58 protein-coding genes (1 of these 58 cut by a window edge) are annotated in these 55,162 nt (G+C 63.6%); 23 read left to right on the top strand and 35 right to left on the bottom strand.

Features of this window, described 5'->3' with window-relative positions; all coding sequences use genetic code 11:
- The 6 genes from olsB to NKK51_RS25320 form a co-directional block, all read right to left on the bottom strand.
- Window positions 1-35, bottom strand: the beginning of a protein-coding gene (olsB, locus tag NKK51_RS25345) for a l-ornithine N(alpha)-acyltransferase (protein WP_023812526.1). Its footprint begins 841 nt before the window's first position; 35 of the gene's 876 nt are visible here — the first part of the coding sequence; its start codon is at window positions 33-35; the stop codon falls past the left edge of the window.
- A gap of 180 nt (window positions 36-215) precedes the next feature.
- Window positions 216-2,474 (bottom strand): response regulator, encoded by a 2,259-nt coding sequence (locus NKK51_RS25340; protein WP_352554966.1) that lies wholly within the window; start codon window positions 2,472-2,474, stop codon window positions 216-218.
- Between the two features lie 136 nt (window positions 2,475-2,610).
- The gene (acuI, locus tag NKK51_RS25335; RefSeq protein ID WP_128303215.1) at window positions 2,611-3,600 is read right to left on the bottom strand and encodes an acrylyl-CoA reductase (NADPH); all 990 of its coding nucleotides are present in this window, start codon (window positions 3,598-3,600) and stop codon (window positions 2,611-2,613) included.
- A gap of 57 nt (window positions 3,601-3,657) precedes the next feature.
- Window positions 3,658-4,200 carry a signal peptidase II gene (gene lspA / locus NKK51_RS25330; RefSeq protein WP_352554965.1) on the bottom strand — a complete coding sequence of 181 codons (543 nt, stop codon included), beginning with the start codon at window positions 4,198-4,200 and terminating at the stop codon, window positions 3,658-3,660.
- Between the two features lie 13 nt (window positions 4,201-4,213).
- Window positions 4,214-5,071, bottom strand: a complete 858-nt coding sequence (locus tag NKK51_RS25325; RefSeq protein ID WP_056594960.1) for a TrmH family RNA methyltransferase — start codon at window positions 5,069-5,071, stop codon at window positions 4,214-4,216.
- The gene (locus NKK51_RS25320) at window positions 5,072-6,163 is read right to left on the bottom strand and encodes an RsmD family RNA methyltransferase (protein WP_352554964.1); all 1,092 of its coding nucleotides are present in this window, start codon (window positions 6,161-6,163) and stop codon (window positions 5,072-5,074) included. It abuts the gene before it with no gap.
- Between the two features lie 135 nt (window positions 6,164-6,298).
- On the opposite strand from NKK51_RS25320, the gene NKK51_RS25315 reads away from it, so the two are divergent.
- The 3 genes from NKK51_RS25315 to NKK51_RS25305 all read left to right on the top strand — a co-directional run bounded on the left by NKK51_RS25315 (window position 6,299) and on the right by NKK51_RS25305 (window position 7,892).
- Complete coding sequence (locus tag NKK51_RS25315; protein WP_352554963.1) at window positions 6,299-6,991, top strand: helix-turn-helix transcriptional regulator; 693 nt, start codon at window positions 6,299-6,301, stop codon at window positions 6,989-6,991.
- A gap of 71 nt (window positions 6,992-7,062) precedes the next feature.
- Complete coding sequence (locus NKK51_RS25310; protein ID WP_352554962.1) at window positions 7,063-7,458, top strand: VOC family protein; 396 nt, start codon at window positions 7,063-7,065, stop codon at window positions 7,456-7,458.
- Window positions 7,455-7,892: an EVE domain-containing protein gene (locus NKK51_RS25305; protein ID WP_352554961.1), complete on the top strand. Its 438-nt coding sequence runs from the start codon at window positions 7,455-7,457 to the stop codon at window positions 7,890-7,892. The genes NKK51_RS25310 and NKK51_RS25305 overlap by 4 nt, the downstream gene beginning before the upstream one ends.
- Here the strand turns inward: NKK51_RS25305 and lhpI are convergent.
- From lhpI to sppA, 4 genes are all read right to left on the bottom strand, one after another.
- The gene (gene lhpI, locus NKK51_RS25300; protein WP_352554960.1) at window positions 7,889-8,854 is read right to left on the bottom strand and encodes a bifunctional Delta(1)-pyrroline-2-carboxylate/Delta(1)-piperideine-2-carboxylate reductase; all 966 of its coding nucleotides are present in this window, start codon (window positions 8,852-8,854) and stop codon (window positions 7,889-7,891) included. The genes NKK51_RS25305 and lhpI overlap by 4 nt on opposite strands.
- Before the next feature lie 37 nt (window positions 8,855-8,891).
- Window positions 8,892-9,272, bottom strand: coding sequence for a LapA family protein (locus tag NKK51_RS25295; protein ID WP_023812534.1), 381 nt, complete (start codon window positions 9,270-9,272; stop codon window positions 8,892-8,894).
- 56 nt (window positions 9,273-9,328) lie between these two features.
- On the bottom strand, window positions 9,329-9,613 hold the full coding sequence (locus NKK51_RS25290; RefSeq protein WP_006200394.1) for an integration host factor subunit beta: 285 nt from the start codon (window positions 9,611-9,613) through the stop codon (window positions 9,329-9,331).
- Between the two features lie 82 nt (window positions 9,614-9,695).
- Entirely contained in the window at window positions 9,696-10,652 is a 957-nt protein-coding gene (gene sppA / locus NKK51_RS25285; RefSeq protein ID WP_352440861.1) for a signal peptide peptidase SppA, read from the bottom strand.
- 167 nt (window positions 10,653-10,819) lie between these two features.
- Between sppA and NKK51_RS25280 the strand changes: the two genes are divergently transcribed.
- From NKK51_RS25280 to ptsN, 7 genes are all read left to right on the top strand, one after another.
- Entirely contained in the window at window positions 10,820-11,014 is a 195-nt protein-coding gene (locus NKK51_RS25280; RefSeq protein ID WP_127296383.1) for a hypothetical protein, read from the top strand.
- A 336-nt stretch (window positions 11,015-11,350) separates the two neighbouring features.
- Window positions 11,351-12,064, top strand: coding sequence for an LPS export ABC transporter periplasmic protein LptC (lptC, locus tag NKK51_RS25275; protein WP_352440862.1), 714 nt, complete (start codon window positions 11,351-11,353; stop codon window positions 12,062-12,064).
- The gene (locus NKK51_RS25270) at window positions 12,051-12,632 is read left to right on the top strand and encodes an LptA/OstA family protein (protein WP_352554959.1); all 582 of its coding nucleotides are present in this window, start codon (window positions 12,051-12,053) and stop codon (window positions 12,630-12,632) included. Before lptC ends, NKK51_RS25270 begins: the two co-directional genes overlap by 14 nt.
- A complete protein-coding gene (gene lptB, locus NKK51_RS25265) occupies window positions 12,632-13,450 on the top strand; it encodes an LPS export ABC transporter ATP-binding protein (RefSeq protein WP_013529586.1) in 819 nt (272 codons plus the stop codon). Before NKK51_RS25270 ends, lptB begins: the two co-directional genes overlap by 1 nt.
- Window positions 13,451-13,774: 324 nt before the next feature.
- Window positions 13,775-15,301 carry an RNA polymerase factor sigma-54 gene (gene rpoN, locus NKK51_RS25260; RefSeq protein WP_352554958.1) on the top strand — a complete coding sequence of 509 codons (1,527 nt, stop codon included), beginning with the start codon at window positions 13,775-13,777 and terminating at the stop codon, window positions 15,299-15,301.
- A gap of 263 nt (window positions 15,302-15,564) precedes the next feature.
- Window positions 15,565-16,149, top strand: coding sequence for a ribosome hibernation-promoting factor, HPF/YfiA family (gene hpf, locus NKK51_RS25255; RefSeq protein WP_013529588.1), 585 nt, complete (start codon window positions 15,565-15,567; stop codon window positions 16,147-16,149).
- 105 nt (window positions 16,150-16,254) lie between these two features.
- Window positions 16,255-16,719 (top strand): PTS IIA-like nitrogen regulatory protein PtsN, encoded by a 465-nt coding sequence (gene ptsN, locus NKK51_RS25250; RefSeq protein WP_013529589.1) that lies wholly within the window; start codon window positions 16,255-16,257, stop codon window positions 16,717-16,719.
- 67 nt (window positions 16,720-16,786) lie between these two features.
- Here ptsN and NKK51_RS25245 read toward each other — a convergent pair whose 3' ends face one another.
- Window positions 16,787-17,041, bottom strand: coding sequence for a BQ00720 family protein (locus tag NKK51_RS25245; protein ID WP_023760740.1), 255 nt, complete (start codon window positions 17,039-17,041; stop codon window positions 16,787-16,789).
- 121 nt (window positions 17,042-17,162) lie between these two features.
- Window positions 17,163-17,588, bottom strand: a complete 426-nt coding sequence (locus NKK51_RS25240) for an Hsp20 family protein (protein ID WP_023760739.1) — start codon at window positions 17,586-17,588, stop codon at window positions 17,163-17,165.
- A gap of 315 nt (window positions 17,589-17,903) precedes the next feature.
- On the opposite strand from NKK51_RS25240, the gene NKK51_RS25235 reads away from it, so the two are divergent.
- Complete coding sequence (locus NKK51_RS25235; RefSeq protein ID WP_352554957.1) at window positions 17,904-18,845, top strand: nucleoside hydrolase; 942 nt, start codon at window positions 17,904-17,906, stop codon at window positions 18,843-18,845.
- Window positions 18,846-19,003: 158 nt separating this feature from the next.
- Here NKK51_RS25235 and NKK51_RS25230 read toward each other — a convergent pair whose 3' ends face one another.
- From NKK51_RS25230 to NKK51_RS25190, 9 genes are all read right to left on the bottom strand, one after another.
- The gene (locus NKK51_RS25230) at window positions 19,004-19,618 is read right to left on the bottom strand and encodes a LysE family translocator (RefSeq protein ID WP_352554956.1); all 615 of its coding nucleotides are present in this window, start codon (window positions 19,616-19,618) and stop codon (window positions 19,004-19,006) included.
- 113 nt (window positions 19,619-19,731) lie between these two features.
- Window positions 19,732-21,183 carry an amidase gene (locus tag NKK51_RS25225; RefSeq protein ID WP_352554955.1) on the bottom strand — a complete coding sequence of 484 codons (1,452 nt, stop codon included), beginning with the start codon at window positions 21,181-21,183 and terminating at the stop codon, window positions 19,732-19,734.
- 1 nt (window position 21,184) lies between these two features.
- Window positions 21,185-22,090, bottom strand: coding sequence for a ribokinase (locus tag NKK51_RS25220; protein WP_352554954.1), 906 nt, complete (start codon window positions 22,088-22,090; stop codon window positions 21,185-21,187).
- 153 nt (window positions 22,091-22,243) lie between these two features.
- Window positions 22,244-22,726: a hypothetical protein gene (locus tag NKK51_RS25215; RefSeq protein WP_164892880.1), complete on the bottom strand. Its 483-nt coding sequence runs from the start codon at window positions 22,724-22,726 to the stop codon at window positions 22,244-22,246.
- A complete protein-coding gene (locus NKK51_RS25210) occupies window positions 22,701-23,213 on the bottom strand; it encodes a hypothetical protein (protein WP_352554953.1) in 513 nt (170 codons plus the stop codon). Before NKK51_RS25210 ends, NKK51_RS25215 begins: the two co-directional genes overlap by 26 nt.
- Window positions 23,180-23,572, bottom strand: a complete 393-nt coding sequence (locus NKK51_RS25205) for a hypothetical protein (protein WP_127296373.1) — start codon at window positions 23,570-23,572, stop codon at window positions 23,180-23,182. Before NKK51_RS25205 ends, NKK51_RS25210 begins: the two co-directional genes overlap by 34 nt.
- 23 nt (window positions 23,573-23,595) lie before the next feature.
- Window positions 23,596-24,066 carry a hypothetical protein gene (locus tag NKK51_RS25200; protein ID WP_127296372.1) on the bottom strand — a complete coding sequence of 157 codons (471 nt, stop codon included), beginning with the start codon at window positions 24,064-24,066 and terminating at the stop codon, window positions 23,596-23,598.
- A gap of 221 nt (window positions 24,067-24,287) precedes the next feature.
- Window positions 24,288-25,163 (bottom strand): methylated-DNA--[protein]-cysteine S-methyltransferase, encoded by an 876-nt coding sequence (locus tag NKK51_RS25195; protein WP_023812547.1) that lies wholly within the window; start codon window positions 25,161-25,163, stop codon window positions 24,288-24,290.
- Between the two features lie 124 nt (window positions 25,164-25,287).
- Window positions 25,288-25,782 (bottom strand): DUF2244 domain-containing protein, encoded by a 495-nt coding sequence (locus NKK51_RS25190; protein ID WP_023812548.1) that lies wholly within the window; start codon window positions 25,780-25,782, stop codon window positions 25,288-25,290.
- A gap of 22 nt (window positions 25,783-25,804) precedes the next feature.
- Between NKK51_RS25190 and nth the strand changes: the two genes are divergently transcribed.
- Window positions 25,805-26,629: an endonuclease III gene (nth, locus tag NKK51_RS25185; RefSeq protein WP_352554952.1), complete on the top strand. Its 825-nt coding sequence runs from the start codon at window positions 25,805-25,807 to the stop codon at window positions 26,627-26,629.
- A gap of 1 nt (window position 26,630) precedes the next feature.
- On the opposite strand, the gene NKK51_RS25180 is transcribed toward nth, so the two are convergent.
- The 4 genes from NKK51_RS25180 to NKK51_RS25165 form a co-directional block, all read right to left on the bottom strand.
- The gene (locus tag NKK51_RS25180; RefSeq protein WP_352554951.1) at window positions 26,631-28,139 is read right to left on the bottom strand and encodes a tripartite tricarboxylate transporter permease; all 1,509 of its coding nucleotides are present in this window, start codon (window positions 28,137-28,139) and stop codon (window positions 26,631-26,633) included.
- A 10-nt stretch (window positions 28,140-28,149) separates the two neighbouring features.
- Window positions 28,150-28,623 (bottom strand): tripartite tricarboxylate transporter TctB family protein, encoded by a 474-nt coding sequence (locus NKK51_RS25175; protein ID WP_027037698.1) that lies wholly within the window; start codon window positions 28,621-28,623, stop codon window positions 28,150-28,152.
- A 75-nt stretch (window positions 28,624-28,698) separates the two neighbouring features.
- Entirely contained in the window at window positions 28,699-29,676 is a 978-nt protein-coding gene (locus tag NKK51_RS25170; protein ID WP_352554950.1) for a tripartite tricarboxylate transporter substrate-binding protein, read from the bottom strand.
- 136 nt (window positions 29,677-29,812) lie between these two features.
- The gene (locus NKK51_RS25165) at window positions 29,813-30,268 is read right to left on the bottom strand and encodes a DUF2214 family protein (RefSeq protein ID WP_352554949.1); all 456 of its coding nucleotides are present in this window, start codon (window positions 30,266-30,268) and stop codon (window positions 29,813-29,815) included.
- Between the two features lie 199 nt (window positions 30,269-30,467).
- Between NKK51_RS25165 and NKK51_RS25160 the strand changes: the two genes are divergently transcribed.
- The gene (locus NKK51_RS25160) at window positions 30,468-31,001 is read left to right on the top strand and encodes a GNAT family N-acetyltransferase (protein ID WP_352440876.1); all 534 of its coding nucleotides are present in this window, start codon (window positions 30,468-30,470) and stop codon (window positions 30,999-31,001) included.
- 141 nt (window positions 31,002-31,142) lie between these two features.
- Here NKK51_RS25160 and NKK51_RS25155 read toward each other — a convergent pair whose 3' ends face one another.
- Window positions 31,143-31,913 (bottom strand): IclR family transcriptional regulator, encoded by a 771-nt coding sequence (locus tag NKK51_RS25155; RefSeq protein ID WP_352554948.1) that lies wholly within the window; start codon window positions 31,911-31,913, stop codon window positions 31,143-31,145.
- Window positions 31,914-32,096: 183 nt separating this feature from the next.
- On the opposite strand from NKK51_RS25155, the gene NKK51_RS25150 reads away from it, so the two are divergent.
- The 5 genes from NKK51_RS25150 to NKK51_RS25130 all read left to right on the top strand — a co-directional run bounded on the left by NKK51_RS25150 (window position 32,097) and on the right by NKK51_RS25130 (window position 37,306).
- Complete coding sequence (locus NKK51_RS25150; RefSeq protein ID WP_128303197.1) at window positions 32,097-33,071, top strand: Bug family tripartite tricarboxylate transporter substrate binding protein; 975 nt, start codon at window positions 32,097-32,099, stop codon at window positions 33,069-33,071.
- 122 nt (window positions 33,072-33,193) lie between these two features.
- Entirely contained in the window at window positions 33,194-33,730 is a 537-nt protein-coding gene (locus tag NKK51_RS25145; protein ID WP_127290747.1) for a tripartite tricarboxylate transporter TctB family protein, read from the top strand.
- Between the two features lie 4 nt (window positions 33,731-33,734).
- Entirely contained in the window at window positions 33,735-35,258 is a 1,524-nt protein-coding gene (locus NKK51_RS25140; RefSeq protein WP_352554947.1) for a tripartite tricarboxylate transporter permease, read from the top strand.
- A gap of 15 nt (window positions 35,259-35,273) precedes the next feature.
- Window positions 35,274-36,458, top strand: a complete 1,185-nt coding sequence (locus tag NKK51_RS25135; protein ID WP_352554946.1) for a CaiB/BaiF CoA transferase family protein — start codon at window positions 35,274-35,276, stop codon at window positions 36,456-36,458.
- Window positions 36,455-37,306: a citryl-CoA lyase gene (locus NKK51_RS25130; RefSeq protein ID WP_352554945.1), complete on the top strand. Its 852-nt coding sequence runs from the start codon at window positions 36,455-36,457 to the stop codon at window positions 37,304-37,306. Before NKK51_RS25135 ends, NKK51_RS25130 begins: the two co-directional genes overlap by 4 nt.
- 4 nt (window positions 37,307-37,310) lie before the next feature.
- Here the strand turns inward: NKK51_RS25130 and NKK51_RS25125 are convergent, their stop codons facing one another.
- The 3 genes from NKK51_RS25125 to NKK51_RS25115 form a co-directional block, all read right to left on the bottom strand.
- Window positions 37,311-37,787 (bottom strand): NUDIX hydrolase, encoded by a 477-nt coding sequence (locus tag NKK51_RS25125; RefSeq protein ID WP_352554944.1) that lies wholly within the window; start codon window positions 37,785-37,787, stop codon window positions 37,311-37,313.
- Window positions 37,788-37,930: 143 nt separating this feature from the next.
- Entirely contained in the window at window positions 37,931-38,239 is a 309-nt protein-coding gene (locus tag NKK51_RS25120; RefSeq protein ID WP_127270866.1) for a hypothetical protein, read from the bottom strand.
- A 636-nt stretch (window positions 38,240-38,875) separates the two neighbouring features.
- A complete protein-coding gene (locus tag NKK51_RS25115; RefSeq protein WP_352554943.1) occupies window positions 38,876-39,271 on the bottom strand; it encodes a hypothetical protein in 396 nt (131 codons plus the stop codon).
- Here NKK51_RS25115 and NKK51_RS25110 point away from each other — a divergent pair.
- Both NKK51_RS25110 and NKK51_RS25105 read left to right on the top strand, forming a co-directional pair.
- Window positions 39,251-46,978 (top strand): autotransporter outer membrane beta-barrel domain-containing protein, encoded by a 7,728-nt coding sequence (locus NKK51_RS25110; RefSeq protein ID WP_352554942.1) that lies wholly within the window; start codon window positions 39,251-39,253, stop codon window positions 46,976-46,978. The genes NKK51_RS25115 and NKK51_RS25110 overlap by 21 nt on opposite strands.
- Window positions 46,979-47,013: 35 nt before the next feature.
- On the top strand, window positions 47,014-47,592 hold the full coding sequence (locus NKK51_RS25105; RefSeq protein ID WP_023812564.1) for an invasion associated locus B family protein: 579 nt from the start codon (window positions 47,014-47,016) through the stop codon (window positions 47,590-47,592).
- 85 nt (window positions 47,593-47,677) lie between these two features.
- Here NKK51_RS25105 and coaBC read toward each other — a convergent pair whose 3' ends face one another.
- From coaBC to ubiE, 6 genes are all read right to left on the bottom strand, one after another.
- On the bottom strand, window positions 47,678-48,910 hold the full coding sequence (gene coaBC, locus NKK51_RS25100) for a bifunctional phosphopantothenoylcysteine decarboxylase/phosphopantothenate--cysteine ligase CoaBC (protein ID WP_352554979.1): 1,233 nt from the start codon (window positions 48,908-48,910) through the stop codon (window positions 47,678-47,680).
- A 25-nt stretch (window positions 48,911-48,935) separates the two neighbouring features.
- On the bottom strand, window positions 48,936-49,337 hold the full coding sequence (locus tag NKK51_RS25095; RefSeq protein WP_352554941.1) for a type II toxin-antitoxin system VapC family toxin: 402 nt from the start codon (window positions 49,335-49,337) through the stop codon (window positions 48,936-48,938).
- 2 nt (window positions 49,338-49,339) lie between these two features.
- Window positions 49,340-49,594, bottom strand: coding sequence for a FitA-like ribbon-helix-helix domain-containing protein (locus NKK51_RS25090; RefSeq protein ID WP_127270486.1), 255 nt, complete (start codon window positions 49,592-49,594; stop codon window positions 49,340-49,342).
- A gap of 2 nt (window positions 49,595-49,596) precedes the next feature.
- On the bottom strand, window positions 49,597-49,806 hold the full coding sequence (locus NKK51_RS32435; RefSeq protein WP_502902495.1) for a FitA-like ribbon-helix-helix domain-containing protein: 210 nt from the start codon (window positions 49,804-49,806) through the stop codon (window positions 49,597-49,599).
- 74 nt (window positions 49,807-49,880) lie between these two features.
- The gene (gene ubiB / locus NKK51_RS25085) at window positions 49,881-51,455 is read right to left on the bottom strand and encodes a 2-polyprenylphenol 6-hydroxylase (protein WP_352554940.1); all 1,575 of its coding nucleotides are present in this window, start codon (window positions 51,453-51,455) and stop codon (window positions 49,881-49,883) included.
- A gap of 70 nt (window positions 51,456-51,525) precedes the next feature.
- Window positions 51,526-52,302, bottom strand: coding sequence for a bifunctional demethylmenaquinone methyltransferase/2-methoxy-6-polyprenyl-1,4-benzoquinol methylase UbiE (gene ubiE, locus NKK51_RS25080; RefSeq protein ID WP_023812569.1), 777 nt, complete (start codon window positions 52,300-52,302; stop codon window positions 51,526-51,528).
- 134 nt (window positions 52,303-52,436) lie between these two features.
- Between ubiE and NKK51_RS25075 the strand changes: the two genes are divergently transcribed.
- From NKK51_RS25075 to NKK51_RS25065, 3 genes are all read left to right on the top strand, one after another.
- Complete coding sequence (locus tag NKK51_RS25075) at window positions 52,437-53,411, top strand: adenosine deaminase (protein ID WP_023812570.1); 975 nt, start codon at window positions 52,437-52,439, stop codon at window positions 53,409-53,411.
- A gap of 146 nt (window positions 53,412-53,557) precedes the next feature.
- Entirely contained in the window at window positions 53,558-54,187 is a 630-nt protein-coding gene (upp, locus tag NKK51_RS25070; RefSeq protein WP_023812571.1) for a uracil phosphoribosyltransferase, read from the top strand.
- Between the two features lie 224 nt (window positions 54,188-54,411).
- Window positions 54,412-54,975, top strand: coding sequence for a TIGR02281 family clan AA aspartic protease (locus tag NKK51_RS25065; protein WP_023812572.1), 564 nt, complete (start codon window positions 54,412-54,414; stop codon window positions 54,973-54,975).
- Window positions 54,976-55,162 lie beyond the last annotated feature (187 nt).

The following is a 55,162-nucleotide window of genomic DNA, read 5'->3' as shown; positions in this document are numbered from 1 at the left end:
CTGCTGGCGTTCGGCCGAGTGTCACATTCCGGCATAACTGTATGCACGAGTGATTCTCCTTCGAGCCATCCCTCTTGGCACGGGGATACGGTGTAGGTGCAACAGGATTGTGACAGTACCGTGATACGACGTCGTGGGCAATACTTCGTCGGCTGGCGAATACGATCAACCGGCTACGTTTAAGTGATCGCCCGTGCCGAATGGCGGTGGAAAGCTCAGGCCGCGACGACCTGCCCCTCGACGGCATTGACCAGCGCCTCGGGGTCGAGCGGCTTGGTGACAAAGCCGCTGGCGCCATGGGCCAACACCGCATGACGGGTCTTTTCCTGGCTGTCGGCCGACAGCACCATGATCGGCACCGGCCGCACTGCACATTCTTCCTCATGGCGGCGGATGGCGGCAATCGCGTCCAGCCCGTCCATGACCGGCATGTGCAGATCCATCAAGACCACGTCGAAGCGGTCCTTGTGCGCGGCGCCGGTGACAGCCTCGACGGCGGCCTTGCCGTTGCCGACCACCTTGACGCGATGCCCGGCCTTCAGCAGCGTGGCGCGGGCCAGCATGGCGTTGATGTCATTGTCCTCGGCGATCAGCACCGACAGGCCGCGCTGGCGGTTGCCGACGGCGCGCAGCGTCGGCGCGCCGCGCCTTTCCGGCTGCGGCGGGCCGAGGCTCGGAGCATGGCTGCTCAACAGCACACGCAGAAGTGTTCCGCCACGCACCGGCCTGGCCAGGAAGGTTGCGTAGCCGCTGGCTCGGAACTCGCCAAGCATGCCGCGATCGGTCGGCGCGATCAGCGTGATCGCCTCACAGTCGGAGAAACCGCTTTGGCGCAGGCGCTTGAGCAGCCTTCCGTCGCCTTCTTCCATCGCTGCATCGACCAGGATCGCATCGCAGCCGGCGGCGAAAGGCGCGGCCTGTGCGGCAGTGGTGGCGATGTCGACCGCGCCGCCATTGGCGCGGATGGTGCGGGCGATGGCGTCGGCCTCGACGGCGTTCTTCGACAGGATCACCGCGCGTCTGCCCGAGAGAGCATTCTGGTGGCCCTGCGGCGCTTCGGTGGCCGCTATCGCAGGGATTTCGAAGACGAACTCGGATCCCTGGCCGAGCCGGCTGGATACCGAGATCGTGCCGCCCATGGCGGCCACCAGGCGCCTGGAGATGGCAAGGCCGAGGCCGGCCCCGCCATGTGTGCGTGTCGACGTGCCGTCGGCCTGCTCGAACTCCTCGAAAATGCGCTCCAGGTCGGCATCACGCAGGCCCGGACCGGTATCGGCGATGGTGAAGCATATGCGGTCGCTGGTTTCGGTGCGTGCGCGTGCTATGCTCACCAGCACGCCGCCGCTGTCGGTGAACTTGATGGCGTTGCCGATGAGGTTGAGAAGCACCTGCCTGACCTTGCCCGGATCGGCGGTGATCAATTGCGGCACGTCGGGTTCGACATGGCAACCCAGCCCGATATCCTTGGCGAAAGCCCGCGCTGCCAGCAATTCGATGATGTTGTCGGCGATCTCGCGCACCGACATCGGCTGCGGCTCGGGGTCGAAACGCCCGGCTTCGATCTTGGAATAGTCGAGAAGATCCTCGATCAGGGCAAGCAATGCGCTGGCCGAGGTCGAGACGGCGCCGACATAGGTTTGCTGCTCCGGCGACAGGCTGGTGTCGGCCAGCAACCTGGCCATCCCCATGATGCCGTTCATCGGGGTGCGGATTTCATGGCTGACGGTGGCGAGGAAGCGCGATTTGGCCTGGCTGGCATATTCGGCCCGTTCGCGTGCGGTGATCAGCGAGGATTCGGCGCGTTTGCGGGCGGTGATGTCGCGGGCGATGGCGCGGTGCGAAACCGCGCCGCTGTCCTTGTCGCGCACCGACAGTTCGATCCAGGAGAACCAGCGCTGCCCGCTCGGCGTGCTGATAGAGACATCGGTGGAACTCAGGCACTCATGGTCGGAAAAGGCGGCATCGGGAACCATGCCGACCTCGATGCCCAGTTCTGCCAGGGTCTTGCCGGCAAGGTCGCGCTGGTCGATCTCGACGAGATCGGCGAAGACCTTGTTGGCATAGACGATGTAGCCGTCACGGTTGCGATGGATGACGAGATCGCCAAGCGCATCGATCAGGCCGCGAAAGCGTTCATCGCTCTCCTGCATCTCCCACATGCGATCGGCCAGCGTCTCGATCTCGGCGCGGCTGCGGGCAGTGGTTTCGTCAAGAAGGGCAGAGGTGCGATGTTCGCTCCGCCTGGCGCGCAGATGCAGGGCAAGACCGGCAAGACCGGTTGCCAGCAATGCGACGCTGATGAAGATTGGTGCCCCGGTCAGATGCGCCAGCCCGGCCACCACCACAATGGCGACGAATGTCAGAAAGGGCAGGCTTTCGCGCCTGGAGAATTCCGGCTCGGGCACCAGCGGCGGGAGCACCGCATCGACGTCGTCGCCAGTGTCCGCCTGTTGGCTGCCGGATTCCGCGATCATGCGAAATCCTTGCCAGACAGAGATTATGGAAAATTGCGGCGGATCGTTCAAATTTTAGCGGATGAGCGCTTTTTGCCGAGGCGCGGCGGGTTTGCCGCAGATCTGGCGATTCCATCCTTCCGGCAGTTGGGCGGAGTCACATATCCACGACGACGCGGCCGCGGATCTTGCCGTCGACGATGTCGCGCGCGGCATCGACGATGCCGTCGAACCCGATGGTGCTGGACAGGCTGGCGAGCTTCTGAAGATCGAGGTCGGTGCCGATGCGGCGCCATGCCTCGAGGCGGACTGCTTTCGGCGCCATCACTGAATCGATGCCGAGCAATGAGACGCCGCGCAGGATGAAGGGCGCGACGCTGGTCGGCAGGTCCATGCCGCCGGCCAGGCCGCAGGCGGCGACCGCGCCGCCATAGGAGGTCATCGAGAGCACATTGGCCAGCGTGTGGCTGCCAACTGCGTCGATGCCGCCGGCCCAGCGCTCCTTGGCCAGCGGCTTGGCCGGCTGGGCAAGCTCGTCGCGCGATATCACTTCGGCGGCGCCAAGGTCGATCAGATAGGGGCTTTCGGCATTGCGGCCGGTGGAAGCAATGACATGGTAGCCGAGGCTGGACAGGATCGAGACCGCGACCGAGCCGACACCGCCGGCCGCCCCCGTCACCACCACCGGGCCGCGATCGGGCAGGATGCCGTGCCGCTCCAGGGCCATGACGCAGAGCATGGCGGTATAGCCTGCGGTGCCGACGGCCATCGCGTCATGCGGGCTGATGCCCTGCGGCAGCGGCACCAGCCAGTCGCCTTTGACACGGGCGCGGCCAGCATAGGCGCCGAAATGGGTTTCGCCGACGCCCCAGCCGTTCAGGATGGCTTTGTCACCGGCGCGCCAGTCGGGATGGGAAGACGAGATGACGGTGCCGGCGAAATCGATGCCCGGCACCAGCGGCCAGCGGCGGATCACCGGCGCCTTGCCTGTGATCGCCAGGCCATCCTTGTAGTTCACCGTCGTTGCCTCGACCGCGATGGTGACATCGCCTTCCATCAGGTCGGCGTCGGTGAGATCGGTCACGGTTACCGACTGCTTTTTCTCGGCGTCACGCGAAACGAGGATGGCTTTGAAGGTTTCGGACATGTCTTTCTCCGCGATCGTGTTTGGCGACATGAACTGTGCGGCGATGGCGGCACGGGGTCAATCCTTCGAAGACTTGGCCTTCGAAGACTTGGCCTTGGAAGGCATGGCTTTGGAAGGCTTGGCGTTGGACGGCCCGGGCTCGCGCCGCCAGCCGAACAGCTCGTCGAAGACGACCAGTGCCGCGCCCACCGAGATGAAGGCGTCGGCAAGGTTGAAGACGGCGAACGACCAGACCGTCGTGTGGAACAGGATGTAGTCGATGACGTGGCCGTAGACGGCGCGGTCGATCAGGTTGCCGAGCGCGCCGCCGACGATCAGCGCAAAGCCGGTGCGGGCAAGGATCTGGGACGGCGCGATCCGCGTCGCCAGGAACAGCACGAAGGCAACGACGGCGAGCGAAATGACGATCAGCCCGGTGTCGCCGAAGGATGAGAACATCGAGAAGGCGATGCCGGTATTGTAGGTGCGAAACAGCGCCAGGAAGGGCAACAGATCAACCTTTTCCTGAAAAGGCAGGCTGCTCTCGACCATGTACTTTATCCACTGGTCGAGCGCTATGGCTGTGACAACGAGCAGCGCGTAGGGAGACCATGATCTCACGGGTGGGCAACCTTCATTGCTGGTCCACGATTGGTTCGAGCTTCAGCGCGCCGCGCCGGATCTCGAACAGCATGATGCCGGTGGCAACGGCCAGATTGAGCGAATCGGCGCGGCCCGCTTGCGGAATCCTGAGCAGCCTGTCGCAACTTGCAGCCAGGCTTTCGGGCAACCCCTGCTGCTCGTTGCCCATCATCAGCAGCACGGGGCCGCGGGAAAAATCGACCGAACGGTAGTCGACGGCGCCTTTCAGGTGGGTGCCGGCGACAAGGCCTGAAAAGCCGCCTCGCCAGGCAAGGAAAGCCTCGGTCGTCGCTTTGGCCACCGGCACGGCAAAGATCGAACCCATGGTGGCGCGCACCGTCTCCACGGAAAAAGGATCGGTGGTGTCGCCGACCAGGATGACGCCTTTGGCGCCGACGGCATCTACGGTGCGGATGACGGTGCCGAGATTGCCGGGATCGCGTACCCGGTCGAGCGCCACCCAGACATCGCCATTGTCGGCGCGCACATCCTTCAGGGCCAGGAATTTTTGCGAAAAGACGCCGACCACCATTTGCGGATTGTCGCGGCGGGTGATGGCGACCAGCACTTTTTCCGACACTTCGAGCACCATGCCGCCGGCGGCAACCGTGCGTGCCGCGACCTTCTCCACCGCCGCGTTGCCACGCCCGGCCTTGGCGAAAACCAATGTCCTGATCTGCCAGCCGAGATCGAGCGCATCGATGACCAGCTTCAGTCCCTCGGCCATGAAGGCGTTCTGCTGGTCGCGGAATTTCTTCTGCGCGAGCGCCTTGATGTCCTTGACCAGCGGATTGGCGAGGCTGGTGACCTCCTTCACCTGCCCGGGTGCGCCTGCATGCCGCTCGTTCATTCAGGCCACCCAACGCGAAAACAATGAGGTCGAAAGCGCCCGGCCGGCGGACTTTTCGCGGATGATCAGCTCACCCGATTCAATCTTGCCGCCCATGCCGGCAAAGGCATCGCGCATCAAGGCATGGATGGCGAAGAAGGAGGCGCGGATCGAATAGGCGGTCAGCACCACGGCAAGCGGCTTCGGGGTCAGGATCGCACGGCAAAGGTCGGTCAGATCGGGCAGGTCCTCGAACAATTGCCAGACCTCGCCCTTGGGGCCACGGCCATAGGCCGGCGGATCGAACAGGATGATGTCATAGCGGCTGCCACGGCGCTCCTCGCGCTCGGCGAACTTCACCGCATCGTCGACGATCCAGCGGATCGGCTTGCTGCCAAGGCCAGCCATCTCCTGGTTCTCGCGGGCCCAACCGATCGCCTTCTTCGAGGCGTCGACATGGGTGACCTCGGCGCCGGCGCGGGCCGCCACCAGCGAGGCGAGGCCGGTATAGCCAAACAGGTTCAGCACCTTGACCGGCCGCTTCGCCGCAGCGATCAGCCCGGCCATGTGGTCCCAGTGGGAGGCCTGCTCGGGAAAGACGCCGACATGGCGAAACGAGGTGAAACGGCCGAGATAGTCGATGCCGTCATGCTTCATCGGCCAGGTCTCGCCGAGCGGCGTCTTGGGGAAACGCCAGCGGCCGATGCCTTCTTCGTCGGTGTCACCGGTGAAGATGGCGTCGGCGCGCTCCCAGTCTTTTGCCGGCAAGGCCTTTTGCCAGATCGCCTGGCCCTCGGGCCGCACGATTTGGTAGGGGCCGTATTGTTCGAGCTTCTGGCCGGCGCCGCTGTCGAGCAGCGCATAATCGGCATTGGGCGCCACTTCGAGGATCACGGGAAGATGTTCGCTGGGCAGGACGCCTTCGCGGCGGGCCAGGATGCGCGGCGCCGATTTCGGCTCGGAACGATTGTCCGGCTTCGCCTCTTGCCGCTCGCGCGGTGGCGCGTCCGGTCGGGCAGGAACCTGGCTGGTACGCGGACGTGACGCATCCGCCGCACCCTTGGCGGATGGATGCGGACGGTTGTCGCGGCGTTTGTCGCGAAAAGACTTCAAGCGGGGGCAACTCCGAGCGGCGTGGCCGCTTTTGACATAGGGCAACCGGCTTCGCAACCAAGTCCGACAGGTCGGCCTCTCCGGTTCAGGTTGGCCGCGATGGACCAATGTCAAAGAAACAGGCAAATCTACCGGATGTCCCGCTCCGAACGCCTGCTCGACCTGATCCAGTGCCTGCGCCGGCATCGCCGGCCGGTGAGCGGGCAAGCGCTGGCCGATGAACTCGGGATTTCGATCCGCACGCTCTACCGCGATATCGCCACGCTGCAGGGCCAGGGCGCGCCGATCGAGGGCGAGGCGGGTGTCGGTTATGTGCTCAAGCCCGGCTTCATGCTGCCGCCGCTGATGTTCAGCGGCGAGGAGATCGAAGCCATCGTGCTCGGCTCGCGCTGGGTCGCCAAGCAGCCGGACCAGCGTCTTTCGGCCGCCGCTGCCAACGCGTTGGCCAAGATCGCGGCTGTCCTGCCGGACGATCTGCGCGAGGATCTCGACGCGAGCACACTGCTGGTCGGCCCTCCCGCCATGGCCATCGAGACCATCGACCTTGGCCTCGTACGGCAGGCCATCCGCAACGAGCGCAAGCTCGGCTTTCTTTACCGCGACGCGGGCGGCGCTGCGTCCGAGCGTGTCGTCTGGCCATTTGCGCTGGGCTTCTTCGACAAGGTGCGGGTGGTGGTGGCGTGGTGCGAGATGCGGCACGATTTCCGGCATTTTCGCACCGATCGCATCACCGAACTCCATGCAACAGACACGCGCTATCCGCGTCGTCGCCAGGCGCTGCTCAAGGAATGGCGGGCAACGCTCGACACGCCGCGTGGTTCGAGATGACTGCTGCCATAATCTGACAGTAGACCATCTTATGGTCGCCAAGTCGAAGCACCGAACCTTGGAGAGCAGTTATGGCCACCCCGAATTTCGTCATCCTCTATGTCGACCAGCCGCAGCAGAGCGGCGCCTTCTACAGCGGGCTGCTCGGCCGTGAGCCGGTCGAAAGTTCGCCGACCTTCGTGCTGTTCGTGCTCGATGCCGGCTTCAAGTTCGGCCTGTGGTCGCGCCACACGGCGGAGCCGGCAGCCGCCACGTCAGGCGGTGGCGCCGAAATCGTGTTTGCGCTGGATACGCCCGATGCGGTCGATGCCGCCCATGCCGACTGGTCCGGGCGCGGGCTGACAATCCTGCAGACGCCGACCGACATGGATTTCGGCCGTACTTTTGTCGCGCTCGATCCCGACAATCATCGCCTGCGCGTCTACTGGCTGTCCCATGGCGAACAGGCCAATGGTAACCATAAATGAGCGCGTATTGGATCGCCGTGGCGTCGGCCGAACATGTCCGGCGGGGCCGCGCAGCCGGCTTCATGCAGGTCAACCACGGCAAGGCGGCACCGCTGCGTCGCGTCAAGCCAGGCGATGGCATCGTCTACTATTCGCCGAACACTGTTTTGGGCGAGAAAGATGGCCTGCAGGCCTTCACGGCGATCGGCACGGTGCGGGAAGGCGAGTCCTATCAGGGCGATATGGGCGCCGGCTTCACGCCGTTTCGTCGCGATGTGGCGTGGGCCAAGGCCGAGGAAGCGCGGATCAAGCCGCTGCTCGACAAGCTCGAATTCACCGTCGGCAAGTCGAACTGGGGTTATCAGCTTCGCTTCGGCCTGTTTTCGGTCAGCGCGGCCGATTTTGCTCTGATCGCAGAGGCGATGGGCGCCAAAACGGCTGCGGCAGCGAATTAAGTCTTCATCGCCTTGTAGACGGCAATGCCGGCGGCAAGATCCTCGAGCGCCGCGCCGACCGACTTGAACAGCGTGATCTCACCGGCGCTCTCGCGACCCTTCTTCTGCCCGCGCGCCAATTCGTGCAGATCGGCGACAATGGTTTCCGGCTTCAGCACGCCGGAGGCCAGCGGTTGGACAATGTCGCCGGCTTCCTTGGTGGCGCCGGCGCGGGTGTCGACATAGACGCGGGCAAGCCTGATCGCGTCGTCATCGCTCTCGCGCATCGTCGGCGTAAAGCCTCCGACCAGGTCGACATGGGTTCCCGGCTGCAACAGCGCACCCTTGATCAACGGCGTCGTCGTGATCGTCGCCGAGGAGACGATGTCGGCCCGTCCAAGCTCGGCATCGAGATCGCTCGCCGCGCTGGCTGCAAAACCCTCGGCGCGCAGGTCGGCGGCGACTTTCTCGGCATTGGCCGGGGTGCGGTTCCAGATGCGGATGGTCTTGATCGGCCGCACGGCCGAGTGCGCCTTGGCGAGGAACGGCGACAGCGCGCCGGCGCCGACCACCAGCAGGCGCGAGGCGTCGTCGCGGGCGAGATAGGAAGCCGCAAGTGCCGAAGCACAGGCGGTGCGCCACTGTGTCAGCCGCTGGCCGTCGATGAAGGCTTCAGGTTCGCCGGTGGCGCCATTGAGCAGGAGATAGAGTCCCATCACCGCCGGCTTGCCGATGGCATTGTTGTCGGGGGAGACGGTAACGATCTTGACGCCGACGTGACCGCCGGCCGACGTGCCGGCCGCGTTGAGATCGGTCCAGGCCGGCATCAAAAGCAGGGTGGAGGCGGCACCATCTGGCCGCTCGATCGTATGATGATGCCTGACCGGCTGCACCGCACCGTCGCGAAACGCCATGCGCAGCGTCTCGACCAGCCCGGCAAAGCTCAGGGCATGGTCAACCTCTGCGGCCGAAATGGTCAGCATGCAAAACTCCGTGGGGACAAAACCGCCAACGGGCGGTTCAAGCGGTCGGCTTCGGCAATGCGGACCCTTGGGCGGACCCGTGGGCGGAGCCTGGGGCCGTTCCCGGAGCCTGGCTTTGTGATACCGCCGGCGCACGGCTGACCGCCTGGCGCAGGTTCTCGGCCTCGACGCCGCGCTGGCGCGCCAGCTTGCGATAGCGGCCCTGCTTGACCCAGGTTGCCAGGCTGCCGACGATCATGCCGATGGCGAGTGCCAGGAACAGGAAGATGAACAGCGGCAAAGTCAAGGTCAGCTTCGGATTGCCGGGGTTGAACGGATCCAGCGTGAAGGCGACCAGTTCGCGGTTGGCAACGGCGAGTGCGATCAGGATGATCGCCAGGGGCACGAAGATCGCGATGAGCATGAAGCGATTGAACATGATGTTTTCCGTCGGAAGCTGGCCTGTCCGAAGGCCGTCAGGCGCTGACGTCGCGCCTACTTGCCGCCGTTCAGCCTTTCACGCAGTTCCTTACCAGTCTTGAAGAACGGCACCCATTTCTCCTCGACCTCGACGGATTCGCCTGTGCGCGGATTGCGGCCGGTGCGGGCGGGACGATTTTTCACCGAAAAAGCGCCGAAGCCACGCAACTCGACCCGGTTGCCTTCGGCAAGGGCGTCGGTGATTTCATCGAAGATGGCGCCGACGATGTTTTCGACGTCGCGCAGGAAAAGATGCGGATTGCGCGTGGCAATAATCTGCACAAGTTCGGACTTGATCATGAGACGGGTCCCCGTGAAAGCAGTGCGGTCAAAATTATGAGGATGATTTTATTTGCTTTTTTCACTTGCCCCAAACGGCGTCTCAAGGGTGCCAGACGGAAACGAGACCGTCAAGAAACAAGCGGTCGGCTCCGAGTTCATGGATGACGTCGCCGCTGTAGGCGGGCAGGCCGAGCGCACTGCTGATGGTTTGCGCCATCGCTTTCGAGAACAGGAAGCCGCCGCGCCGTTCGGTATCCTTCCACTCGACGACCTTGAGCTTGGCATCGACGCCCTTGGTGGCCAGCCAGTCGACCGCTACGGCCTCGCCGCCGACGGCGTCGATCAGCCCGTTGGCAACGCCCTGGCGCCCGGTGAATATCGAGCCGTCGGCAAGCATCAGCGCTTGTTCGCGGGTCATCTTGCGGCGTTCGGCGACGATGTCGACGAACCAGTTGTAACTGTCGAGGATGAGTTTGCGAACCATCGCGCGTTCGTCGTCATTGGTCGGCTTGAAGGGAGAGGGCGCGGCTTTCAGCGGCGAGGATTTCACCTCCTCCAGCTTGACACCGAGCTTGTCCATCAGGCCGCTGACGTCGGGATACTGGATCAGCACGCCGATCGAGCCGACGATCGAGGTCTTGCGGGCAACGATGTGATCGGCGGCACTGGCGATCATATAGCCCGCCGATGCGGCGAGCGTGCCGACTTCCGCCACCACCGGCTTGTCGGCGGCAAGCTTGCGCACTTCTTCATAGATCGATTCACCGCCAACGGTGGTGCCGCCAGGCGAATCGATCGACAGGATCACCCCTTTCACCTTCGATGAAAGACGGATGGTTTCCAGGCGCTTGATCAGTTCCTCGTCCTCGGTGATCGTGCCTTCGATCTTGACCTTGGCAATATGGTCGACCGTCGAGCCGCCGAAATCGTCGCCATAGAACCAGGTTGAAAGCGCAATCACTCCAAGGGCCACGATGCCTATGGCGACAACGCGCCAGAATGTCAGCTTGCGCCGCAAACGGCGGCGGTCGATCAGGTCGTCGGCTCTCAGTGCCATGGTCAGCCTTTCAGTCGGCGGAAGGGGACGCTTTTAGACCATGATCCTCTCATCGGGAAGCAGTTCTCTTTCCGGCAGTGTCTCAGTCTGAAGTTTGCGCAAACGGCTAATCCTTTGGCCGAGTTGCGCAAACGCCCTATATACAGGCAAAAGGCATAGGAGATTTCATGATCGCCAAACACACAACCGCCGAAGATATGGCTCGAACTGTAGGCGTCGACCCGAACACATTCCGCCAAGCGTTGCGTAATGTGAAGCACCCTCGGAAACGCAACACTGATTGGGAAGTGAAAATTGGCAGCCCATCGTATTCGGGAATGCGCACCGTTCTTGTTGGTCTCATACAGCGGAAGGCGGCCTGACGCCGACCGGATCTAAAGCCAAAAGCGTCCCGCCGACGTGATCGGCAACGCCGCATACACGATCGACCAGGCTGGCCAGGCGGGGCATCCGACATCTCCCCTCACGTTTTTGGGCAATCACCGCGAGGTCGGGCGGCGAGACAGGCGCTGATAAATTTTACGCCGCGTGTCTGTTTCTGCTATGGAGAACACGCAGTTGTGCGGACTTCGTTTTCGTCTGTACAAAGGCGGTTGTCACACTTTTGCAGTTTTCGTGGGCTTGTGCTTGCTTGAAAGCGCCGGCGTCCCACCTATAGGCGGTGCTCAAGGGCGGGCAGGGTTAGAAGAAAGCAGTTAATGTTAGCGCGACCTATTGAACCAACCAACGCCGAGGCGGTGTTGGCTCCCCCGGCGGGCGGCCGGACGCGCGGCGATGCTTTCGACCGTGCACAGCGTCATTCGCGCCGCGTGCGCGTTCTCAAATTTGCCGTGCCAGTGGCCGCGGCACTGATAGCGGTCGCTTTCCCGGTCTATTCCTATCTCGCCGCACCCGTCGCCGTGAAGGTTCAGGCGGAAGGCACTGCCTTTTCCAACGGCAAGCTGGTGATGGCCAATCCCAAGCTCAACGGTTTCACCAAGCAGAAGCAGCCTTATTCGATGACGGCGCTGCGTGCCATTCAGGATGTCAGCACGCAAGGTATCATCGAGCTGGAAGGCATCGACGCCAAGGTGCCGATCGCGCCCGACAATGTGGCGGCGGTCAAGGCCTCGCACGGCACCTACGATCGCGACGGCAATACGATGAACCTGACCAGCGACGTGACGATCACCACGACCGACGGCATGCAGGCCAAGTTCAAATCGGTCTTCCTCGACATGGGCAAAGGCACTATGAAGACGGGAGATCCCGTCGATGTCAGCCGTGGCGGGTCGCGGATCACGGCGGATACGATGTCGGTCCAGGACAATGGCAAGGTTCTGGTTTTCGAGAACAAAGTGCGCGTCAACATCGATTCCGCCGCCTTGAAGGCGGCACAGGGAAACAGCGGAGAAACCAATGCGGCTCAGTAGTTCGACGCGGCTCGCGGCTGCAACTTCAGCGTTGCTGCTGCTCGGACTCGTGCCGTCATGGGCGCAGACGACCAGTCAATCAGGCCTCAAACTGTCCGGCGACAAGCCGATCCAGATCGAGAGCGACAGGCTGGAAGTCCGCCAGGCCGACAGTGTCGCCATCTTCACGGGCAATGTCAGCGTCGTCCAGGGGCCGACATTGATGAAGGCCGGCAAGATGACGGTCTACTACGTCAAGGACCCCAACGCCGCTGCCAAGGGCACGGAGGCCGCGGGTGCGGCGATGACGGGCTCGGCCAACATCGATCACCTGGAGATCTCCGACAAGGTTTACATCAAGTCGGATGCGCAGGTCGCGACCGGCGATCAAGGCAGTTTCGATATGAAGAGCCAGGTGCTGGTGCTTTCGGGCAAAAAGGTCGTTCTGTCGCAAAACGACAATGTTCTGGTGGGCTGCAAGCTTACGGTGCAGATGAAAAGCGGACTGGCTCAGGTGGATCCATGTGCTGGGCAACGCGTCCAGATGTCGATCACGCCGCCGCCGAAATCGGGAGCGACGAACCCCTGATGGCCAGCCTGTCGTCGTTGACGGCGCGTCTTCCGGGACGGGCCGCCGGCAAGCTTTCGGCGCCGGCCACGGTGACCGTCGATGCGGGAAAGTTCAAGGGAACCCTGATCGCCAAGGGGCTGACCAAGAGCTACAAGGGCCGCAAGGTCGTCAGCGGCGTCACCATCGGCGTGCGCGCCGGCGAGGCCGTTGGACTGCTCGGCCCCAACGGCGCCGGCAAGACGACCTGTTTCTACATGGTTACCGGCCTCGTGCCGGTGGATGAAGGCACGATCGAGATCGACGGCTTCGACGTCACCTCGATGCCGATGTACCGTCGCGCGCGCCTCGGCATCGGCTATCTGCCGCAGGAAGCATCGATTTTCCGTGGGCTCAATGTCGAGCAGAATATCCGCGCCGTGCTGGAAGTGGTCGAAAAGGACCGCAAGGTGCGCGAGCGCAATCTCGACGAACTGCTCGAGGAATTCCACATCAGCCATCTGCGCAAGGCGCCATCCATGTCGCTTTCGGGCGGCGAGCGGCGACGCCTGGAAATCGCGCGAGCGCTGGCGACGCGTCCGGCCTACATGCTGCTCGACGAGCCTTTCGCCGGCATCGATCCGATCGCTGTCGCCGATATCCAGCAACTGGTGCGCCACCTGACAGCGCGCGGCATCGGCGTCCTCATCACAGATCATAATGTGCGCGAAACGCTCGGCCTGATCGACCGCGCCTACATCATCCATGCCGGCCAGGTGCTGACCCATGGCAGGGCCGACGAAGTGGTGGCAAACCCGGATGTGCGGCGACTTTACCTCGGCGAGGGTTTTACGCTCTGAACGGTTCGTCGTTTCACGGAAAACGCCAATCCGCTCCGTCTTTTCGTCTTGACGCAATTCCCAAGGGAAAGCGCTATGCGCTTTTCCGGGAAAACCGTTTCACACTTTTCCCGGAATTGCTCTGAGCGTGAAATTTGTTTCCTGACACGATTTTTGCGGTTCGCGCGGCGCTTTTTTCTCGATTTTGCTCCGGGATAACGCTCCGGTAAGCGCGTTTTGCTACCAATTGCCTTGACAAGCAAAAGCCGGGCCAGTTTTTATGGCCGGCTGCAAAATTCTTGCCCGGAAGTCGGGATGCGTAGACGAGGCGTTTGAAACCGAACCATGGCGTTGGCGGCCAAACTACAGCTACGACAATCGCAGTCGCTGGTGATGACGCCGCAGCTGATGCAGTCGATTCGGCTGCTGCAGTTCACCCATGTCGAGCTTGAGCATTTCATCGACGAGGAAATCGAGCGCAACCCGCTGCTGGAACGCGCCGAGCCGCAGGACGATGCCGCCAGCGACCAGGCGCAGAAGATCGAGGCGGAGCCGCAAGCCACCGCCGAAGGCGACTGGTTCGAAAACGAGACGCAGTGGAGCGCCGAGGCGATCTCGGACAAGCTCGACACGTCGCTGGAAAACCTGTTTCCCGACGACCCGGGCACCAGCGAGCGGCTCGGTCCCGACCTGACGGCACAATGGAAGTCGGCTTCGGGCAATGGCGCGGGTTCCTCATCCGAGTGGTTTGATGCGGGCGATATGGCGGCCGCGACGATCACGCTGCGCGACCATGTCGGTGAACAGGTGGCGCTAGCCTTCGCCGATCCGGCTGCACGGCTGATCGCCGCCGAACTCGCCGACGGCCTTGACGAGAGCGGCTATCTGCGTGCCGACCTGGCCGAGATCGCCGTTCGTCTCGGTGCGGATGCCGCCGCCGTCGCGAAGGTGCTGGCGGTGTGTCAGACCTTCGAGCCGGCCGGCCTGTTTGCCCGCGACCTAGCCGAATGCCTGTCGCTGCAACTTGCGGTGCGCAACCGGCTCGATCCGGCGATGAAGGCGCTGGTCGCCAATCTCGAACTCCTGGCACGGCGTGATTTTCACGCATTGAAACGGATCTGCGGTGTCGACGAGGAGGATCTGCTCGACATGCTGGCGGAGATCCGGGCGCTCGATCCCCGGCCGGGCATGGCGTTTTCGGGCGGCGCCAGCGACGCGATCGTCGCCGATGTCGAGGTGCGCGCGGCCAATGACGGCAGCTGGACGGTCGAGCTCAATGCCGAAACGCTGCCGCGGGTTTTGGTCGACCATATCTATTTCGCCCAGGTCTCACCGCAGGCCAAGAACCAGGCGGAAAAGGATTTTCTGGCCGAATGCCTGCAGAATGCAAACTGGCTGACGCGCAGCCTCGACCAGCGGGCAAAGACCATCCTCAAGGTCGCCTCGGAAATCGTTCGCCAGCAGGATGCCTTCCTCGTCCATGGCGTGCGGCAGCTGAAGCCGCTCAATCTGCGCACGGTGGCCGACGCCATCGGCATGCACGAATCGACGGTCAGCCGGGTCACAGCCAACAAATACATGCTGACGCCGCGCGGCGTGTTCGAGCTCCGGTATTTCTTCACCGCCTCGATCGCCGCCTCGGGCGGCGGCGATGCGCATTCCTCGGAAGCCGTGCGTGACCGCATCAAGCAGTTGATCGACGAGGAAAAACCCGTCGACGTGCTTTCCGACGACGCAATCGTCGACATGTTGCGTGAAAGTGGCGTCGACATTGCAAGGCGTACGGTCGCCAAGTACCGGGAAGGCATGAATATCCCCTCTTCGGTGCAGCGCCGACGCGAGAAACGGGCGATGGCCAACGCCGGGCGCTGAGCGGGTCGATTTTCCACAGGCCGGCACTTCATTGACAAGCCGCGGTGAAGTGGCTAGAAGCCCGCCCGCATGAGACGGGCTAGATGCCCGCATGCGGATGGTCCGTCACGACGTTGGCCTCGGGACGGTCAAAGGGCGGCTTGTGATCAACCGGAAAGTTTGGATTTAAAATCGGCGCAAGTGACGCCGCAAAGCTTGTGCGCACGGATCACGAGTATAAACTCGGGCCAGTTTGAAGCCTGAGCAGGAAGGTCAGTTTTCAGATGAATCTGCGCATATCGGGAAAACACATGGACATCGGCGATGCGTTTCGGACACGCATCAATGATCGCGTCGGCGAAGCGATCGGCAAATATTTCGATCGCGGCTTTGCCGGACATGTCACGGTCATCAAATCGGGCTCGCGCTATTCGGCGGACTGCATGATCCGGCTGGATTCCGGCGCTTCGCTGCAGGCCACCGGCGATGCCCAGGATCCGACATTGGCCTTCGAGGCCGCGGCGGATCGTCTGGAAACCCGCCTGAGGCGCTACAAGCGCCGGCTGAAATCGCACAATTCGGGCGCCGCCAACGGCCAGCCGACCGACATAGCCTACACGGTGATGGCGCCGCTTGCCGATGACGACGAGGACATTCCGGAGAATTTCGCGCCGGCCATCGTCGCCGAATCAACCATGACGCTGAAGACCATGTCGGTGGCGTCGGCGGTCATCGAGCTCGACACCAAGGACAGCCCGGTCTTTGTCTTCCGCAATGCGGGAACCGACCATCTCAACATCGTCTATCGCCGACCTGATGGAAATATCGGCTGGATCGACCCGTCGACGACCAAGGTCGCGCAAGCGTGACGACAAAGGTCGCACGGACGTGACGACCACGGTCGCACTGGGATAAGAGCCGGCCGCACGAGGGGTGGGGACTGGTGACGGCAGGCGAACAAGGGATTTTCAAGCATGGATCTGAGCGATCTTATCAACGTTCCGGCGATACTGCCGGCGTTGAAGGCGAACTCCAAGAAGCAGCTGCTGCAATTGCTGTCCGAACGGGCAGCGGCGATTTCCGGCATTCCGGAGCGGGAGGTGTTCGACACCATCCTGCAGCGTGAGCGGCTGGGTTCGACCGGCGTCGGCAACGGCATCGCCATTCCGCACGGCAAGCTGGCCGGCGTGAAGCGCATCGCAGGTGTTTTCGCCCGGCTGGAGACGCCTGTCGATTTCGAATCGCTGGATGATCAGCCCGTCGATCTCGTGTTTCTGCTATTGGCGCCGGAAGGGGCGGGCGCCGACCACCTCAAGGCACTGTCGCGCATCGCGCGGGTGCTGCGCGATGCCGACACGGTGGCCAAGATCAGGGGTACGCGCGACGCCGCCGCTATCCACGCGCTTTTGTCGGACACCCAGGCTTCGCACGCGGCCTGAATTTCGAGAATGATATCGCCACAGGGCCGCCATGGGCGGCCCTTTTCCGTTTCAGCCGGAATCGCTGTCAGTGAATGGCGACGGTGGTCAGGTCGTTTTCCATGGCGCCGGCCAGAGCGCGGTCACGCGCATCGGAAAGCAGGATCGGCTGACCATTGGCGGCAAACAGCGCCCACAGTTCCATGCCGGGGGCGATTTCGCCGAGATTGGGGAAACGGCCGAGCAATTCGTCGCTCGAGACCTTTCTGAGATAAGCGACCGAGCCTTCGCCGAGATGAGCGAATTCGCCATTGGTCATGGTGATGTTTTCAGTTCTGGTCATTTCAAAGCCTCCTTGGCGCGAGGACGCCGCTCAAGGCCATCCCGCATGAGAGCCATTCAATTTGCTGCATCGTGCTTTCGAAAAATCGGTGCCGATTTTCCGGCCGATGCAGTGGTAACGATCAGTCTTTCACCGATATGTTTATTTTCCGTACCAGCCGTTCGGACTCCGGCCGATCGAGGTCGATCGACAAAAGACCGTTCTTCAACTCCGCCGCGATCACCCGCATGCCGTCGGCCAGCACGAAACAGCGCTGGAACTGGCGCGCGGCGATGCCGCGATGAAGAAATTCGCGCTCGGTGTCGTCGGTCTGACGGCCGCGCACGACCAGCTGGTTTTCCTCCGTGGTGACATCGAGATCGCTTTCGGCGAAACCGGCGACCGCCAATGTAATGCGCAACCTTTCGGTCTTGCCGTCGGCGCCGCTGAGGCGTTCGATGTTGTAGGGAGGGTAGCTGTCGCCGGATTTCGCCAAGCGTTCCAGGGTCTTTTCCATGGCGTCGAAACCAAGGAGAAGCGGGCTGGAAAAGGGCGTCATTCGGCTCATGTTACACTGTCCTCTCAAGAGCGACATAAAGTGGAAAAACCCAGATGGCATTTTTCCCGATGGCCTTGATATGGTCCGCCCCGCGACCAAGTTCAAGCCGTCAACAGACCCGCCCAAAAAGACCAGGCGTGGACTCACAGGAATGACCGACATGGCGCTTGAAACGGCGAGCAGATGCAAGGAGAAGCGCGCAGGTCGGGGATTGTCTTCCCCGGTCGAGCGGTTCGGCGTGGCAGCTCGCGGCCGCTTCGGCGTCATTTGGATGCTTCGATCGGATCGGTTCAAGCCCACGACCTCGCCAAACAAGGAATTGAAATGCCCCAGTCACGCAAGATCATCATCGACACGGATCCCGGTCAGGATGATGCCGTCGCCATATTGCTGGCGCTCGGCAGCTCCGAACTGGAGATCGTCGGCATATCAGCCGTTGCCGGAAACGTGCCGCTGAAGCTTACCGAAAAGAATGCCCGCAAGATCTGCGAGTTGGCTGGCCGTCCGGACATCAAGGTCTATGCCGGCGCCATCCGGCCCCTGATGCGCGAATTGGTCACCGCCGAGGAAGTGCATGGCAAGACCGGTCTCAACGGACCGCAACTGCCCGAACCGACGATGAAGCTGCAGGACCAGTACGCGGTCGATTTCATCGTCCAGACGCTGATGAGCGAAGAAAGCGGCACGATCACGCTTTGCGCGCTCGGCCCGCTCACCAACATTGCGCTGGCGCTGATCCGCGAGCCGCGCATCGCACCACGCATCAAGGAAATCGTGCTGATGGGCGGCGGCTTCTTCGAAGGCGGCAACGTCACCCCGACCGCCGAATTTAACATCTATGTCGATCCGCAGGCCGCCGATGTCGTGCTCAAATCCGGCATCCCGATCGTGATGATGCCGCTCGATGTCACCCATAAGGCGCTGACCACTGCCAAGCGCACGCAAACCTTCCGCGCGCTCGGCACCAAGGTCGGCACCGCCACCGCCGAGATGCTGGAGTTCTTCGAGCGCTTCGACGAGGAGAAATACGGCACCGACGGCGGCCCGCTGCACGACCCTTGCGTCATCGCCTATCTGTTGAAGCCGGACCTGTTCAAGGGCCGCAACTGCAACGTCAGCGTGGAAACCGCCTCGGAACTGACCATGGGGATGACCGTGATCGACTGGTGGGGCGTCACCAAGCGGCCGAAGAACGCCATGGTGATGCGCGACATCGACCATGATGGGTTTTTCGCGTTGCTGGTGGAGAGGCTGGGGCGGCTTTAAAAGCTTCCCTTCTCCCCGTTTAAGGGGAGAAGGTCCCGGCAGGGGGATGAGGGGCGGCACAAACGTTAATATTTTGTCTGCAGACCCGGCGTTGCCCCTCACCCGATCGCTTCGCGACCACGCTCTCCCCGTAAACGGGGCGAGGGAAGAGGCGCACCTTACTTCGCCTTTGAAAACGCCAACCACAGGCCGCCGCCGACCATGAAGCTGCCGCTGATCCTCGACAAAAGTTTTATGCGGCCGGCCGACAACAGGCGCCCGGCGCGGCCGGCGGCCAGCGCATAGGTCGAATCCGAGAAGGCGGCGAAGATCATGGCGGTCAGGCCCATGATGGCGATCTGCAGCGAGTAGTTGCCTTGCGGCGAAATGAACTGCGGAAAGAAGGCGCCGAAAAAAATCAGCGTCTTGGGATTGCTGAGCGCCACCAGCAAGCCCTGCAGGAAGAAGCCGCCGCGTGGCTTTCTCGCTGTTCCATCGGCATTCAGCGTGCCTTTGGAACGGAACATCTGCACACCCATCCAGATCAGATAGGCGGCGCCGATCAGCCTGACCCACTCGAACCAGTGGCCCATGCCTGCGATCAGCGTGTTGAGGCCGATGCCGACGATGGCGATCATCACGGCAAGCCCGGCCTGCGTGCCGGCGACATTGGCGAGGCCGGCGCGCGAGCCATGGCGAATGCTGTTGGCGATGATCAGCGTGACCGTCGGACCGGGCACCAGGATGATAACGATGCAAGCGAGGACATAGGCAGCGTAGAGTTCGAACGACATGATTTTTCCCCAGGAATACCGCCGAGGCGGCGCGGTTGAGGGTAATCAATGCATAGCAGCGCAGCCGGTGCAAGCCGCTACCTAGCGCCCTGCGACACGCCAGTCCGCCCGGTTCAGGCGCCGGCCTGCCAGGGCAGTGTAGCCTCATAGGCCGCCGCCGCCTTGAGTACGGCGAGGTCGCCGCGCGGCCGCCCGATCAGCTGCATGCCCATCGGCCGGCCCCGGTCGTCGAAGCCGACCGGCACGTTGACCGCCGGGCAGCCGCCTAGGGTCGCGAAGGCGGAAACCTGCATCCAGCGGTGGTAGCTGTCCATTGCGCGTCCGGCGACCTCACGGGGCCAATGCGTGCCTATGTCGAAGGGGAAGACCTGCGCCGTCGGCAGCGCAATCAGGTCATAGCGGTCGAAGAGCGACAGCAGCTTGCGATGCCAGGATGTGCGGGTCACGGAGGCGGCGCGGATCTGCGGCGCCGTCAGCCGCATTGCATTCTCCACTTCCCAGATGGCTTCCGGCTTGAGCAGGCCGCGTTTCGCAGGATCGTCATAGTGGGTTTTGAGCGCGCAGCCGCTGCTGGCTTGGCGCAGCGTGACGAAGGCCCGCCACAGCGCTTCGAAATCGAAATCCGGCAGCAGCGGCTCGGTCAGGAACGATGCCTTCGCAAAGCGGCCAAGTGCTGCCTCGCACAGGTCGAGAATGCCTGTTTCAACCGGCAGATGAACGCCGAGGTCACCGAGCCAGGCGATGCGGCCACCAGTTGCGGATATTCCAAGCCCTTCGAGGAACGAGCCAGGTTTCTCGTAGGACAATGGCGCGCGCGGATGATAACCGGCCTGCACATCGAGCAGCAGCGCCATGTCACGGACGTTGCGGCCCATCGGCCCATCGACGCCCATCTGCGCATGAAAGACGTCAAAATCGGGTCCGCCGGGAACAAGTCCTTGCGACGGGCGGAAGCCAAAAACATTGTTCCAGGCAGCCGGGTTGCGCAGCGAGCCGCCGAAGTCGCTGCCATCGGCGACGGGCACCATGTCGAGCGCCAGGGCCACCGCCGCGCCGCCGCTCGAGCCGCCGGCGGTCAGGGCCGGATCGAAGGCGTTCAGCGTCGGCCCGAACACGGCATTGTAGGTGTTGGAGCCAAGCCCGAATTCGGGGACGTTGGTCTTTCCGATGATGATGGCGCCGGCATTGCGGATACGCTCGACGAAGAAATCGTCTTCCTGCGGCACGAAATCGGCGAAGATCGGCGAGCCGAAGGAGGTCCTGAGGCCCGTGGTCGAGGCGAGATCCTTGATGGCGATGGGCAGGCCGAAGAGCGGCCCCGCCGCTTCGGCTCGCGACGGGCTGGCATCGGCCGCATCGGCTTCGCGCAGGATATCGGCGCGATCGCGCAAGGAGACGATGGCGTTGACCAGCGGATTGACCGCCTCGATGCGATCGAGGAATGCCGCCACCACCTCGCGCACGGAAAGCTCTCTCTCCCGGATCGCGCCGGCGAGTTCGACCGCGGACAGGCGGCAGATGTCGCTTGCCGGCGGCACGGCATGTTTCGTTTGAGGACGCAGCATTTTAACGGGTTTCCTGCAGCGCCTGATCGACGTCTTTGGCGAGCGGGATCGCCGGTTGGGCGCCAGGCTTCAGGCAGGCCAGCGAGCCGGCCGCGCCGGCGCGCGCCAGCGCCTGTTCGAGCGTCAGGCCTGACGACAGGCTGGCGGCGAAATAGCCGCAGAACGTATCGCCGGCGCCGACCGTGTCGACAGGCGTTATCTTGCGCGCAGGAACGGCCAGGTACTCGGTCGGTGTCGCCGCCATCACGCCGTCGCCGCCGAGTGTGACGACGACGGTGCGGCCGGTCTTTCCGGCAAAGTCGCGCATGCGGGCCGCCCGGTCGCGGCCTTGCAGCGACAGCGCTTCGCCATAGAGGTCGAACTCGGTTTCGTTGGCGACGACATAGTCGGCCTTGCCGAGAAAGCCGGCTGCTTGCCCCTGGAACGGCGCCGTGTTGAGCACGGTGATGGCGCCGGCCGCCCTTGCCTGGTCGAGGGCGGCATCGACGGTGGCCAGCGGAATCTCATTTTGCAGCAGCACGACGTCGCCTTTTTTCAGAAAGGCCTTGGAGAGATCGCCGGGCACCACGGAAGCGTTGGCGCCCGGCACCACGGCGATGATGTTCTCGCCGTCGTCGGCGACCATGATCAGTGCCGTCCCGGTCGAGGCGTGAGTCTCGGCAACGCCGGACAGGTCGACCTTGCCGTCGCGCAGCAATGCCAGTGCCTCGGTTGCGAAGCTGTCCCTGCCGACAGCGCCGACCATGCGCACCGAGGCGCCGGCGCGTGCGGCGGCCAGCGCCTGGTTGGCGCCCTTGCCCCCAGGTGCGGTGGTGAAGGCCGAGCCGCCTACCGTCTCGCCGGGGCTTGGCAAGCGGTCGACCTTGGCGATAAGGTCGAGGTTGATCGAACCGATGACGATAATCAAGCAAGGCCTCCTGGCAACGCAAATTCAAATGTCGGAGCGTCCTTCGTGCGTCCGGGCGAACGCAGGTCGTTCCGATTGCGCGGAAGCTAACCTGTAAGGCCGCGGCTTGCCAGACCACGCGCATGGTCCAGCCCGATTTGGGGTGTCGTGGCTTTATTCGCAGCGCACGGTGACCGTGCCCTGATAGTTGCCGGCGGGAAAGATACCGCTCGACCTGGTGGCGGTGAGGTCGACCTGCATCGTGTGGGTGCCGTTGGCAACCCTCTGCGGCACACTTCCGTTGACATCGGCCCCCGAGCCATCGAGGCGGAAGACCGAAGCGAAGGTCACGTTGGTGCCGCCGCCGCTCGGCGCGGACGAGAATGCGGCAGGCGCCGGCGCCGAAACCGAATAGCAGTCAAGCAAGTTAAGTATCGAGCACAACAGGGAGCTTGCCACCACGGTGGCGCTGGCGCTCGATCCGCCTGCCTGTTTGGAGCCCAGTATGCTGATGGCGGGATTGGCCTTCATCGTTCCGGACGCCCCGACCATGATGGTGCAGGTGCCGATGATCGCCGCCTGCACCGGAAGGCAGGAACCGGCAAGTGCTGCCATCGCAAGCAGCGCGCGACTACTGCTTCTTCTTTTTCTTGCCATCACCACTTCCGGTCCTGATGCTCCAGCCTTCGTTGGCCCACCCCGGTGACGCGGCCGTGGAAGTGCTGGCAGCCACGCTCGCCGTCTGGCCGTCGGCGCCGAGGCCCATTTTGAGGAGCTTCAGTTCCAACTGCAGGCGCTCGACCTCAAGCTCATAGAGACGGCTGCAATCGACGCGCTTCGGCGTGCGCCCGATCGGGATCACCACCCGACCATAGGTGGCAACGCTGTTGTCCGACTGGCTGTTGCCTCTGATAACGCCGAGATCGACATAAGCGCCGGAACCGGTGACGGCGGAACGGCAAGTGGTACCGTCCGCGGCATGGACCTCGTCCTGGCCCTGGGGCAAGGTGACACCGGGCAGGTTGAAGCCGCTCTCATTCTGGTTGAGGTTGTAGACGTCCTCGGCCCCGGCCGGCGACGCACCCGCCCAAGCAGCCGCGAGCGCCAGTGTCAGGACTTGCGGCGCCCAAAAAACTTTCCGCATATCTGTGCCCTTATCTGCGTCTGTTGATTGGGAAAGGGGATGCTTTCGGTGCAGATACGCACTTTACGCTCGGCGGCGCCGTCGAAAGGCACAACCACAAGGACAGACCGGGAGGCCTGCGAAGCCAGTTGGAAGACATCTGGAGAGATTCTGGCATCTACCGGCTGAAAATCCTGATCGTAGACATGGATTTCGACCCGGATCTTCCGGTCGTAGGGATTGGCGGGGAAGACGCGAACCGCGAAGACCTCGGTGAAGCTGTTGATCTCGCCACGCATCGGCGACATCGATTGGGCCTTGGCGGCAATGGGCGCCAATCCGACGGCCAATGCCGTCGCCAGGATTCGAACATGTTTCAACGACCCCCCTCCTTCGCTACGCGTCATTCGCAGCGCAGCGTTACCGTTGCCTGATAATTGCCGTTGGCGAAGCGATTGCTGCCGCCTTTGGTTCCGGCGAGGTGAACCGAGACGAGATCGGCGCCGGGTGTGGTGATGCTGGTTGCCGAGCCGGTCTCGACGATGGAATGCGCGCCGGCGGCGGAGTAGGTGGGCGTCCAGGTCGTCGACGTGCTGTCGGCGGATGGCACCGTCATGGTGGTGACCGGGTCGACACTCAGCGACACACCTCCGGTCGTCGTCAACGTCACGGTTCCAGCCGAGCCGCCGCTGTTGTGGGAACTGAGGGACTGGAGATCGGGACTGGCCGTCATCGTACCGTTGGTGGCAACGACAAGCGTGCAGGTGGGCGCGATCGTGCCATTGAAGATGACATTTTGCGTCGCGGCCAACGCGGCCTCGTCGATGCTGGCAACCAGCAGAGCTGCGCCGCAGGCGACGCGAAACAATGTCATCGGGACCTCCTATCAAGCCGGATCGTCCGGATTAATATGAGGGCATCATCACTTTATCGTGGTTAATTTAGAGTTACCTAAAACAATGGCTCAAAATAACTATTACAGGAACCGGAGGTTGCCCTCGGTTGCAAAGGTGAAAACCACAGTGGAAATCGCGCTTATACTTATTAACGCCGACATACCCATGGTTTTCCTCGTAATATTGAGAAAAATCGATATTACGATACCTGCCCGGCTTCCCAGCCCAGAATGGCGCGCTTGCGGGTCAGGCCCCAGTGATAGCCGGTGAGGTCGCCTGATTTACCGATGGCGCGGTGACAAGGCACCACGAAAGAGAGCGGATTGGCGCCGTTGGCCGCACCGACCGCACGGCTGGCGGACGGTGCGCCGATGCTGGCCGCAATCGAGGAATAGGTGCGGGCCTTACCCATCGGGATCTTGAGCAGCGCCTCCCAGACGCGAACCTGGAAGTCGGTGCCGATCATGACGACATGCAGCGGCTGGTCGGGGCGCCACAGCGCCGGGTCGAAGATACGGGCGGCATAGGGGCCGGTAGCAATCATGTCCTCGACATAAATGGCGTTCGGCCAGCGGCTGGACATGTCGGCGAAGGCGGCGCGTTCCTCGCCGGGGTCGCTGAAGGCGAGGCCGGCGAGTCCGCGCTCGGTGGCCATGATCAGGGCGGTGCCGAACGGCGAGGAATGGAAGCCGTAGCGGATGATGAGCCCGGCGCCGCGTGTCTTGTAGTCGCCCGGCGACATCGCCTCATGCGTGACGAACAGGTCATGCAGCCGGCCCGGGCCGGACATGCCCAGTTCAAACGAGGTCTCGAGCAGCGGCATGCCGGAATCGAGCAGCCTGCGCGCATGGTCCAGTGTCACCGCCTGCAGGAAGGCCTTGGGCGACAGGCCGGCCCAGCGGGTGAAGAGTTTTTGCAAGCCGGTTGGCGTCTCGCCGACCTCCTCGGCCAGTTCTTCAAGGGAAGGCTGATCACGATAGTCGAGACTGATCTTCTCGATGGCACGGCGCACGATTTCGTAGTCGCTGCCTTCAGGCGTGATGTCCTTTTTGAGGACCGCGGTGTGTGTGCTCATGGAACTGTCTCCTTGAGCCGGAATATCGCCCCTCGGGGCGTCGATCGCCACCCGAAACTTGCTTTCTTGCGGCGCATACCCAGATGGACACAGGATTCGAGCCCTGGAGTCGCTCGTGGCTGGCTCAGCGTGCCTTGGCGGTCGCCAGCGCCCGCGAAAAGGCGGTGGCAAAACTCTCGCGGGAATCGGGGTCCAGGAAGGATCCGATCGGCACGTTCTGCCCTTGGCCTTCCACCGTCATCCCTGTGATGCCGATCTCGGCGTGACGGGCCACCGAAAACCGCGCCCAGAACGGATTGAAGCGATGCGCTTCCGATTTCCCCGAGGGGGCTGTCTTGCGGATGTCGAGGCTGGTGCGCGAGACCGAGACTTCTTCGCGGGCACGAGCGGCACGATAGTTGATGCGAAAGGCGATGTAGACGGCGGCCACGTCGAGGCCGAAGAAGCCGAACACCGGCCAGGCGCCGCGCGACAGGAAAAACGCGCCTGTCACAAGCCAGCCGAACAGCAGCGCACCGATCAGGACGAAGAATCCTGTCCGGCCCAGAGACCGGTGCGGGGTGAGTAGCGCCTGAAAGAATGGCTCGTCGGCCTGAAACGAGGCGTTTGTGTCGCTCATGAGGGGATATTATAGGAGGGAAATGGCAAGCCCCAAGTCCAAAGATTCTTCCCTGTCCAAAAAAGAGCTGTTGCCCGCACGAAGCGATGGGTCGGACGCCAAGCCGCGTCCGCGGCCGGTGCGAAGCGCGTCACGCTACAGCCCGGCCGAAGTGAACGAGATATTCCGGCGCTTTTCCGTCCAGCGGCCCGAGCCGAAGGGCGAGCTCGAACATGTCAACGCCTTCACGCTGCTGGTCGCGGTGGTGCTGTCGGCGCAAGCGACGGATGCCGGCGTCAACAAGGCGACGCGGGCGCTGTTCAAGGCCGCCGATACGCCGCACAAGATGCTGGCGCTGGGGGAGGCAAGGGTCGGCGAATATATCCGCACCATCGGGCTGTGGCGCAACAAGGCGAAGAATGTGATTGCGCTGTCGCAGGCGCTGATCCGCGACCATGGCGGCGAGGTACCCGACAGTCGCGATGAATTGGTCAAGCTGCCCGGGGTCGGGCGCAAGACCGCCAATGTCGTGCTCAACTTGGCCTTCGGCCAGCACACGATGGCGGTCGACACGCACATTCTCCGCATAGGCAACCGGCTCGGGCTGGCGCCCGGCAAGACACCGGAACAGGTCGAGCAGGGATTGTTGAAGATCATTCCGGACGAATATATGCGCCATGCACATCACTGGCTGATCCTGCATGGCCGCTACGTCTGCAAGGCGCGCAAGCCGGATTGCCCGGCCTGCGTCATCGCCGACATCTGCAAGGCCGAGGTCAAGACGACCGATGTGCCAGCACCGCTGGTGCCGATCGCACCGCTCGATCCTGTCGAAGAGATACAGGACCGAAGCGGAACGACGACGTAGTTCAACTCTCCTCCACAAACACCTCTTCGCGCTTTTTCTTGACCGCCGGCAGGAAGACGATGACGAGCACGGCGAGCGCGATGAGCAGCAGGCCGGCGCTGATCGGTCTCGTCACGAAGGTGCTTGGGTCGCCGCGCGAGAGGATCATGGCGCGGCGCAGGTTTTCCTCGAGCAGCGGTCCGAGCACGAAGCCGAGCAGCAGCGGTGCCGGTTCGCAGCGCAGCTTGGTCAGGAGGTAGCCGAGGAAGCCGAAGAAGGCGACGGCGTAGAGGTCGTAGACGTTGCTGTTGACGCTGTAGACGCCGATCGAGCAGAACGCCATGATGATCGGGAAAAGCACGTAGTAGGGGATCGTCAGCAGCTTCACCCAAAGCCCGATCAGCGGCAGGTTGAGGATGATCAGCATCAGATTGCCGATCCACATCGAGGCGATGATGCCCCAGAACAGCGCCGGCTGTTCGGTCGCGACATTGGGGCCGGGCACGATGCCCTGGATGATCATGGCGCCGATCATCAGCGCCATGACCGGGTTGGCTGGAATGCCGAGCGTCAGCATCGGGATGAAGGAGGTCTGCGCACCGGCATTGTTGGCCGATTCCGGTCCGGCGACGCCTTCGATGGCGCCCTTGCCGAACTCCTGCGGGTTTTTCGAGACGCGTTTTTCGACCGTGTAGGACGTAAAAGCTGCCAGGATCGCGCCGCCTCCCGGCAGGATGCCGAGCGCCGAACCGATGATTGTTCCGCGCACGATGGGCGCTGCCATGCGCCGAAAGTCCTCGCGGGTCGGCATAAGGCCGGTGACCTTGCGGATCATCACGGAACGCTCATCCTCGTTTTCGAGGTTGCGCAGGATCTCGGCGACGCCAAAGACGCCGACCGCCACCGCAACGAAATTCAATCCGTCGGCATATTCCCGGATTCCAAGCGTGAAGCGCGGCGTGCCGGTGTAGATGTCGGTGCCGACAATGCCGAGCAGCAGGCCGAGCACGACCATGGCCAGCGCCTTGACGATAGAGCCGTGGGCGAGCGCGACGGACGAAACCAAGCCGACGATCATCAGCGAAAAATACTCGGCCGCGCCGAATTTCAGCGCGATCGCCGTCAGCGGCGGGGCAAAGATGGCGACGAGGAACGTCGACACCGTGCCGGCAAAGAACGAGCCGATGGCCGCGATCGCGAGGGCCGCTCCGGCGCGGCCGTTCCTGGCCATCTGGTAGCCGTCGATCGCGGTGACGGCGGACGAGGATTCGCCCGGCATGTTGATGAGAATGGCGGTGGTCGAGCCGCCATATTGGGCACCGTAATAGATGCCGGCGAGCATGATGAGGGAGGAAACCGGGTCGCCGATCTGGAAGGTGATCGGCAAAAGCATGGCGATGGTCGCGGTGGCGCCGATGCCGGGCAGGACGCCGATCAGCGTGCCGAGAAGGACGCCGATCAGGCAGAAACCGAGGTTGGTCAGCGACGTCGCCGTCGAAAAACCGAGCGCGAGGTTGTCGAGCAGATCCATGCTCATCGCCTCACGACACCAACCATGGGGCCAGCCACGGGCCGAAGCGGCGGAACGGCAGGCCGAGCGCGTAGCTGAAGACGAGGTACGCAAACAATGTCAGGCCGGCCGACAGCACGAGCGCGGTCAACGGCTTCATGCGGCGGCTGGCAAACGACGCGATCAACGCCGTCAGGAAGATCGACGGGATGAAGCCGAGGCCGCGCACCGTCAGGCCGAAGAAGATCGGAGCAGGCAGGATGAGCAGCATGCCGCGCCACGCGATATGCCCGATCGCTTCGCCCCCGACGCGTACGGCCTGGACGAGAATGACGGCGCCAAGCAGGATCAGCACGATCGCCAGGACCAGCGGAAAATAGCCTGGACCCATGCGCAACGCGGTGCCGATTTCGAGGCCGAGCGATTGCAGCGCGAACCATGCGCCGAAACCGATGAACAGGGCGGCGCACAGGCCGTTGGCCCTGTCGATCGCGAAAGGTTTCATGATGGTTCTCCCAAGCCCGCAGTGGGTAGCGGATGCCAAGCGAATAGGGGCGCTGGTGGCGCCCCTATTCCAACCTCAGTCGGCGTACTGGCCGGCGGCTTCGATGATCGGCTTCCAGCGCGCGATCTCGCTTTCCAGCTTGGCCTTCAGTGCGGCCGGCGTCGCATCGGCCTCGGGCGACGGCTTGGTGCCGAGTTCGGCGAAGCGGGCGACGACGTTCTGGTCCTTCAGCGCGACCTGCAGCGATTTCGACAGGCGTTCGGTGATCCCGGCCGGCGTGCCCTTGGGTGCATAGAGACCGTGCCAGATGCCGACCTGCACTTCGGGAAGGCCGCCTTCCACCGTCGTGGGCACGTCTTTCAGCACATCGAGGCGCTCCGGCGAGGTGACGGCATAGGCCTTGATGGTGCCGCCCTGAATCTGCTTGGTGGTGTTGGTCGTCTGGTCGCACATGATGTCGACCTGGCCGCCGAGGAGATCGGTCATGGCCGGGCCGGTGCCCTTGTAGGGTACGGTGACCAGCGGCGTCTTGATGGCGCTCATGAACAGCATGCCGCATAGATGCGAGGCCGCACCGATGCCTGCATTGGCGACGGTTATGGAATCCTTGTTGGCCTTGGCGTACTCCACCAACCCCTTGAGGTCGGTCGGCTCCAGGTCCTTGCGGCCGACGATGGTCATCGGCACCTCGGTGACGAGGCCGACATATTCGAAGGCGTTCAGCGTGTCGTAGGCGAGCTTTCTGTACAGTGTCGCACTTGTCGCCATGCCGATATGATGGAGCAGCAGCGTATAGCCGTCAGGCTCGGCGTTGGCGACGCGGCCGGCACCCAGCGTGCCGCCGGCACCGCCGACATTTTCGACGATGACCTGCTGGCCGAGATCCTTCGACATCGCTTCGGCGACGAGGCGCGTGACCGTGTCGGTCGGGCCGCCGGCCGCAAACGGCACCACAACGGTGATGGTGCGTTCGGGATAGGTCTGCGCGCCGGCAGTGAACCCATAAAGCGTGACGGCCGCGGCAGCAGCCAAAGCGGCGACAAATCTTCTCATCGTGATCTCCTCCCAGTGTATCAATCTCCAACCGCTGCGGGGTCCCTCTCAGCACCGCCTGCGGATGAAGCAACAACTAGCGCAAGCTAGCAGATTGCAACCGGAGGCAAACGGCAAACTGCTGATCGGCCCTATCCTAGTAGCCGTAGCCGCGCGCCATCGCCGCCGCGAAGACCGGGATGAGCAGGAAGATGAAAGCTTCGGCTCGGATGTAGGTCTTCACGGATGCAAGCTCGGTCGCCGGCACCTGGAACGAGGCATTGCCGCTCGCCTGCCTGTTCCAGGATATGAAGCGGACGGTCGGGATGATCGACAGCAGGCCGGCCACGATGAACGCCGCTATCTTGGCCCAGAACACCCAGTTATAGACGTAGAATTCCCAGCCCTTGAGGCCATAGAAGACGCGGCCGATGCCGACGACGATGATCAGCGTGGCAATGATGCCGTAATGGCGGTCGATGCCGGCGAGCCTCTTGAGCGTCGCAGCACCCAGATCGCTGCGGATCAGGACGAATTCGGCGCCGATAATCCCCGCCAGCGAAAACACCAGCAGATGATGGAAGATCGCAAGCACAAGATCGGTGGTGTCCATGCTCTTTCGCCGGGTTTGACGGCGCCAATGCGCGCCTGAAAAAGGTCGCGCTGGCAGGTGTTGAATCAGCCTGCCGTGAAAAATAACACCGTCTCACAAAATTCCCATAGCGGCGCCTGGATGATGGGCCGTGTTGCCCTGGCCCCTTGCGCCGCACCGCCGATTTGCTAAGCGCTGGCGATCGTGCGAGGCAGATCCCATGAACAATCCACAAGCGACCAGCGCCCCTGTCATCGAAACGAAGCGCACCATCCTGCGGGCACACCGGCTGGACGATTTCGACGCCTATGCCGCGATGTGGACCGATCCAGTGGTCACCCGTTTCATCGGGGGCAAGCCGCGCACGCGCGAAGAGAGCTGGATGCGCTTCCTGCGTCACGCCGGCCTGTGGTCGCTGCTCGGCTATGGCTTCTGGGCGATCGAGGAGAAGGCGACCGGGCGCTTCATCGGCGAGGCCGGGTTTCACGATCTGAAGCGCGACATGGAACCATCGATCGAAGGCATTCCCGAGGCCGGGTGGGCGCTGGTTCCGGCCGTGCACGGGGCGGGCTTCGCCACCGAGGTGGTTGCCCGCGTCCTGGCGTGGGGCGAAGTGATTTTCGGGCGCGAGAAGACCGTCTGCATCATCGATCCGGAAAACGGCGCTTCGCTGAGGGTGGCTGCCAAGTGCGGTTACCGGGAAGTGGTGAAGACCACCTATCATGACACTCCGACCATCCTGCTGGCGCGGTGACCTGAGCGGCGAGGCTGCCCGCTGCCGGCGCCGGCATGATGGCGCCTGTCGCCAGCAATGATGACGAGGCGGGCCCCGCCAAGAACCGCCGTGTGGTTCTGGTCAAATTGACCTGAGCGAGCCTTCCAACCGGGACGCATTCTACGGCATGGCGTCCGCTGCCAGGCTTGCCCGCTCCAGCATGGAGGCGTCCTCGCCGAAGGCGCGGGTGGCGCGGGCCGCCGCCTCGAGCAGCGGACGCTTCATGCGCTGCAGAAATGCCGCGTCGACGCGCGTGCTGGGCCCAGCCAGGGTCAAGGCGCCGAGCAGGACGCCTCCCGGGCCGAACACCGGCGCCGACACGCCCCCCGTATCGGGATCGCGGTCGCCGACGGCGAGACAGTTGCAGGTCTTGCGGATGGTCTCGTAGGGGTCGCCCTGCTGGCCCGAAAACGCTGCGAGCACGCGGCCGCCCGAGCCGAGCAGCAAAGGCAATACGTCGCCTTCGCGTATCGTGTAGCGGATCGGGTGCTTGGATTCGACGCGGTAGAGACAGGTGCGGACATCGCCCGAGCGAACATAGAAGGCAACGCTCTCCCAGCTTCGCTCGGAAAGATCGCGCATGATCGGCAGCAGGATATCGACCGCCACGACCGAACGCTGGTAGAGCGCACCGAGCCGAAAGGTCGCGGGTCCGACGCGGTAGCGCCCGTTGTCGAGGCGCTCGAGCAATCGTCCGCGCAAAAGGGAATTCGCAAGCCGCAGGATGGTGCTCTTGTAGAGGCCGGTGCGCGCCGCGATTTCGGCCAGGCTGAGCGACCGGTCATCCGTGGTGAAGGCATCGAGGATGGCAATGGCCCGATCAAGCGCGGCAACACCGTCCGCCGAGGTGCGATCTATTTCCCCATTTGCCGATTTGCTTGGCGAGTCCATGGCGGTTCCAGTTTGAAGAAAGCCGAGCACGCGACTCTGTCGCGCCGCCAAATCGTTCTGTCCAGTAGAATATCGTTTCCGTTGACAGAACTCCGTAACATCTGCTTGAAATCGATGACGGGTCTGGATGCAGGCGCGTTTTGGCGGGCACCGGAGGAGGTGTCGTGATTTGGAGGAATCCCCATGCTGAACAGACGCAGATTTTTGATGAGCACCGCAGCCGTGGGTGCCGGGCTGATGACGTCGCATCTTTCTCCCGCTTTCGCCGAAGGCGCGCCCCAGATACAGCTCTTCGTGCCTGCCGCACCCGGTGGTGGCTGGGACCAGACGGCGCGCACGATCGACCAGGTGCTGCGCAGTGAAAAGCTCATCTCGGGTTCGCAGATCACCAATGTCGGCGGCGCCGGCGGCACTGTCGGGCTGCCGCAATTCATCAGCCAGTGGAACGGCAAAGGCAATTCCCTGATGGTTGCCGGCATGGTCATGGTTGGCGCCATCATTGCCAACAAGGCCGCGAACAATCTGACGCAAGTCACCCCGATCGCCCGCCTCACCGGCGAGTTCGAGGCCTTGGTCGTGCCGGCGGAATCGCCGTTCAAGACGGCCGCTGATTTCGTCGCCGCGCTCAAGGCCGATCCGACAAAAGTTCCCGTCGCCGGCGGCTCCGCCGGCGGTTCGGATCACATCCTGTTCGGCTTGATTGCCAAGACGGTCGGCGTGCCGGCTACAAACCTGTCCTACGTGCCGTTCGCCGGCGGCGGTGAGGCATTGTCGGCGCTGCTCGGCAACCAGGTCGCGGCCGGCATCTCCGGCTTTGGCGAGTTCTCCGAGCAGGTCAAGGCGGGCGCGCTGCGGCTGCTCGCCATCTCGGCAGACAAGCGCCAGGACGGCATCGATGCGCCGACGCTGAAGGAGGCCGGCATCGATGTCGAGCTGTTCAACTGGCGCGGCGTCTTCGCACCGCCGGGCATTTCCGACGCCGACAAGGCGGCGATGGTCACAATGATCGAGACCATGGCCAAGAGCGATGCATGGGCAACCGAGTGCAAAAACCGCAACTGGACGCCCATCCTTTTGACTGGCGACGACTACGCAAAATTCCTCACCGAGGACACGGCCCGCATCACCGCGATCCTCAAGGATCTCGGCCTCGCCTGATGTCTTCAGGGGGCGGTTAGAGTGCCGCCCCCTTCCCATCTCGCCTGCCGCATGGACATATGATGCGGCGAAACTGCGGATGCGGTCGGCTGGAGGATGCCGGCCACCTTGGGAGGACACCGATGAGCACCAGCGACCCTCAGGCGGCGCCCCCGCGCCTTGCCATGCCCGAATTGTTGATCGGCGTCGGGCTTCTCGCCTGCGCCGGGGCCGTAGCCTGGCAGACCTTGGCGATCCCGGTGTCGCCGCTCTATTCCAAGGTCGGGCCGACCGTCTTTCCCTATATCACCATGACCGGCATGATCGTGCTTTCGCTGCTGCTCATCCTCGCAGCGCTGCGCGGCGGCTGGCAGCCGGAGGAAGAAAAGGAAACGCCGACCGACTGGAAGGCGATGGGCATCGTCGTTATCGGGCTGGTGGCAAACCTGGTGCTGATCCAGCCGCTCGGCTTTACCGCCGCCTCGGTCATTATGTTCGTTCTGGTCTGCTACGGCTTCGGCAGCAAGCGCACACTGCGTGACGCAGTGCTCGGCCTGATCCTGGCGCTGGCCGCCTATTTCGGCTTCGCCAGGGCGCTTGGCGTCAACATCGGTGCCGGTTTCATCGAGAACCAGCTGAACACGGTCATCGATGCGTTCATCACCGTGTTGAGGGGCTGACGCCATGGAAACGCTCGGACATCTCGCACATGGCTTCTCGGTCGCCTTCACCCCGGTCAACCTTCTGTGGTGCCTGCTTGGCACCACACTCGGCACCGCCATCGGCGTGCTGCCCGGTCTTGGGCCGGCGCTGACCATCGCGCTGCTTTTGCCGATCACCTATCAGGTGGCGCCGGAGGCATCCTTCATCCTGTTCGCCGGCATCTACTACGGCGCCATGTATGGCGGTTCGACGACGTCGATCCTGCTCAACACGCCCGGCGAAAGCGCCACCATCGTCACTGCGTTGGAAGGCAACAGGATGGCGCGTTCCGGCCGTGGCGGTGCAGCACTCGCCACGTCGGCGATCGGCTCGTTCGTCGCCGGCACGATCGGCACTATGGGCGTTGCCTTCCTGGCGCCGGTGGTGGTCAAATTCGCGCTGGCCTTCGGTCCGGCCGAATATTTCTCGCTGATGGTGCTGGCCTTCATCACCGTTTCGGCGGTGCTCGGCTCGTCGTCGGTGCGCGGCCTGACCAGCCTGTTCGCCGGCATCGTCATCGGCATGATCGGCGTCGACCTGCAGACCGGCCAGCCGCGCTTCACCTTCGGCACGAACGAACTGCTCGATGGCGTCGATGTCATCATCGCCGCCGTTGGCCTATTTGCCGTCGGCGAGACACTCTACATGGCCTCGCGCCGCTATGCCGGCAAGGACGAGATCGTGCCGCTGAAGGGCTCGCTCTACATGACGGCAGCCGAATGGGGGCGTTCGTGGAAACCCTGGCTGCGCGGCGCTGCGATCGGCTTCCCGATCGGCGCCATGCCGGCCGGCGGCGCCGAGATCCCGACATTCCTGTCCTACGCTATCGAAAAGAAGCTGTCGAAGCACAAGGAGGAGTTCGGCACGGTCGGCGCCATCGAAGGCGTTGCCGGCCCCGAGGCCGCCAACAATGCCTCGGCAGCCGGCGTGCTGGTGCCGATGCTGACGCTCGGCTTGCCAACGTCGGCGACGGCGGCGATCATGCTGTCGGCCTTCCAGAGCTACGGCATCAATCCCGGACCGCTGCTTCTCACGACCCAGGGCGATCTCGTCTGGGGGCTGATCGCCAGCCTGTTCATCGCCAACGTCATCCTGGTCATCCTCAACCTGCCGCTGATCGGCCTGTGGGTGCGGTTGCTGAAAATCCCGGCGCCGCAGCTTTATGCCGGCATCCTGGTGTTCGCGACGGTCGGCACCTATGGTATTTCGCAGTCGCCCATCGACCTCGTCATCCTCTATCTGCTGGGAGCGGCCGGTTTCCTGATGCGGCGGTTCGATTTCCCGACCGCGCCTGTCATTATCGGTATGATCCTTGGGCCGCTCGCCGAAACCCAGTTCCGCCGGGCGATGACCATCTCGAATGGCGACTGGTCGGTGTTCTACACCCACAAGCTGTCGCTGACGCTGCTGACGCTCGCCTTCATCGGCCTCGCCGGCCCGCATATTTGGGCCTTCATCGAGCATCGGCGTCGGCGCGGACCGGAGCATGTGCCCGGCGATGCCTGATCGATCCATGATGCCATGACAGAACTGCTTTCCGGTATCCGCGTCCTCGACCTGACCAATGTGCTGGCCGGTCCCTACTGCGCCTATCAGCTGGCGCTGCTCGGCGCCGACGTGATCAAGGTCGAGGCGCCGCAAGGCGGCGACCTGGCCCGCCAGCTCGGCGGCTCGCCAAAGCTGAACAGCGCCGGCATGGGCGCATCGTTCCTGGCGCAGAACGCCGGCAAACGGTCGGTGGTGCTCGACCTCAAGAAGCAAGCCGATCGCGAGCGCTTTTTCGATCTGGTGGCCAGCGCCGACGCCCTGGTGGAGAATTTCCGCCCGGGCGTGATGGATCGGCTCGGCCTTGGCTACGGGGCGCTGAAGGCGGTCCGTCCCGGCCTCGTCTATTGCGCGATATCGGGTTTCGGCCAGACCGGGCCGATGCGCGACAATCCCGCCTATGACCAGATCATCCAGGGCCTGTCGGGGATCATGAGCATCACCGGCACGCCGGAGACGGCGCCGCTGCGGGTCGGCTATCCCGTGGCCGACACGCTTGGCGGGCTGGTCGGCGCGTTCGCCATTACCTCGGCGCTGGTGCGGCAGAAGACGAGCGGCGAGGGTGCCTTTCTCGACGTCTCGATGCTCGAATGCACACTTTCCGCGCTTGGCTGGCCGGTTTCCAACTATCTGACCGCAGGCATCGACCCCAAGCCGATGGGCAATGAGAACATGACGGCGGCACCCTCCGGTGCGTTTCGCACCGGCGACGGGCTCATCAATATCGCCGCCAACAAGCAGGAACAGTTCGTGACGCTGTGCCGGCTGATCGGCCGGCCGGAACTGGCCTTGGATGCCCGCTTTGCCGAGCGCGAGACGCGCAAGCGCAACCGTGCGGCGCTTAAAGTCGAGATCGAGCACGCCCTGGCGGGCGCGCCGGCTGCGGCCTGGGAAGAGATGCTCAATCGCGCCGGCGTGCCTGCCGGCAGGGTGCTGACGATCCCGCAAGTGCTGGCCGAGCCGCAAGTCCTCGAACGCCAGGTGACCGCGAATTTCGACGATGTGGCTGGTATGGACAGGCCGCTGACCGTTCTGCGCGGCGGCTTCATGGTCGATGGCGAGGCGCCCTTGCCGACAAAGCCGCCGCCGGCGCTCGGCGAACATATGGGCGAGGTGTTCGCCGACCTGCCACCGCGCGCCAAGACAAAGGCAAGCGCATGAGCGGCACGGAGAAGAAGACAGGCCGTGAGCGCGGCGAGGAATGGTGGCAGACCGACATCATCGAGATGCGGCCTGGTGTCATCCGGCTGCGCGGCTACGAGATCCAGGATCTGATCGGCCGCGTCAGCTTCCCGGCTGTCATCTGGCTGATGCTGCGCGGCGAACTGCCCAGCGAGGATCAGGCCGCGCTGCTCGGCATTGCGCTCGGTGCCGCCGTCGACCACGGACCGCAGGCGCCATCGATCGCCATCGCGCGCATGGCTGCAACCTGCGGCGTCGGTATCAACAGCGCCATGGCCTCGGCCATCAACGTTCTCGGCGACGTGCATGGAGGCGCCGGCGAGCAGGCGCTTTCCTTCTATGGTGACATTGCCGTGGCGATCGATGCCGGGATGACGCTGAATGAGGCGGTCTCGGCGCGGCTCGACCGGTTCTTCGCCGAGGAGAAGGGCTATGTGCCGGGGCTCGGACATCGCTTCCATCCCGTCGACCCGCGCGCGCCGCGCTTGCTGGAACTGATCCGCGAATTCGCCGCACGCGGTGCCGTCAATGGACGTTTCGCCGACATCGCCGCTGCGATCGAGGCTGACGTCGAACGCCGCAAGGGGAAAAAAATACCGCTCAACATCGATGGCGCCACCGCCGTCATCTATGGCGAACTCGGTTTTCCGCCGCCGCTGACGCGAGGGCTTTTCGTGCTGTCGCGCTCGGTCGGCATCCTGGCGCATGCTTGGGAGCAGTCGCAGCAGGCCGAGCGAAACAAGGGGCCGCTGCCGCGCGAGTGGCTGTGGGCCTATACCGGCACGCCGGTGCGGCCGTTTCCCGAAAGCGATGACCCCGGCGAGTGAGGCTTTACGCCTTGTCCACCTGCATAGGCTGGGGAAGCTTCAGCGTCTTCACCAACGTTGAAAGATCCGGCTCGTCGATGAGCATGGCCGCATCGGCTGGTGCCAGCCAGGCCCGCTGGCGTCGTTTGGCTTCCTGCCAATCGGCCAGTTCCTCCGTTACCTCGAGCAGATAGACGATGACGTCGACGCGGACAAAGCGATTGGCCAGCCGCTTCCAGTAGGAATAGGTGCCTGCCGGCTCCTTCAGCGTCTTGCCGAGTACGCCGGCTTCCTCCTGCGCCTCGATGGTGGCCGCCTTGCGCCCGCTCTTGCCCTTCATCGGCCAGCCCTTGGGTACGATGAAGCGCCTGGTGGTGCGCGACGTAACCAGCATGACCTCGATGTCGCCGCGCGCGATCAGCCGAAAGGGAATAGCCGCCACCTGGCGGATTCTTTCGCCCTTTTTTGCCTTGCGTACGGCTTTCTTCTTGGTGGCTGCCATTCGTCAATCCAGTCGATGCCGCATAGCGCGACAAGGCGTCGTTGCAAAACCAAAACTTTCGCATGTGCCGCCAAAACTTTCGCATATGCCGAAAGACACTCGAAATACCTAAGTCGGCTAAATAAATGAAAAAGGCCTTGTTGTCAGCGGCAATTGCTCACGGCGGTGGTGCCGATTATCTGGGTCTGGCAGCTTGGCTTGAGCTGCTGCACGACCGGGGGCGGTTGCTGAACGATCTGGCGGTCCTGGGCGCGGTACTGCTGCTGTTGCTGCTGATATTGCTGCCGCTGTATCCTGTTTTGCAGGATTTGCAGGTCGTTCTGCCGGATCAGCGCATTGTTGCCGGTAGCGGAATTGAGCGCTTGTGCGGAAGCCGGCAGGCAAACGCCCGCCAGCACTGCCGTGGCCAGCATTGCCACTGTGAAGATCGTTGATGGCCGAAGTGCCGACATTCGCTCATTCCCGCGCAAAAAACTCTGCCCACTGATATAGGACGTTTGCGCGGCGATGCCATGGCCAGCGGGTCGAGCATCACGAAATCGGGCAGTCCAATCGCTTTGTTCTGCGATTCCAGCCGCGAACCGCAGATAGTCGTCATATGACGACTATGAAACGTCAGCGGCTTTAGTCAGTGTTCCCACGTAAATTTTCGGTTTCATCCGGCATAAGTTAATGTATTCTAATTGAGTCAGAGCTCCGCAAGTGGGAATGCGGATGCTCTGTTTTAATGCATTGAACCTTATTGCACAGTGCCGGCATCCTTATTGCAATTGCATGAGCAGAGCATAGCGGCGGCGTCGGACTCAACCAGGCATTGAGGCGCGCCCCGTTAAACGGGGGGTAGGTGCATGGCTTTGTTTCCAAAGCGTGGTGGCTTTGCCATCAAACACGCATTCGCGGTTTCGGGTTCCGATATCGACGCTGCCGATACCTACTTGGCAGAGGTATCCCAGCAAGCAGCGCTTGGCCAAGCGCTGCTTGACATCATCTCGCCTTGTGCGCTCCGTGCGGCGCAAACGTGGACTTTGTTCAAACTGGGGCCGGCGCCACGAGTGCCAGAAGCGTCGGGCTCGGCTCACCGTCACCGGTCAGTGATTGCCGGACGGTTGATAGTCCTCCTCGGCGCCACCGCGCTGGTGGGTTTTCCGCCGATACCGGCGGCGCATGCTCAGTTCGTCATAGACAAGAACGGCCCGGATGCTCCGGACAGGGGACCTGGTGGTTTTGACGCAGATGGCGATAATGGCGATCCCGGCGGATCGATTACAAATGCGACCCCTGGAGCCGTAAACAACGCTCCGCAGATAAACGTCAACGCATCTGGATTCGTCGGTACGGCGAATGGCGGCGATGGCGGTGATGGCGGCGAGGGCCTGGCTGGAACGCCCTTCGAAACCAATGGCGGTGAGGGCGGCAATGGCGCTGTTGGCGGATCCGTCGATATTCTCAACAACGCTACGATTTTGACCACAGGCACTGGCCATCACGGCTTCGTTGCTTCGGCGGTCGGCGGGGATGGCGGCAGCGGCGGCGGCGCGCTTCCCGCGATCGTGAACCTCGGCGGTGACGCCGGAAGCGGCAACACCGGCGGCAGCGCCAACGCCGTTGCGTCTGGCACCAGCGACATCACGACGACGGGCGACTTCTCCTACGGCATCTTTTCCAACGCCAGCGGCGGCAATGGCGGCCAGGGCGGGGACAACATCGTCAGTCTTGGCGTCGATGCCGGTGATGGTGGCGATGGCGCCTCGGGGGGCACCGCATCGGCAAGCAACGCCGGCAAGGTGGAAACATCGGGATTCGCCTCCTACGGCATGCTGGTACGATCGGCAGGCGGTGTGGGTGGCAATGGCGCTGATGGCGTCGGCGTGGTCAGCGGTGGCGGCAATGGCGGCGGCGCCACTTTGGGCGGAAATGCTACGGGCAGCAACTCGGGCAGCATCATCACGCATGGCGATTTCGCCAGCGGCATGGCCGTGCAATCGGTCGGCGGTGGCGGTGGCGGCGGCGGCGACGCTTTCGGCCTGTTCGGCGGCGGTGGCACCGGCGGCGCGGGCAATGATGGCGCCAATGCAACCGGTAGCAACACCGGGACCATCACCACCAACGGTCTCGGCGCTATTGGCATGCTGGTCGAATCGGTCGGCGGCGGCGGCGGTGATGGCGGCGGGGCAGCCGGCATCGTGTCGATCGGCGGCTCGGCCGGCGGCGGCGGCAAAGGCGGTACCGTCACCGCCAATGTCGGCGGGATGATAACAACCGGCGCTGACGGCAGCGGCGATGGCGCGCATGGCGTTCTGGCTCAGTCGGTCGGTGGTGGTGGCGGCAATGGCGGCTTTGCCCTGTCGGTCGCCCCGGCAATCGCTGTCGCGATCGGCGGCGGCGGCGGAACCGGCGGCAATGGCGGCGTGGTCAACGTCAACCAGGCCGCGACCGGCCCGACGGTCGACACCAACGGTCGTTCGGCCATTGGCATCCTCGCACAGTCTGTGGGAGGCGGCGGCGGCAATGGCGGGGGCGCCTTTGCGCTTGGCGGCATCGTGTCCGTTTCTGTCGGCGGCAGCGGCAGCGCGGCGGGCAACGGAGACGAGGTCACCTACAACATCGCAAACGCCAAGGTCACGACGCGCGGCACCGATTCCATCGGCATCCTCGCCCAGTCGGTGGGCGGCGGCGGCGGCAATGGCGGCTTCGCTCTCGGTGGCGCGGGTCTCGTGGCTGTCGGCGTGGGCGGTTCGGCTGGCTCAGGCGGCTTCGCCAGGAAAGTCGACGTCACCACCGGCGGCTTCGTCGAGACCATGCAGGACAGGTCGGGAGGCATTGTCGCCCAGTCGCTTGGCGGCGGTGGCGGCAATGGCGGCTTTGTCGTGGAAGGCGCCCTCTTCGGCGCTAGCGTCGGTATCGGAGGCAAAGGCAGCGGCGGCGGCGATGGCGGCGACGTGTTCTTCCGCACCGCCAATGGCGGACAGCAATCGATCACCACGCACGGCACCGACTCGATCGGCCTGGTGGTGCAATCCGTCGGTGGCGGTGGCGGCAATGGCGGCTTCGTCGGCACGTTTGGCGCGATCGCCAATCTGGGCATCGGTGGTGGCGGCGGCGCGGCAGGCGCGGGCAAGGCAGTCGATGCGACCTATAATGGTTCGGTCGAAACCTTCAAGGAAAGGTCGGCCGGTATCATCGTGCAATCGATCGGTGGCGGCGGCGGCAATGGCGGCGGCGTCATCGGTGTCGGCCTTGGCCTGACCGTCGGCATCGGCGGCAGTGGCGCCGGCGGCGGCGCCGCGGACAAGGTCGTCTACAACTCCACGACGACCACCATCACCACCCATGGAGCCGACTCGGCCGGCCTGATCGTTCAATCGATCGGCGGCGGCGGCGGCAATGGCGGCTTTTCTTTCAACGGCGCTATCGCCGCGACCATCGGCATCGGCGGCAAAGGCGGAGCGGCCGGCGAGGCCGAGACGGTCAGGGCCACAATTGGCGGCGGCTTGATCCATACGATCGGCGATCGCTCGACGGGCATTGTCGCACAATCCATTGGTGGCGGCGGTGGCACTGGCGGCGGCTCCGCAGGGCTGAACCTGGGCCTCGGCATCGGGATCGGTGGCAAGGGCGCCGGCGGTGGCGGCGGCAAGACCGTCGATGTCATCAACGGCGCCATCGTGCAGACCGAAGGCGTCCAGTCGCACGGAATCATGGCGCAGTCGGTCGGCGGCGGCGGTGGCTCCGGTGGCTTTGCGGTGACGGTTGGCGGGCCTTCCTTCTCGATTGGCGGCAACGGCAGTTCCGGCGGCGGCAGCCAGAAAGTCTATGTCGAAAATACGGGCAGGATCACCACTGACAGGGACCTTTCGATCGGCATCTTCGCGCAGTCGGTCGGTGGTTCAGGTGGTGATGGAGGCCTGGCGGGCGCCGGTGGCGCCTTTGCCGCTGTCGCTGTCGGTGGCCAGGGCGGCGCTGGCGGGGCGGGTGGCCAGGTCGAGGTCAAGAACACCGCAAACATAATCACCAAGGGCGCGCTCGCGCACGGCATCCTGGCGCAATCGGTCGGCGGCGGCGGCGGCAATGGCGGCAGCGCCGGCGCGGTCGCGGTCGGTGTCTTCGGTGCGGCTGGCGTCGCGATCGGCGGCGGCGGCGGCGACGCGAACCTGAGCGATCAGGTCACCGTCACGCACAAGGGTGACATCCATGTCGCAGGCGCGGGCGCCAAAGCCATCCTGGCGCAATCGGTCGGCGGCAGCGGCGGCAATGGCGGCAATGCCTATTCCGGAGCCTTCAGCGCGGGTTTCTACGCATCGGCAGCGGTCGGCGTTTCGGTTGGAGGCGAGGGCGGCGATGGCGGCCCTGGCGGCAAGGTTACGGTCAGGGCGGACGGCAACATCATCGCCGACACCGACGCGGTCGGTTCGGGCGGCATCGTGGCACAGTCGATTGGCGGCGGCGGCGGCAATGGCGGCCGTGCGGCCACGATGGCCGGCTCGGTCAGCAACGGCGTCAATGTCAGCCTCGGCGTTACTGTCGGCGGCTGGGGCGGCGACGGTGGCCGCAGCGACCTGGTGATCGTCGATACCGGCCTCAGCGGCGGCGGCAGCATCGTCACCAAGGGTTACCAAGCTGGCGGCATTCTTGCCCAGTCGGTTGCCGGCAGCGGCGGCAATGGCGGCGATTCCTGGGCTGCGGCTGGCGGCTATGGCGTCAATGTCAGCGTCAACGCCACGGTGAGCATCGGCGGCGGCGGCGGCGACGGCAATGTCAGCGACGATGTGCTCGTCCACAATGCCATGGCGGTGCAGACGGATGGCGACATGAGCGCGGCGATCCTTGCGCAGTCGATCGGCGGCGGCGGCGGCAATGGCGGCTCGACCAACGGTGCGACCGCCGATCTGGGCGGCGGCCAAGGCGTCAACGTTGCGGCCAATGTGACCGTCGGAGGCGGGGGCGGCACCGGCAATATCTCCGGCGCGGTCGACGTGATCAACACCGGTAATTTGACGACCAAGAGCGATTTCTCCTCGGGCATCGTCGCGCAATCGCTGGGCGGCGGCGGCGGCATGGGCGGATCGAGCAACGCCAAGGCGTTCCATCTTGGTGGCACCAGCGAGACGAGTGTCACCGTCAATGTCGGCATTGGCGGTTCGGGCGGCTCCGGCAACGATGCGGCGTTGTTCCGCCTGGATGACGGCAACAACGTCATCGGCGCAGGTGTGCATGTCGACAATTCCGGAGTAATCTGGACGCAGGGCTTCAACTCCATCGGTATCCTGGCGATGTCGGTCGGCGGCGGCGGTGGCGGCGGCGGCGCGGCTTCGACCGACGAGGAGATCGTTGGCGGAGGCAGCGAAGGCGAGACGTCCGTCGGGATCGGCGCGGCGATCGGCCTCGCCGCGGGTGGCGCCGGCAATGGCGGCACGGTCTCTGTAACCAACCGGAGCCTGATCGTGACCGACGGCGCCGATTCGTATGGTATCAGCGCCAACTCGATCGGCGGCGGTGGTGGTGTCGGCGGCTCGGCGACATCGGGCGTATTGGGTAAATATGCGATCGGTGGCGCGCTTGGCGGGGCAGGCGGCGGCGGTGGCAGCGCTTTCCAGGTCGACGTCTTCAATCTCGCCACGGCCGGCATCTGGACCCAGCAGGAGCGTTCCATCGGCATCTTCGCACAGTCGGTGGGCGGAGGCGGTGGCGCCGGTGGCGCCGGCGAAAGCACCGGTCATACCGATGAATCGGAAGTCAGTGTCAACCTGTCACTGGGCGGGTCCGGCAACGTTGGCGGTAATGGCGGCAAGGTCAATGTCGAAAACAGCGGCTGGATCCAGACCGAAAAGGCCTATTCGCACGGCATACTGGCGCAGTCGATCGGCGGCAGCGGCGGCGTCGGCGGCGCTTCGGGCACCTCGGCCAAGGACTCCAATGTGGCCATAACCTTGAGCCTCGGCGGCGCCGGCGGCACCGGCGGCAAGAGCGGCGAAACCGTTCATGTAACCAATTTCGGGTCGGGCGAGATCCTGACCAAGGGCGACAATTCGCACGGCATCTTCGCGCAATCGGTGGGCGGTGGCGGTGGCGCGGCCGGCGCCGGCTCGACCGAGACAGGCAGCGCGGAAACGTCGGTGACGCTGGCGATCGGCGGGCTGGGCGGTGGGGGCAGCAGCGGTGGCGACGTAATCGTCGACAATCATGGCAAGATCACCACGCTCGGCTATCTTTCGCACGGCATTTTCGCGCAATCGGTAGGCGGTGGCGGCGGTGCTTCGGGTGCCGCGGCCAACGCTTCGGAGGCCGACATGACGATCGGCGGCGCGATTTCTCTGCCGAGCGGCGACGGCTCCAATGGCGGCCATGTCACGGTCAACAATGACGGCATCATCGAAACCTGGAAGGATGGGGCGCTCGGCATCTTCGCCCAGTCCGTCGGCGGCGGCGGCGGTTATGGCGGCGTGGTATCGGCCGACACGGCGGGAGATGATTCGGTCGCGCTGCAGCTTGGCGGCTTTGGCGGCAATGGCGGCAATGGTGGCAAGGTCGATGTCACGGTTTCCGGCACCATCATCACCCATGGCGAGCGCGCGCACGGCGTGGTCGCGCAATCGGTCGGTGGCGGTGGCGGCTATGGCGGCGACGCCAAGGGCAAGAGCTCGAATGCGTTGGCCATTGGCGGTCTCGGCGGCAATGGCGGCGATGGCGGGGATGTTACCGTCATCCGCACCGGCACGATCACGACGACGGGCAAGGATTCCATCGCTATCATCGCGCAGTCGGTCGGTGGCGGCGGCGGCATCGGTGGTGCCGGTTTCGGCCGCTTTGGCGCTGACGACGACGGCGGCGGGCCAAACGCCATCGGCTTCAACACGCCTGGCGGCACCAACGGCACCGGCGGCAAGGTGACCATCATCCAGTCCGGCGCCATTGAGACCGATGGCGACCGTGGCCACGGCATCGTTGCCCAGGCGGTGGGCGGTGGCGGTGGCGCCGGCGGCATGGATTCGCTGGCCATGGGCCAGTCGGCGGCCGGCTCGCAAGGCGGTATCGGCGACGCCGCGGCGTCGGCCGCAAGCACGGACAGCCAAGTCTGGGTCAAGGGCGCAAGTTCGTATGCGATGTTCGGCCAGAGCGCCACTGGCGCCGGCAATGCCCATGCGGTCGATTTGACGGCAGGCGACAGCCTCTTCGCGCAAGGTGCCGATTCTGTGGCTGTCTATGGCGAGAGCACGGCCAAGGGCGCCAAGGGCAACATCACCATCAACCTGAATGGCCAGTACACGATTGGCGGTGCCGGAACCGGCGTGGCGGCGATGCTTGTCGGCGGTGCCGACAACAATCTGATCAATCACAGCCTGCTCTATGCGATGGGCGCAACGCCGAGCTTCACCATCCAGGCATCGCAATTCCAGGCATTTCAGGCCTTCCTGTTGGCTCCCGGTCCCGTCGTGCCGACGAATGCGATCCTGGAATCGCTTCTGGACGATTTCAGTCCACTGGCTATCACCGGCACATCGGGCGATGACCATGTGGAGAATTCGAAGATTGCCGACACGCTCGGACGGGTGATCGGCAACATGGATCTCGGCGGCGGCACGAACAGCTTCCACAATATCGCCGACGCCTCGATGGTCGGCCTCAAGACCATCGATCTCGGCGGCGGCAAGTTCACCAATGACGGGCTGTTTACCAACCAGGGCATCGGCGTCGTGGCCAAAGTGGATGTCACCGGCGGCTTCACCCAGATATTCTCCGGCGACTTCGTCACCGACGTCGATCTCAACAACCAGATCACGGATGCCCTTGCACTAACGGTGGCTGGTGACTTCGATGGCGAGGCGCCGTTGAACTTCCTGTCGATCGACAAATTGTTCGCCGAGTATGTGCTGGCCACCGGATCGGCGATGACCGATTCCGGCATCACGCCGACGACGCTGCATCCGGCGGTCGGCTTCAATTTCTTGACCAAGGTGGTCGGCGGAACGGATCTGGTTCTCTATGCCGACAATCCGACTTTCCTGGAGTTGGCACAGGATCCTAACTCCGGCACGACCGATCCCGGCGTCTTCCAGATGGCGCAGTATCTCGACGATGTCGAGGCTTCATCGAGCCCAGACAATCCGATGGCGCTGTTGATCAACATGCTGCGCTTCCTGCCCGATGAAATGGAGCTCGGCGCGGCCATGACGCGGCTGACGCCGCACTATGCCGTGCACACATTCGAGATGATCAACCGCTCCACGGACATCATGCTGGAGGCGGCGCGCGAATGCACCGGCGTTCCCGCCTACAAGGATCCCGACGGACGCTGTGTCTGGGCGTCGATCAGTCCGCAAGCCGAGTACAGCCGCGACGCGGGGGCCGGAACCACAAGCCGCGACGACGTGTTGAAGACGATGTCGCTTGGCGGCCTTGGCGAGGTCAGTCAGCACTGGTCGCTTGGCGCAACCATAGGCCGGACCGAATTCGATTCGAAGATTGATTTCAACGGCGAGCTTCTGTCGGCGACGACAGGCGAATCCTGGCAGGCGTACGCGCTGGCGAAATATGCCGACAAGAACTATTTCATCGACTTTGCACTCGGCGGCGGCACCGGCTCCTTCAAGGGCGAGCGCGATACGCATCTCGATCAGGTGGCCTTCATTCCGGGCGAAACGCTGATCGGCGATTATCTGCCGGAGGCATTGCTGCCTGGCATCGGCAACAGTGTCACCTACACACAGAAAACCGCCCAGTTCGGCGGTTCGGCGCGGCTCGGCATAACGCAGGAGATGGGTGCTTTCTACCTGCAGCCGACCCTGCAGTTCGACGCGCGCTGGCTGCGTGTTTCCGGCAAGGAAGCGGGCTCGGTTGCCGCCTTCAACTTCGACGGCAGCGCCAACATGTATTATTCGGCGACGCCGGCTTTCGAGATCGGTACCGACCTTGCACTCAGCGACATTGCCAGCCTTCGCGTCTATGGCAAGGCTGGCGTGGAGTTTTCCGACAAGGAGTGGGAAATCGAAGGTCGCTTCGCGGCGGCGGAGAATCTGCCTGGCAACCCCGCATTGCACTTGACGGAGGCCGTCGATTCGCCGCTCTATCGGGTCGGCGCCGGCCTTGAGCTGAATGGCGTCAATGGCGTCGGCATGTCCGTCAGGTATAATGGCGCCTTCGGCGAAACGGTTAAACAGAACGCGATCAGCGCGTCTCTCAAGGTCAGTTTCTAGCTGGCCCGAGGCGGAGCCGGGCGGGAGGGATCTTGATGAGGAAGTACGCGCATTTCGTGGCGATGCTGGGTGTTGCCTGCACCGTCGGCGTGGCGGCCGTGGCGGCACAAACCAAGAGCGACAAGGCGGTCGCGGCACCCGCTGCCGCGGATGCGCCGCAGTTGCCCGGCGGCGCGTCGGCACTGTCTGAAACCCACGGCGACTGGACGGTCAATTGCCAGATATCGGGCACGGCCAAGACCTGCAGCCTGTCGCATCAGCAATTCAACAAGCAAAGCAATCAGCGGCTGCTGGCGATCGAGCTGTCGAGCAAGACCGGCGAGGATGCCACGGGCACGCTTGCGTTGCCGTTCGGCCTGGCGCTGGCCAAGGGGGTCAGCCTGACCATCGACGATCAGAAGCTGGACGGCAGCCTGGCGTTCAACACCTGCCAGGTCGTCGGCTGTCTGGTGCCGGTGGTGTTCGATGCGACTGTCACGCCACTGCTGAAATCAGGCACCACACTGAAGATCGACGCTTTCGCGGCAGACACCGGACAAGCGGTGAGCTTTTCCATTCCGCTCAACGGCTTCGCCGGCGCGCTTGCCCGAACCGCCGAGCTTTTGACCAATTGATGTAGAGCCGCAGGACTTAAAGCGCGCCGCCTGAATGCCGTCTCGCGGCAGGGCGGTGCGTTACTGCAGCAGAACGTCTTTCAGCTCAAACGACGATCGTTTTAAGCCTTTCGGCGATCAGGGCGGCGAGCCGCGCCGCCACATCATCCTTGCTCATCTCCGGCCATTCCTCGACGCCAGCCTTTGACACGATCCGCACCCGGTTGCGATCGCCGCCCATCACGCCCGAAGAACCGACGCCGCTTCCCTGCGACACGTCGTTGGCGACGATGAGATCGGCGCCTTTTTTCTTGAGTTTGGCCTCGGCGTTGCGCAGGAGATCCTGCGTCTCGGCGGCGAAGCCGATAACCAGGCCGGGTCGCTGGCTGTGATGGCCGACGCCGGCGAGAATGTCGGGATTCTCGACCATGCGCAGCACCGGCGGCCCTTCGCCGGCGACCTTCTTGATCTTCTCACCGGCTGAATTCTCGGTTCGCCAGTCGGCCACGGCGGCGACGAACACCGCCGCGTCTGCGGGCAGGAGCTGTTCCACCGCGTCGCGCATCTCTTGCGCACGTTCAACATGGATGGTCTTCACGCCTGCCGGATCGGCGATGCCGACAGGGCCGGAGACGAGGTGCACATCGGCGCCGAGCCTGGCCAGCGCTGCCGCTATGGCATGGCCCTGCTTGCCGGACGAACGGTTGGCGATGTAGCGCACCGGGTCGATCGGCTCATGCGTCGGGCCGGAGGTGACGATGATCTTGCGCCCCGACAGCGACTTCGGGCCGACGTCGAGCAGTGCCTCGATCGCGGCGACGATCTCCAGCGGCTCGGCCATGCGGCCTTCGCCGGCTTCATTGCTTTCGGCCATCTCGCCCCTGGCCGGACCGACGAAGGTGACGCGGTCCTTCTGCAGCGTCGCGCGGTTGCGGCGGGTGGCCGGATGCGCCCACATTCTGGGGTTCATGGCCGGCGCCATCAACACCGGCTTGTCCGTGGCGATGAGCACGGTAGAGGCCAGATCGTTGGCGTGGCCGTTTGCGAGCTTGGCCATCAGGTCGGCGGTGGCGGGCGCCACCACCAGCAGATCGGCCTCGCGCGACAGCCTGATGTGGCCGACATCGTGCTCGTCATTGCGGTCGAACAACTCGGTAAAGACATGGTCGGCGGAGAGCGCGCCGGCCGACAGCGTGGTGATGAATTCCTGCGCGGCCGATGTCATGACCACCCGAACGCCGGCTCCGCGCTCGCGCAGCCGGCGGATCAAATCCAGCGCCTTGTAGGCAGCTATGCCGCCGCCGATGATGAGCAGGATGCGCTTGCCGGAGAGGCTCATGCCCAAGACCAGTTCTTATCGAGTGTCATGCCGGCTTCAGCGCCGGTTCGATATCGGTATGGATGAAATCATTGCCCTTGAAAAGCAGCGGCAGGTTTCGCGTCCTGGCGAGGGCGTAGGAAAAACAGTCGCCCATGTTGAGTTTGGCGGGATGGCCAGTGCCGCGGCCATAGAGGGCATAGGCTTCAATGCCGGCCTGTGCATGTTCGGCAGTGAGAGCGACGATCGTGACTTTCAGTCTTTTTAGAAGGCCTCTCAACTCAGCTGTGCCTGCCGCCCCATAACGTCCGACGACGACCGTGCCACATTCCATCAGGGTCGCGGCGCTCATAAACATCAGCTGATTTCCGGCGAGGCGCTGGGCTATCACCGGTGCATCAGGCTCCTGCTTGAGGATGGCCAAAATCGCGGAGGTGTCGATCACCACAGTCAGTCCTCCTCGATGAAGGACCAGAGCTCATCCGTTAGTTTTTTCTGATCGAAGTCCACTTTTCGCAATCGTCGACCGAATTCGAGGATTTCCTCTGCCGTGACGACATCGTCGTCGTGCTTGTTGACTGCCGCTACATCCTTCAACAACAGGGTTCTTGCCTCCTGCTCCATTGACACGCCATGTCTGGCGGCCTGCTCGCGCAGCCTTTGCTTCAAATCCTCGTCGAGATTGCGGATCGTCAGGGTGCCCATGGCTATTCCTGCATTCTTGCGATTGATCGATCCTTGGGCCTTTCCCCAGATGCCAAACCCGTTCGGTCGAAACCTTTTGTGGTCGGCAGCCCAACGGATGCGGCGAGCACGTCCCGCGCTTCCTGCTCCATGGAAACGCCCCGCGCGGCGCCGCGCTCGCGTAGCTGCCGCATGACATGGTCTTCCAGATTGCGGACGGTAATCCTCGCCATATGCACACTCCTACGTAGAATATAGCGATCTCGATTTCCGACTGCAATGACAGCATTGCTGTCGTTGCCTGCACTCAGATGAGCTTCCAAGCGATGTAGACCAGCGTCAGCGCAATTACCCAGAGTGCCCAGCGGCCGGAGCGGCTGTAGCGCGCCTCGGCCTTGCCGATGGCGTGGGCGGTGGTCTCGTCGAAGCGCAGGCCGTGCTCGGCCATCAGGTCGATCTCGCGCGACAGCCGGTCGGTGCGCGCCGCAAGCTCGGGAATCTGGCGGGCCAGCGTGAGCAGCGCCCTGGCGCCGTCACGCGCATCGATCATCATGCCACGCGGCCCAAGATTGCCTGATATCCAGTCGCCGACCACCGGCTCGGCCGTCTTCCACATGTTGAAGGCCGGGTCGAGCGTGCGCGCCACGCCCTCGACCACCACCATGGTCTTCTGCAACAGGATCAATTCGGGCCGCGTCGCCATGTCGAAGAGTTCGGTGACCTCGAACAGCAGCGTCAGAAGCTTGGCCATCGAGATGGTCTCGGCCGGCTGGCCATGGATCGGCTCGCCGATCGCCCGGATCGCCTGCGCGAAGGCTGCGACATTGTGCTGGCGCGGCACATAGCCGGCCTCGAAATGGACCTCGGCGACACGCAGATAGTCGCGCGTGATGAAGCCGTAGAGAATTTCGGCGAGGAAGCGGCGCTCCTTCTTGCCGAGCCTGCCGGCAATGCCGAGATCGACGGCAACGATGGTGCCGTTTGCCTCGACGAACAAATTGCCCGGATGCATGTCGGCATGGAAGAAGCCGTCGCGCAGGGTGTGGCGCAGGAACGACTGGATGAGGTTGGCTGCGATCGCCTTCAAATCGTGGCCGGCGGCTTCCAGGCCGGCAATGTCGTTCATCTTGACGCCGTCGACCCACTCCATGGTCAAGACGTCGCGGCCGGTGCGCTCCCAGTCGACGGACGGCACGCGAAAGCCGGGGTCGTCCCTGGTGCTTTCGCCGAGCTCCGAGAGAGCCGCCGCCTCGAGGCGAAGATCCATCTCGATCTTGGTGGTCTGTGCCAGCGTCTGGGTGACCTCGACCGGCCGCAGCCGGCGTGACGAGGGGATGTATTTCTCCTGCAGGCGAGCGGCGAGGAAATAGCTTTCGAGATCCTGGAAAAAACGGCGGCGCACGCCTGGCCGGATCACCTTGACCGCCACCTTGGTGGCAATGCCGTCATGGAGAGCGTCGGCGGCATGGACCTGGGCGATGGAGGCGGCGGCGACCGGGTCGCCGAATTGCGTATAGAGGGCGCCGATCTTGCGCCCGAGCGAAGCCTCGACCGCCGCGATGGCCTCGGCCCGGGGGAAGGTGTGCATCTTGTCCTGCAACGTGGCGAGATCGAGCGCCATGTCGTTGCCGACGACGTCGGGCCGCGTCGCCAGGAACTGGCCGAGCTTTACATAAGATGGACCGAGCCGGACGACCGCCTTGGCCAGCCGGTCGCTGCGCTCATAGGCCAGCGCGCGGCGGCGGGTGAGCAGCCGCGCCATCCGCCATCCGAACTTCGGCAGGCCGGACAGTTCCTCACCCGGCAGAGCGGCGACGACACCCTCGCGGACCAGCACCCAGCCGGCCCTTACGAGCCGGAATCCTGCACTGACATTGCTCATGGCAGCGCCGATCCTGCCGGCTCTTTGAACCGGCATAGCACGCGTCGGTTGTGAGAAATGCGGCCCGGCCTCAAAGCTTCCAGCCCGAATGAAGTGCTGCAATACCGCCGGAATAGTTGCGGAAGGAAACGCGGTCGAAGCCGGCGCGGGAAATCATCGTCGCGAAATTCTGCTGATTGGGAAACCTGGCGATCGATTCGACCAGATAGGAATAGGGTTCGCCGTCGCCAGTGACCATCTTGCCGATCTTTGGAATGGCGTTGAACGACCAGGCTTCGTAGGCCTTGTCGAGAAGCGGCATCTCGACCTCGGAAAACTCCAGGCACAGGAAGCGCCCGCCGGGCTTCAGCACGCGAAACGCTTCGCCCAAGGCCACCTCGATGCGCGGTACGTTGCGGATACCGAAAGCGATGGTGTAGGCATCGAATGTGGCATCAGGGAAGGGCAGTTCCTCGGCGTTGGCCTCGACGAAATCGGTGTTGCCGGACAGGCCCTTCTTTTCGGCCCGGTCGCGGCCGACAGCCAGCATCGAGCCATTGATGTCGAGCACGGTGGCATGGGCATTGCCGTGGCTGGCATCGACGATGCGGAAGGCGATGTCGCCGGTGCCGCCGGCAACGTCCAGCACGCGCCAGCCGATCCTTTTGGGAGGATTGAGCCAGGTGACCATGGCGTCCTTCCACAGCCGGTGCAGGCCGGCCGACATCAGATCGTTCATCAGGTCGTAGCGGTTGGCGACCTTGTGGAAAACATCGTTGACCAGGGACTGCTTGTCGGCAGCCCCTACACGCTTGAAACCATAGGAGGTTTCCATGCCGCCCGCAGCCGTGGTTCTCTCAACTGACATTTTTTTGATCCGTCATAAAACCGGCGGGACCATAGCCGATCGATGGTGCGGGCGCTATTGTTTAAGGCGCGGTGTTCAGCCGCGCTTCCAGGTGGCGGGTTTTCGAGACCTGGACGGACCGACGGGATGGTTGAATGCCTTTGAAAGCGGAACTGCACTGCCACATCGAAGGGGCAGCGGCGCCCGAACTCGTCATCCGCCAGGCGCAGAAATACGGCAAGGACACCTCGCCCTATATCCAGAACGGTTCCTTCGTCTGGCACGATTTCACCTCCTTCCTGGCGGCTTATGATTTTTCCGCCGATCTGTTCCGGACCGAGGAGGACTATGCGCGGCTGGCCGACCACTATCTGACCAGTCTCGCTCGCGATGGCGCCATCTATTCCGAGGTGTTCACCTCGCCGGACCACGCGAAAAAGGCCGGCCTGTCGCCCAAGGCCTATACCGATGCGCTCGGCGAAGGCATGGCCCGCGCCAAGGCCAAGACCGGCATCGAGGGCCGCATGATCGTCACCGGCGTGCGCCATGTCGGCGTCGAGTCGATCGAGCAGGCGGCGCGCTTCGCGGCGCGCTGCGGGCATCCGCTGGTCACCGGTTTCGGCGTCGCCGGCGATGAGCGCATCGGCGATATGGAGGACTATGTCAGGGCTTTCGAGATCGCCCGCGAGGCCGGGCTCGGCATCACCATCCATGCCGGCGAATTGACGGGCTGGGAGACCGTCCAGGCGGCGCTCGATCATATCCGTCCGTCCCGCATCGGCCATGGCGTGCGCGCCATCGAGAACCCGGACCTGGTCCGGCGCATCGCCGACGAGGGCGTCGTGCTGGAATGCTGCCCCGGTTCCAACATCGCGCTCAAGGTGTTCGACAGTTTCGCCGGTCATCCGTTTCCTGCCCTGCAGGCGGCCGGCTGCAAGGTGACGCTCAATTCCGACGATCCGCCCTATTTCTGGACCTCGCTGAAGCGGGAATACGAGATTGCCGCCGAGCATTTCTCGATGAACGAAAAGGCGCTGGCCGCCGTTACCCGCACCGCCATCGAGGCCGCTTTCGTCGACAGAAAGACAAAGACGGCACTTCTTGCCCGGTTGAGCAGCGCGGCACGCTGATTTCCGCCGACAAAGCTGTGGTCGGTGCGGGCCAAGCGGTTCCTTGGCCGGCGCATTGCCGCTAGGGTTCGCCCATGCAGTTTGAAGCGCGGCGCGTCCGAAAGGGCCATGTGCGCATTTTCGGGCGCAGGCATCAGGAGAACACCATGAAGGGCGTCACCGTCGTCGACCACCCGCTTGTCCAGCACAAGCTGACCATCATGCGCAAGAAGGAAACCTCGACGGCCGGCTTTCGCCGGCTGCTGCGCGAAATCTCGCTGCTGCTCGGCTACGAGGTCACCCGCAACCTCGAACTGACGACGACGACCATCGAGACGCCGATGGAAACCATGGAAGCGCCGACGCTTGAGGGCAAGAAGCTGGTCTTCGCCTCGGTGCTGCGCGCCGGCAACGGCTTGCTGGAAGGCCTGCTCGACCTGGTTCCGGCGGCCCGCGTCGCCCATGTCGGTCTCTACCGCGATCACGAAACGCTGGAAGCGGTCGAATATTTCTTCAAGGCGCCGAGCGACCTCGCCGACCGGCTGGTGATCGTCGTCGATCCGATGCTGGCGACCGCCAATTCGGCGATCGCGGCGATCGACAAGCTGAAAGAGCGTGGTGCCACCAACATCCGTTTCCTTTGCCTGCTGGCGGCGCCCGAAGGCATCGAGCGCTTCATCAAGGCGCATCCGGACGTTCCCGTCTTCACCGCTTCGATCGACCGCCAGCTCAACGAGAAGGGCTACATCATGCCCGGCCTTGGCGACGCCGGCGACCGCATGTACGGGACCAAGTAATATCAGGCGAAGTCGCCTGGTCCGATTTACCAAATGTTTACGCAAAGGCGCGGTTTTGGCGCGCGTTAAAGCGGCAAACACCATCCGGGTCTAACGATCGGCTGTCACTACGGCGCCGCGCGTCCATTTCGGACGCGCAAAGGGCGCTGTAGCACTTTGATTTTGCGCATGAGCCTTTCCGAAAATCGATCCCGATTTTCGGGGTCATGCGGCGAGGCCGATCCATGCTGCGCAAACTTCTCATCCTTGCCGTTTTCGCCGGTTCATCGGCATCGATACCGATTGTGTATCAGTCCAATCCGCAACTCGTCGAAAACCTGCTGAGGTCGGCGGTGCCGGGCAAACAAGCGGTCGAAGCCCAACCAGACGTCAATCTGGCATCGATGCCCAACAAGCCCGCGGCACCGCTGCCGATGGGCCGCAAGGTGGTCGTCGCGGCTGACGAGCGCGGACATTTCTCATCGGCTTTCAAGTTCAACGGACGTCAGATCGACGGCATGATCGACACCGGCGCGACATTGGTCGCCATCAACATTTCGACGGCGCGCAGGATCGGCTTGTCGCTGAACGCTTCGGACTTCAGCCACGAGGTCAACACCGCCAACGGCACCATCAAGGCGGCCGTGGCCATGATCGACCGCCTGCAGATCGGCAACATCACGGTCAATGACGTCCAGACCATCGTGCTCGACGACAGGGCGCTGCGCACCAATCTGATCGGCATGAGCTTCCTCAACCGGCTCGACAAATACCAGGTCGAGAACGGCACGCTGCTGCTTGTCCAGTAAGGCCGTTCGTTCTCCGTAATTTCCAAGGGAAAGCGTTATGCGCTTTTCCCGGGAAGCCGTTTCACACTTTTCCTGGAATTGCTTTAGAGCGATTCCTATTTTGAGAGAATCGTAGGATTCCCAAAGCCGGATGTTTGTGATTCAAGATGCTGGCTGGATTGGAGGCCAGCATCTGATGACGCGAGCG

It is taken from the genome of Mesorhizobium sp. M0011 (genome assembly GCF_040324155.1).
GTDB lineage: Bacteria > Pseudomonadota > Alphaproteobacteria > Rhizobiales > Rhizobiaceae > Mesorhizobium.
Note: the sequence above shows the minus strand (reverse complement) of the source record. Positions and strands in the feature narration are given on the sequence as shown.

Excerpts from the sequence above, each read along its gene's own strand:
- NKK51_RS25235 (WP_352554957.1), top strand. The coding sequence starts at position 17,904 with ATGCCCCAGTCACGCAAGATCATCATCGACACGGATCCCGGTCAGGAT.
- coaBC (WP_352554979.1), bottom strand. The coding sequence starts at position 48,910 with ATGAGCCTCTCCGGCAAGCGCATCCTGCTCATCATCGGCGGCGGCATA.
- NKK51_RS25310 (WP_352554962.1), top strand. The coding sequence starts at position 7,063 with ATGGCCACCCCGAATTTCGTCATCCTCTATGTCGACCAGCCGCAGCAG.
- NKK51_RS25140 (WP_352554947.1), top strand. The coding sequence starts at position 33,735 with ATGGAAACGCTCGGACATCTCGCACATGGCTTCTCGGTCGCCTTCACC.
- upp (WP_023812571.1), top strand. The coding sequence starts at position 53,558 with ATGAAGGGCGTCACCGTCGTCGACCACCCGCTTGTCCAGCACAAGCTG.
- NKK51_RS25225 (WP_352554955.1), bottom strand. The coding sequence starts at position 21,183 with ATGCTGCGTCCTCAAACGAAACATGCCGTGCCGCCGGCAAGCGACATC.
- ubiE (WP_023812569.1), bottom strand. The coding sequence starts at position 52,302 with ATGTCAGTTGAGAGAACCACGGCTGCGGGCGGCATGGAAACCTCCTAT.
- NKK51_RS25175 (WP_027037698.1), bottom strand. The coding sequence starts at position 28,623 with ATGAAACCTTTCGCGATCGACAGGGCCAACGGCCTGTGCGCCGCCCTG.
- NKK51_RS25215 (WP_164892880.1), bottom strand. The coding sequence starts at position 22,726 with ATGGCAAGAAAAAGAAGAAGCAGTAGTCGCGCGCTGCTTGCGATGGCA.
- NKK51_RS25280 (WP_127296383.1), top strand. The coding sequence starts at position 10,820 with ATGATCGCCAAACACACAACCGCCGAAGATATGGCTCGAACTGTAGGC.
- NKK51_RS25295 (WP_023812534.1), bottom strand. The coding sequence starts at position 9,272 with ATGTTCAATCGCTTCATGCTCATCGCGATCTTCGTGCCCCTGGCGATC.
- NKK51_RS25145 (WP_127290747.1), top strand. The coding sequence starts at position 33,194 with ATGAGCACCAGCGACCCTCAGGCGGCGCCCCCGCGCCTTGCCATGCCC.
- NKK51_RS25340 (WP_352554966.1), bottom strand. The coding sequence starts at position 2,474 with ATGATCGCGGAATCCGGCAGCCAACAGGCGGACACTGGCGACGACGTC.
- NKK51_RS25245 (WP_023760740.1), bottom strand. The coding sequence starts at position 17,041 with ATGACCAGAACTGAAAACATCACCATGACCAATGGCGAATTCGCTCAT.
- NKK51_RS25120 (WP_127270866.1), bottom strand. The coding sequence starts at position 38,239 with ATGTCGGCACTTCGGCCATCAACGATCTTCACAGTGGCAATGCTGGCC.
- lhpI (WP_352554960.1), bottom strand. The coding sequence starts at position 8,854 with ATGCTGACCATTTCGGCCGCAGAGGTTGACCATGCCCTGAGCTTTGCC.
- NKK51_RS25180 (WP_352554951.1), bottom strand. The coding sequence starts at position 28,139 with ATGGATCTGCTCGACAACCTCGCGCTCGGTTTTTCGACGGCGACGTCG.
- acuI (WP_128303215.1), bottom strand. The coding sequence starts at position 3,600 with ATGTCCGAAACCTTCAAAGCCATCCTCGTTTCGCGTGACGCCGAGAAA.
- sppA (WP_352440861.1), bottom strand. The coding sequence starts at position 10,652 with ATGGCACTGAGAGCCGACGACCTGATCGACCGCCGCCGTTTGCGGCGC.
- rpoN (WP_352554958.1), top strand. The coding sequence starts at position 13,775 with ATGGCGTTGGCGGCCAAACTACAGCTACGACAATCGCAGTCGCTGGTG.
- NKK51_RS25105 (WP_023812564.1), top strand. The coding sequence starts at position 47,014 with ATGAGGAAGTACGCGCATTTCGTGGCGATGCTGGGTGTTGCCTGCACC.
- NKK51_RS25270 (WP_352554959.1), top strand. The coding sequence starts at position 12,051 with ATGCGGCTCAGTAGTTCGACGCGGCTCGCGGCTGCAACTTCAGCGTTG.
- ubiB (WP_352554940.1), bottom strand. The coding sequence starts at position 51,455 with ATGAGCAATGTCAGTGCAGGATTCCGGCTCGTAAGGGCCGGCTGGGTG.
- NKK51_RS25170 (WP_352554950.1), bottom strand. The coding sequence starts at position 29,676 with ATGAGAAGATTTGTCGCCGCTTTGGCTGCTGCCGCGGCCGTCACGCTT.
- NKK51_RS25210 (WP_352554953.1), bottom strand. The coding sequence starts at position 23,213 with ATGCGGAAAGTTTTTTGGGCGCCGCAAGTCCTGACACTGGCGCTCGCG.
- NKK51_RS25160 (WP_352440876.1), top strand. The coding sequence starts at position 30,468 with ATGAACAATCCACAAGCGACCAGCGCCCCTGTCATCGAAACGAAGCGC.
- NKK51_RS25130 (WP_352554945.1), top strand. The coding sequence starts at position 36,455 with ATGAGCGGCACGGAGAAGAAGACAGGCCGTGAGCGCGGCGAGGAATGG.
- NKK51_RS25165 (WP_352554949.1), bottom strand. The coding sequence starts at position 30,268 with ATGGACACCACCGATCTTGTGCTTGCGATCTTCCATCATCTGCTGGTG.
- NKK51_RS25065 (WP_023812572.1), top strand. The coding sequence starts at position 54,412 with ATGCTGCGCAAACTTCTCATCCTTGCCGTTTTCGCCGGTTCATCGGCA.
- NKK51_RS25135 (WP_352554946.1), top strand. The coding sequence starts at position 35,274 with ATGACAGAACTGCTTTCCGGTATCCGCGTCCTCGACCTGACCAATGTG.
- NKK51_RS25240 (WP_023760739.1), bottom strand. The coding sequence starts at position 17,588 with ATGAGCCGAATGACGCCCTTTTCCAGCCCGCTTCTCCTTGGTTTCGAC.
- NKK51_RS25150 (WP_128303197.1), top strand. The coding sequence starts at position 32,097 with ATGCTGAACAGACGCAGATTTTTGATGAGCACCGCAGCCGTGGGTGCC.
- NKK51_RS25075 (WP_023812570.1), top strand. The coding sequence starts at position 52,437 with ATGCCTTTGAAAGCGGAACTGCACTGCCACATCGAAGGGGCAGCGGCG.
- NKK51_RS32435 (WP_502902495.1), bottom strand. The coding sequence starts at position 49,806 with ATGGCGAGGATTACCGTCCGCAATCTGGAAGACCATGTCATGCGGCAG.
- NKK51_RS25325 (WP_056594960.1), bottom strand. The coding sequence starts at position 5,071 with ATGAACGAGCGGCATGCAGGCGCACCCGGGCAGGTGAAGGAGGTCACC.
- NKK51_RS25305 (WP_352554961.1), top strand. The coding sequence starts at position 7,455 with ATGAGCGCGTATTGGATCGCCGTGGCGTCGGCCGAACATGTCCGGCGG.
- NKK51_RS25200 (WP_127296372.1), bottom strand. The coding sequence starts at position 24,066 with ATGACATTGTTTCGCGTCGCCTGCGGCGCAGCTCTGCTGGTTGCCAGC.
- NKK51_RS25125 (WP_352554944.1), bottom strand. The coding sequence starts at position 37,787 with ATGGCAGCCACCAAGAAGAAAGCCGTACGCAAGGCAAAAAAGGGCGAA.
- NKK51_RS25290 (WP_006200394.1), bottom strand. The coding sequence starts at position 9,613 with ATGATCAAGTCCGAACTTGTGCAGATTATTGCCACGCGCAATCCGCAT.
- NKK51_RS25190 (WP_023812548.1), bottom strand. The coding sequence starts at position 25,782 with ATGAGCGACACAAACGCCTCGTTTCAGGCCGACGAGCCATTCTTTCAG.
- nth (WP_352554952.1), top strand. The coding sequence starts at position 25,805 with ATGGCAAGCCCCAAGTCCAAAGATTCTTCCCTGTCCAAAAAAGAGCTG.
- NKK51_RS25195 (WP_023812547.1), bottom strand. The coding sequence starts at position 25,163 with ATGAGCACACACACCGCGGTCCTCAAAAAGGACATCACGCCTGAAGGC.
- NKK51_RS25230 (WP_352554956.1), bottom strand. The coding sequence starts at position 19,618 with ATGTCGTTCGAACTCTACGCTGCCTATGTCCTCGCTTGCATCGTTATC.
- ptsN (WP_013529589.1), top strand. The coding sequence starts at position 16,255 with ATGGATCTGAGCGATCTTATCAACGTTCCGGCGATACTGCCGGCGTTG.
- hpf (WP_013529588.1), top strand. The coding sequence starts at position 15,565 with ATGAATCTGCGCATATCGGGAAAACACATGGACATCGGCGATGCGTTT.
- lptB (WP_013529586.1), top strand. The coding sequence starts at position 12,632 with ATGGCCAGCCTGTCGTCGTTGACGGCGCGTCTTCCGGGACGGGCCGCC.
- NKK51_RS25315 (WP_352554963.1), top strand. The coding sequence starts at position 6,299 with ATGTCCCGCTCCGAACGCCTGCTCGACCTGATCCAGTGCCTGCGCCGG.
- NKK51_RS25090 (WP_127270486.1), bottom strand. The coding sequence starts at position 49,594 with ATGGGCACCCTGACGATCCGCAATCTCGACGAGGATTTGAAGCAAAGG.
- NKK51_RS25155 (WP_352554948.1), bottom strand. The coding sequence starts at position 31,913 with ATGGACTCGCCAAGCAAATCGGCAAATGGGGAAATAGATCGCACCTCG.
- NKK51_RS25115 (WP_352554943.1), bottom strand. The coding sequence starts at position 39,271 with ATGGCCAGTGCCTGTGGTCAAAATCGTAGCGTTGTTGAGAATATCGAC.
- lptC (WP_352440862.1), top strand. The coding sequence starts at position 11,351 with ATGTTAGCGCGACCTATTGAACCAACCAACGCCGAGGCGGTGTTGGCT.